54 protein-coding genes, 1 tRNA gene and 4 pseudogenes (1 of these 59 running past the window's edge) are annotated in these 55,802 nt (G+C 71.6%); 23 read left to right on the forward strand and 36 right to left on the reverse strand.

Annotated elements, in window-relative coordinates:
• From J7E86_RS00005 to J7E86_RS00075, 15 genes are all read right to left on the reverse strand, one after another.
• On the reverse strand, positions 1-1,583 hold a 1,583-nt coding region (locus J7E86_RS00005; protein WP_251018449.1), incomplete at its 3' end, for a polyketide synthase.
• 357 nt (positions 1,584-1,940) lie between these two features.
• A complete protein-coding gene (gene glyA / locus J7E86_RS00010) occupies positions 1,941-3,275 on the reverse strand; it encodes a serine hydroxymethyltransferase (protein WP_215078369.1) in 1,335 nt (444 codons plus the stop codon).
• A gap of 73 nt (positions 3,276-3,348) precedes the next feature.
• A complete protein-coding gene (locus tag J7E86_RS00015; RefSeq protein ID WP_215078371.1) occupies positions 3,349-4,008 on the reverse strand; it encodes a protein-tyrosine-phosphatase in 660 nt (219 codons plus the stop codon).
• Entirely contained in the window at positions 4,005-4,652 is a 648-nt protein-coding gene (locus J7E86_RS00020) for an L-threonylcarbamoyladenylate synthase (RefSeq protein ID WP_215078373.1), read from the reverse strand. Before J7E86_RS00020 ends, J7E86_RS00015 begins: the two co-directional genes overlap by 4 nt.
• Positions 4,653-4,695: 43 nt before the next feature.
• Positions 4,696-5,541, reverse strand: a complete 846-nt coding sequence (gene prmC, locus J7E86_RS00025) for a peptide chain release factor N(5)-glutamine methyltransferase (protein ID WP_215078374.1) — start codon at positions 5,539-5,541, stop codon at positions 4,696-4,698.
• Between the two features lie 79 nt (positions 5,542-5,620).
• Complete coding sequence (gene prfA / locus J7E86_RS00030) at positions 5,621-6,700, reverse strand: peptide chain release factor 1 (RefSeq protein ID WP_215078376.1); 1,080 nt, start codon at positions 6,698-6,700, stop codon at positions 5,621-5,623.
• 103 nt (positions 6,701-6,803) lie between these two features.
• A complete protein-coding gene (rpmE, locus tag J7E86_RS00035) occupies positions 6,804-7,028 on the reverse strand; it encodes a 50S ribosomal protein L31 (RefSeq protein ID WP_215078378.1) in 225 nt (74 codons plus the stop codon).
• Between the two features lie 156 nt (positions 7,029-7,184).
• The gene (locus J7E86_RS00040; RefSeq protein ID WP_215078380.1) at positions 7,185-8,294 is read right to left on the reverse strand and encodes an LCP family protein; all 1,110 of its coding nucleotides are present in this window, start codon (positions 8,292-8,294) and stop codon (positions 7,185-7,187) included.
• 350 nt (positions 8,295-8,644) lie between these two features.
• Positions 8,645-10,759 carry a transcription termination factor Rho gene (gene rho / locus J7E86_RS00045; protein ID WP_374223742.1) on the reverse strand — a complete coding sequence of 705 codons (2,115 nt, stop codon included), beginning with the start codon at positions 10,757-10,759 and terminating at the stop codon, positions 8,645-8,647.
• Positions 10,760-11,175: 416 nt separating this feature from the next.
• On the reverse strand, positions 11,176-12,090 hold the full coding sequence (gene thrB / locus J7E86_RS00050; protein ID WP_215078382.1) for a homoserine kinase: 915 nt from the start codon (positions 12,088-12,090) through the stop codon (positions 11,176-11,178).
• Between the two features lie 306 nt (positions 12,091-12,396).
• Entirely contained in the window at positions 12,397-13,485 is a 1,089-nt protein-coding gene (gene thrC / locus J7E86_RS00055; protein ID WP_215078384.1) for a threonine synthase, read from the reverse strand.
• A gap of 17 nt (positions 13,486-13,502) precedes the next feature.
• A complete protein-coding gene (locus J7E86_RS00060; RefSeq protein WP_215078386.1) occupies positions 13,503-14,795 on the reverse strand; it encodes a homoserine dehydrogenase in 1,293 nt (430 codons plus the stop codon).
• A gap of 112 nt (positions 14,796-14,907) precedes the next feature.
• A complete protein-coding gene (gene lysA / locus J7E86_RS00065) occupies positions 14,908-16,299 on the reverse strand; it encodes a diaminopimelate decarboxylase (protein ID WP_215078388.1) in 1,392 nt (463 codons plus the stop codon).
• A 15-nt stretch (positions 16,300-16,314) separates the two neighbouring features.
• Positions 16,315-17,133, reverse strand: coding sequence for an ArgS-related anticodon-binding protein NrtL (gene nrtL, locus J7E86_RS00070; protein ID WP_215078390.1), 819 nt, complete (start codon positions 17,131-17,133; stop codon positions 16,315-16,317).
• Between the two features lie 74 nt (positions 17,134-17,207).
• Positions 17,208-17,723: a PleD family two-component system response regulator gene (locus tag J7E86_RS00075; RefSeq protein WP_215078392.1), complete on the reverse strand. Its 516-nt coding sequence runs from the start codon at positions 17,721-17,723 to the stop codon at positions 17,208-17,210.
• A 154-nt stretch (positions 17,724-17,877) separates the two neighbouring features.
• Between J7E86_RS00075 and J7E86_RS00080 the strand changes: the two genes are divergently transcribed.
• Both J7E86_RS00080 and J7E86_RS00085 read left to right on the forward strand, forming a co-directional pair.
• Positions 17,878-17,949 (forward strand) — tRNA-Arg (locus tag J7E86_RS00080).
• 191 nt (positions 17,950-18,140) lie between these two features.
• Positions 18,141-18,773, forward strand: coding sequence for a hypothetical protein (locus J7E86_RS00085; RefSeq protein ID WP_215078449.1), 633 nt, complete (start codon positions 18,141-18,143; stop codon positions 18,771-18,773).
• A 91-nt stretch (positions 18,774-18,864) separates the two neighbouring features.
• Here the strand turns inward: J7E86_RS00085 and J7E86_RS00090 are convergent, their stop codons facing one another.
• Positions 18,865-19,305 (reverse strand): hypothetical protein, encoded by a 441-nt coding sequence (locus J7E86_RS00090; RefSeq protein WP_215078394.1) that lies wholly within the window; start codon positions 19,303-19,305, stop codon positions 18,865-18,867.
• A 61-nt stretch (positions 19,306-19,366) separates the two neighbouring features.
• Complete coding sequence (locus J7E86_RS00095) at positions 19,367-19,657, reverse strand: hypothetical protein (protein WP_215078396.1); 291 nt, start codon at positions 19,655-19,657, stop codon at positions 19,367-19,369.
• Positions 19,658-19,711: 54 nt separating this feature from the next.
• Here J7E86_RS00095 and J7E86_RS00100 point away from each other — a divergent pair, with 54 nt between their 5' ends.
• The 4 genes from J7E86_RS00100 (at position 19,712) to J7E86_RS00115 (ending at position 23,160) form a co-directional block, all read left to right on the forward strand.
• On the forward strand, positions 19,712-19,975 hold the full coding sequence (locus J7E86_RS00100) for a CopG family transcriptional regulator (protein WP_215078398.1): 264 nt from the start codon (positions 19,712-19,714) through the stop codon (positions 19,973-19,975).
• Complete coding sequence (locus J7E86_RS00105) at positions 19,972-20,385, forward strand: type II toxin-antitoxin system VapC family toxin (protein WP_215078400.1); 414 nt, start codon at positions 19,972-19,974, stop codon at positions 20,383-20,385. The genes J7E86_RS00100 and J7E86_RS00105 overlap by 4 nt, the downstream gene beginning before the upstream one ends.
• A gap of 222 nt (positions 20,386-20,607) precedes the next feature.
• On the forward strand, positions 20,608-21,549 hold the full coding sequence (locus J7E86_RS00110) for a hypothetical protein (RefSeq protein WP_251018451.1): 942 nt from the start codon (positions 20,608-20,610) through the stop codon (positions 21,547-21,549).
• Between the two features lie 66 nt (positions 21,550-21,615).
• On the forward strand, positions 21,616-23,160 hold the full coding sequence (locus J7E86_RS00115) for an amino acid permease (protein WP_215078402.1): 1,545 nt from the start codon (positions 21,616-21,618) through the stop codon (positions 23,158-23,160).
• 63 nt (positions 23,161-23,223) lie between these two features.
• Here J7E86_RS00115 and J7E86_RS00120 read toward each other — a convergent pair whose 3' ends face one another.
• Complete coding sequence (locus J7E86_RS00120; protein WP_251018452.1) at positions 23,224-24,054, reverse strand: polysaccharide deacetylase family protein; 831 nt, start codon at positions 24,052-24,054, stop codon at positions 23,224-23,226.
• 167 nt (positions 24,055-24,221) lie between these two features.
• Positions 24,222-25,397 carry a ferritin-like domain-containing protein gene (locus tag J7E86_RS00125; RefSeq protein ID WP_215078403.1) on the reverse strand — a complete coding sequence of 392 codons (1,176 nt, stop codon included), beginning with the start codon at positions 25,395-25,397 and terminating at the stop codon, positions 24,222-24,224.
• Positions 25,398-25,582: 185 nt separating this feature from the next.
• Between J7E86_RS00125 and J7E86_RS00130 the strand changes: the two genes are divergently transcribed.
• The 4 genes and pseudogenes from J7E86_RS00130 (at position 25,583) to J7E86_RS00145 (ending at position 29,149) form a co-directional block, all read left to right on the forward strand.
• The gene (locus J7E86_RS00130; RefSeq protein WP_215078404.1) at positions 25,583-26,575 is read left to right on the forward strand and encodes a diiron oxygenase; all 993 of its coding nucleotides are present in this window, start codon (positions 25,583-25,585) and stop codon (positions 26,573-26,575) included.
• Positions 26,576-26,628: 53 nt separating this feature from the next.
• Positions 26,629-27,378: pseudogene (locus tag J7E86_RS00135) on the forward strand (TetR/AcrR family transcriptional regulator); the annotation flags it as partial.
• A 172-nt stretch (positions 27,379-27,550) separates the two neighbouring features.
• Positions 27,551-27,823, forward strand: a complete 273-nt coding sequence (locus tag J7E86_RS00140; RefSeq protein WP_308312415.1) for a hypothetical protein — start codon at positions 27,551-27,553, stop codon at positions 27,821-27,823.
• Positions 27,824-28,000: 177 nt separating this feature from the next.
• The gene (locus J7E86_RS00145) at positions 28,001-29,149 is read left to right on the forward strand and encodes a C40 family peptidase (RefSeq protein ID WP_215078407.1); all 1,149 of its coding nucleotides are present in this window, start codon (positions 28,001-28,003) and stop codon (positions 29,147-29,149) included.
• 20 nt (positions 29,150-29,169) lie between these two features.
• Here J7E86_RS00145 and J7E86_RS00150 read toward each other — a convergent pair whose 3' ends face one another.
• The 5 genes from J7E86_RS00150 to J7E86_RS00170 form a co-directional block, all read right to left on the reverse strand.
• Positions 29,170-30,432, reverse strand: coding sequence for a styrene monooxygenase/indole monooxygenase family protein (locus tag J7E86_RS00150; protein ID WP_215078409.1), 1,263 nt, complete (start codon positions 30,430-30,432; stop codon positions 29,170-29,172).
• 19 nt (positions 30,433-30,451) lie between these two features.
• Positions 30,452-31,003, reverse strand: coding sequence for an ATP/GTP-binding protein (locus tag J7E86_RS00155; protein WP_215078457.1), 552 nt, complete (start codon positions 31,001-31,003; stop codon positions 30,452-30,454).
• 88 nt (positions 31,004-31,091) lie between these two features.
• Entirely contained in the window at positions 31,092-31,502 is a 411-nt protein-coding gene (locus J7E86_RS00160) for a DUF742 domain-containing protein (RefSeq protein ID WP_215078411.1), read from the reverse strand.
• The gene (locus J7E86_RS00165) at positions 31,499-32,014 is read right to left on the reverse strand and encodes a roadblock/LC7 domain-containing protein (protein ID WP_215078413.1); all 516 of its coding nucleotides are present in this window, start codon (positions 32,012-32,014) and stop codon (positions 31,499-31,501) included. The genes J7E86_RS00160 and J7E86_RS00165 overlap by 4 nt, the downstream gene beginning before the upstream one ends.
• Complete coding sequence (locus J7E86_RS00170) at positions 32,011-34,539, reverse strand: nitrate- and nitrite sensing domain-containing protein (RefSeq protein ID WP_215078414.1); 2,529 nt, start codon at positions 34,537-34,539, stop codon at positions 32,011-32,013. Before J7E86_RS00170 ends, J7E86_RS00165 begins: the two co-directional genes overlap by 4 nt.
• 293 nt (positions 34,540-34,832) lie before the next feature.
• Here J7E86_RS00170 and J7E86_RS00175 point away from each other — a divergent pair, with 293 nt between their 5' ends.
• Positions 34,833-35,594 carry a protein phosphatase 2C domain-containing protein gene (locus J7E86_RS00175; RefSeq protein ID WP_215078416.1) on the forward strand — a complete coding sequence of 254 codons (762 nt, stop codon included), beginning with the start codon at positions 34,833-34,835 and terminating at the stop codon, positions 35,592-35,594.
• Between the two features lie 185 nt (positions 35,595-35,779).
• Here J7E86_RS00175 and J7E86_RS00180 read toward each other — a convergent pair whose 3' ends face one another.
• Positions 35,780-36,211, reverse strand: coding sequence for a MarR family winged helix-turn-helix transcriptional regulator (locus J7E86_RS00180; RefSeq protein WP_215078458.1), 432 nt, complete (start codon positions 36,209-36,211; stop codon positions 35,780-35,782).
• Positions 36,212-36,518: 307 nt separating this feature from the next.
• On the opposite strand from J7E86_RS00180, the gene J7E86_RS00185 reads away from it, so the two are divergent.
• Positions 36,519-37,400 carry a lysozyme gene (locus tag J7E86_RS00185; protein ID WP_215078418.1) on the forward strand — a complete coding sequence of 294 codons (882 nt, stop codon included), beginning with the start codon at positions 36,519-36,521 and terminating at the stop codon, positions 37,398-37,400.
• 86 nt (positions 37,401-37,486) lie between these two features.
• On the opposite strand, the gene J7E86_RS00190 is transcribed toward J7E86_RS00185, so the two are convergent.
• The 4 genes and pseudogenes from J7E86_RS00190 to J7E86_RS00205 form a co-directional block, all read right to left on the reverse strand.
• A complete protein-coding gene (locus J7E86_RS00190) occupies positions 37,487-40,273 on the reverse strand; it encodes a M4 family metallopeptidase (protein ID WP_215078420.1) in 2,787 nt (928 codons plus the stop codon).
• 201 nt (positions 40,274-40,474) lie between these two features.
• A complete protein-coding gene (locus J7E86_RS00195; protein WP_215078422.1) occupies positions 40,475-41,062 on the reverse strand; it encodes a Uma2 family endonuclease in 588 nt (195 codons plus the stop codon).
• A gap of 93 nt (positions 41,063-41,155) precedes the next feature.
• Positions 41,156-41,474 (reverse strand): annotated as a pseudogene (locus J7E86_RS00200) ((2Fe-2S)-binding protein); the annotation flags it as partial.
• Between the two features lie 133 nt (positions 41,475-41,607).
• Complete coding sequence (locus J7E86_RS00205) at positions 41,608-42,207, reverse strand: DUF4291 domain-containing protein (protein ID WP_215078424.1); 600 nt, start codon at positions 42,205-42,207, stop codon at positions 41,608-41,610.
• A gap of 435 nt (positions 42,208-42,642) precedes the next feature.
• Here J7E86_RS00205 and J7E86_RS00210 point away from each other — a divergent pair, with 435 nt between their 5' ends.
• Positions 42,643-43,032, forward strand: coding sequence for a hypothetical protein (locus J7E86_RS00210; RefSeq protein WP_251018453.1), 390 nt, complete (start codon positions 42,643-42,645; stop codon positions 43,030-43,032).
• Positions 43,033-43,169: 137 nt separating this feature from the next.
• On the opposite strand, the pseudogene J7E86_RS00215 reads toward J7E86_RS00210, so the two are convergent.
• From J7E86_RS00215 to J7E86_RS00225, 3 genes and pseudogenes are all read right to left on the reverse strand, one after another.
• Positions 43,170-43,493, reverse strand: a pseudogene (locus J7E86_RS00215) (transposase); the annotation flags it as partial.
• Between the two features lie 83 nt (positions 43,494-43,576).
• Positions 43,577-43,813 (reverse strand): hypothetical protein, encoded by a 237-nt coding sequence (locus J7E86_RS00220; RefSeq protein ID WP_215078425.1) that lies wholly within the window; start codon positions 43,811-43,813, stop codon positions 43,577-43,579.
• A gap of 594 nt (positions 43,814-44,407) precedes the next feature.
• Positions 44,408-44,899 (reverse strand): ATP-binding protein, encoded by a 492-nt coding sequence (locus J7E86_RS00225; protein WP_215078427.1) that lies wholly within the window; start codon positions 44,897-44,899, stop codon positions 44,408-44,410.
• A 205-nt stretch (positions 44,900-45,104) separates the two neighbouring features.
• Here J7E86_RS00225 and J7E86_RS00230 point away from each other — a divergent pair, with 205 nt between their 5' ends.
• Genes J7E86_RS00230 through J7E86_RS00245 form a run of 4 tightly spaced genes read left to right on the forward strand, consistent with a single transcriptional unit; the run spans position 45,105 to position 46,591 of the window.
• Complete coding sequence (locus J7E86_RS00230) at positions 45,105-45,956, forward strand: Scr1 family TA system antitoxin-like transcriptional regulator (RefSeq protein WP_215078428.1); 852 nt, start codon at positions 45,105-45,107, stop codon at positions 45,954-45,956.
• 4 nt (positions 45,957-45,960) lie between these two features.
• Positions 45,961-46,164, forward strand: a complete 204-nt coding sequence (locus J7E86_RS00235; protein ID WP_308312416.1) for a DUF397 domain-containing protein — start codon at positions 45,961-45,963, stop codon at positions 46,162-46,164.
• An 18-nt stretch (positions 46,165-46,182) separates the two neighbouring features.
• A complete protein-coding gene (locus tag J7E86_RS00240; protein WP_215078430.1) occupies positions 46,183-46,407 on the forward strand; it encodes a DUF397 domain-containing protein in 225 nt (74 codons plus the stop codon).
• The gene (locus J7E86_RS00245) at positions 46,400-46,591 is read left to right on the forward strand and encodes a DUF397 domain-containing protein (protein WP_215078432.1); all 192 of its coding nucleotides are present in this window, start codon (positions 46,400-46,402) and stop codon (positions 46,589-46,591) included. Before J7E86_RS00240 ends, J7E86_RS00245 begins: the two co-directional genes overlap by 8 nt.
• A gap of 74 nt (positions 46,592-46,665) precedes the next feature.
• Here J7E86_RS00245 and J7E86_RS00250 read toward each other — a convergent pair whose 3' ends face one another.
• Complete coding sequence (locus J7E86_RS00250) at positions 46,666-46,950, reverse strand: hypothetical protein (RefSeq protein WP_215078433.1); 285 nt, start codon at positions 46,948-46,950, stop codon at positions 46,666-46,668.
• A 482-nt stretch (positions 46,951-47,432) separates the two neighbouring features.
• Between J7E86_RS00250 and J7E86_RS00255 the strand changes: the two genes are divergently transcribed.
• Complete coding sequence (locus J7E86_RS00255) at positions 47,433-47,849, forward strand: tautomerase family protein (RefSeq protein ID WP_215078464.1); 417 nt, start codon at positions 47,433-47,435, stop codon at positions 47,847-47,849.
• 48 nt (positions 47,850-47,897) lie between these two features.
• Here J7E86_RS00255 and lon read toward each other — a convergent pair whose 3' ends face one another.
• Positions 47,898-50,306, reverse strand: coding sequence for an endopeptidase La (gene lon, locus J7E86_RS00260; RefSeq protein ID WP_215078435.1), 2,409 nt, complete (start codon positions 50,304-50,306; stop codon positions 47,898-47,900).
• A 122-nt stretch (positions 50,307-50,428) separates the two neighbouring features.
• On the reverse strand, positions 50,429-51,415 hold the full coding sequence (locus J7E86_RS00265; protein WP_215078437.1) for a GlxA family transcriptional regulator: 987 nt from the start codon (positions 51,413-51,415) through the stop codon (positions 50,429-50,431).
• Positions 51,416-51,557: 142 nt separating this feature from the next.
• Here J7E86_RS00265 and J7E86_RS00270 point away from each other — a divergent pair, with 142 nt between their 5' ends.
• Together J7E86_RS00270 and J7E86_RS31945 are read left to right on the forward strand one after the other, a co-directional pair.
• Positions 51,558-52,424, forward strand: a complete 867-nt coding sequence (locus J7E86_RS00270; RefSeq protein ID WP_215078439.1) for an NAD(P)-dependent oxidoreductase — start codon at positions 51,558-51,560, stop codon at positions 52,422-52,424.
• Complete coding sequence (locus J7E86_RS31945) at positions 52,421-53,017, forward strand: maleylpyruvate isomerase N-terminal domain-containing protein (RefSeq protein ID WP_251018455.1); 597 nt, start codon at positions 52,421-52,423, stop codon at positions 53,015-53,017. The genes J7E86_RS00270 and J7E86_RS31945 overlap by 4 nt, the downstream gene beginning before the upstream one ends.
• Positions 53,018-53,101: 84 nt before the next feature.
• On the opposite strand, the pseudogene J7E86_RS31950 reads toward J7E86_RS31945, so the two are convergent.
• A pseudogene (locus tag J7E86_RS31950) lies at positions 53,102-53,818 on the reverse strand (rhomboid-like protein); the annotation flags it as partial.
• A 104-nt stretch (positions 53,819-53,922) separates the two neighbouring features.
• On the opposite strand from J7E86_RS31950, the gene J7E86_RS00280 reads away from it, so the two are divergent.
• The 3 genes from J7E86_RS00280 to J7E86_RS00290 form a co-directional block, all read left to right on the forward strand.
• On the forward strand, positions 53,923-54,663 hold the full coding sequence (locus J7E86_RS00280; protein ID WP_251018456.1) for a spermidine synthase: 741 nt from the start codon (positions 53,923-53,925) through the stop codon (positions 54,661-54,663).
• A gap of 90 nt (positions 54,664-54,753) precedes the next feature.
• Entirely contained in the window at positions 54,754-55,491 is a 738-nt protein-coding gene (locus J7E86_RS00285) for a response regulator transcription factor (RefSeq protein ID WP_215078443.1), read from the forward strand.
• Positions 55,488-55,802, forward strand: partial view of an ATP-binding protein gene (locus J7E86_RS00290; protein WP_251018457.1) — the 5' portion only. It continues 831 nt past the right edge of the window; 315 of the gene's 1,146 nt are visible here — the first part of the coding sequence; the start codon lies at positions 55,488-55,490; the stop codon falls past the right edge of the window. The genes J7E86_RS00285 and J7E86_RS00290 overlap by 4 nt, the downstream gene beginning before the upstream one ends.

Genomic DNA, 55,802 nt, shown 5'->3' on the forward strand with positions numbered 1-55,802 from the left:
CTCTGGAGCCCTGGCCCCGGCCGGATGAGCCGCTGCGGGCGGGCGTGTCCTCCTTCGGCATGGGCGGCACCAACTGCCACCTGGTCCTGGAGGGGCCGCCGCCCGCCGCCCCGGCGGTCGGCGCCCCGGTCGTGGAGCCCTCGGCGGTGCCGTGGGTGCTCTCGCGCCCCGCGGCCCGAGAGCACCCACGGCACCGCCGAGGGCTCCACGACCGGGGCGCCGACCGCCGGGGCGGCGGGCGGCGGCCCCTCCAGGACCAGGTGGCAGTTGGTGCCGCCCATGCCGAAGGAGGACACGCCCGCCCGCAGCGGCTCATCCGGCCGGGGCCAGGGCTCCAGAGCCGTCTGCACCCGGAGGTTCAGCTCGTCCAGGGGAATGTCCGGGTGGGCAGAAGTGAAATGCAGATTCGGCGGGAGTTTCTCCGAACGGATAGCCAGGATCGTTTTGATGAGGCCCGCTATTCCGGCGGCGCCTTCCAGGTGGCCGATATTCGTCTTCACCGAACCGACGCGGAGTTTCGACCCGGCGCGGGCCCGGCGCGCTGCACCCAGAACCGCACCCAGCGCCTTGGCCTCGACCGGGTCGCCCACCTTGGTCCCGGTGCCGTGCAATTCGACGTACTGGACCGAGCCGGGGTCGATGCCCGCCTGCTCGTACGCGGAATGCAATACGTCTTCCTGGGCCGCGCCGCGAGGCACGGTCAGACCCTCGCCACCGCCGTCGTTATTGACCGCGCTGCCCCGGATGACAGAAAGGACCGGGTCGCCGTCGGCGAGCGCGTCGGAAAGCCTTTTCAGGACGACGAGGCCGCCGCCCTCACCCCGTACGAAACCATTGGCCGTGGCATCGAAAGTGCGGCACCGGCCGTCGGGGGAAAGCCCACCGAAGGCGAAGGTCTCCAGGGAGCTCTGCTCCGCGAGCATCAGATTGACGCCGCCGGCGAGCGCCAGGGAGCACTCCCCCAGCCGCAGTGACTGGATCGCCTGGTGCACCGCGACGAGGGAGGAGGACTGCCCGGTGTCCACCACCAGGCTGGGTCCGCGCAAGCCCAGGGCGTACGAAAGGCGGTTGGCGATGATGCCGCGGGCCTGCCCGGTCAGCGTGTGCCGGCCGGGGCCGGCCTGGCCGCGCTCCCTGGCGAGCTCCGCGTAGTCGCTCCAGATCGCGCCGACGAACACGCCGGTGCGGCTGTCCCGCAGCCGGGGCGGCGCGATGCCGCTGTTCTCCAGCGCCTCCCAGCCCAGCTCCAGGGCCAGCCGCTGCTGCGGGTCCATGGCCGCGGCCTCGCGCGGGGAAATACCGAAGAAGCCCGGGTCGAACGAATCGACCCGGTCGAGATAACCGCCCCGGCGCGGGCCCTGCCCGCCCGGGGTGGAATCGGAAGTGCCGGAATCAGCAGTGGCGCCGTCGGAATCCGGGCGGCCGGCCGCATCACGGCGCCCCTGGGGAGTTTCCGTTACGGCATCGATTCCCTCGCGCAACAGCCGCCAGAATTCGGCTGGATTCGGCGCATGGGGGAACCGACATGAAAGACCAATAACTGCGATAGCCGCATCTTGCGTCACGAAAGAATCCGACGCCATTACACCCGCCCCCGTTTTTACCACCAAATGTGCATGCCCGCCGATCGCCCCCCGGGCATGACTTCCCGCCCCGTCCGTTATGCGCCCCAGACACCCAGACCAAGATCAGCAGACACCGGCAGCCTAGGCCGACACCGTCACTCGCTGTCAAGGAAGATTCGAACCGCTAATCGAACGATCGAAAGATGTCGGCCCCTCTCCCGCGCGTCACGCAAAGTAGTCAGCAGGTGGGCCCACCTCAAGGGTCGCCCTCGCCGCCCGAAGGGTGCACAATCGGCCACCACTACCCAGAGTCGCCGAGGCCGGAAGGTTATCCACCGCTCGCCGACTGGAGTGATCTCACTCACAACCGAAGGACTAAGCCGGATATACCGGGAATGAACTCACAAGTTCCCTGACCTCCGAGCGGACCCCGCGCAGGCCCTGTTCCGTCACACCCTCCCGCAGCGCGGTGGCCATCAGCCTGACGATCCGCACCATTTCGGCCTCCCCCATGCCCTGGGTGGTGACCGCCGCGGTGCCCAGGCGCAGGCCGTGCGCGGTGGGGCCGACGCCGTACGGCAGGCCGCAGGTGTCCAGGGTGATACCGGCGGCCGCGAGCCGGCCGCGGGCCGTGGCGGCGTCCAGGGCGAGCCGGGAGACGTCGACGGTCATCATGTGCGTGTCCGTGCCGCCCGTCGTCACGGTGAGGCCCTCGGCGGCCAGGGCGGCGGCGAGGGCGCGGGCGTTGGCCACGACCTGGTGGGCGTAGGCGGTGAACGCGGGCGTGGCGGCCTCTCCGAAGGCGACGGCCTTGGCGGCGACGGTGTGCATCTGGGCGCCGCCCTGGGTGAACGGGAAGACCGCCCGGTCGACGCGGCCGGCCAGCTCGGCGTTGCAGAGGATCAGACCGCCGCGCGGGCCGCGGAGCACCTTGTGGGTGGTGGCGCACACGACATCGGCGTACGGGACCGGGCTCGGTGCCGCTCCCCCGGCGATCAGCCCGATCGGGTGGGCGGCGTCCGCGATGAGGTAGGCGCCCAGCTCGTCGGCGATGTCGCGGAAGGCCGCGTAGTCGGGATGGCGGGAGTAGGAGATCGAGCCGCAGACGACGGCCTTGGGCCGGTGCTCGCGGGCGAGGGCGCGCACGTCGTCGTAGTCGATCAGGCCGGTGTCGCGGCGCACGCCGTAGCCGACGAAGTCGAACCAGCGGCCGGAGAAGTTCGCCGGGGAGCCGTGGGTGAGGTGGCCGCCGTGCGGGAGGCCCATGGCGAGCACGGTGTCGCCGGGGCGCAGCAGCGCCACGTAGGCGGCCAGCACGGCGGCGGAGCCGGAGTGCGGCTGGACGTTGGCGTGCTCGGCGCCGAAGAGGGCCTTGGCGCGGTCCGTGGCGATCCGCTCGGTGAGGTCGACGAGCTCGCAGCCGCCGTGGTGGCGGGCGCCGGGGTAGCCCTCGGCGTACTTGTTGGCCAGGGGCGAGCCGAGGGCGGCGAGAACGGCGGGCGAGGTGAAGTTCTCGGCGGCGATGAGCTGCAGGCCGTCCGCCTGGCGCTCGGCCTCGCCGAGGAGCAGGCCGCCGAGCTCGGGGTCCTGGCGCAGCAGGGCCTCGAAGCCGTCACCCCACGGGGGCCGGGAGCGGTGCCACTCCCCCGCGACGGCATGCGGTGCGGCGGCGTCCCGGCGGGGCGCGGGGGTGACGGGGGTCGCGGACATCGCCGGCTCCGAGCTGTGGACGGGTGCGATGGGCTCACCACCCAATGTAGGCCCCGGGCCGGGCGGACGCTGCTCAGGAGCGGGACGCCACTCCGGTGAGTGCGGTGAGGACCGGATCGAGCGCCTGGTTGATCTCGTCGCCGATGGAGCGGAAGAAGGTGATGGGGGCGCCGTAGGGGTCGTGGACCTCGTCGGCCTCCGCGTTCGGCGCCAGTAGCCAGCCGCGCAGCGCGGCGGCCGCCTGCACCAGGGCGCGGGCGCGGTCGACCACCCCGCCGGCCTGTGCGGGGTCCGGGAGGGTCGCGGGGTCTATGGCCCGTACGAGCCGGGTGAACTCCTTGAGCGTGAAGGTGCGCAGGCCCGCGGAGTGGCCCATGGAGATGACCTGGGCACGGTGGTCGCGGGTGGCGGTCAGGACCAGGTCGGCGCGGATGACGTGCTCGTCGAGGAGCTCCCGGCCGATGAACCCGTGCGGGTCGGCGCCGAGGTCGGCCAGGACGGTGGCGGCGTGTGCCTCCATCGGCGCGCCCTCGTGGCCCCAGGTGCCCGCGCTCTCCACCACCAGGCCGCCGGCGGAGGGGTCACCGAGGCGGTCGGTGAGGGCATGCCGGGTCAGCCGCTCGGTGATGGGCGAGCGGCAGACGTTGCCGGTGCTGACGTGGAGGATGCGGAAGGTGTCGGTAGAGCTGTCCGTGTCCGGTCCCGCTATGCCACGCCCCTGCGGGGCGATCAATTCGCCACCTCGAGGTCGGGCACTACCTCGCGGAGCTGCTCGGCGCTGATGGCGCCGGCGCGCAGCAGGACGGGCCTCTTGCCGGTGACGTCCACGATGGAGGAGGGGATGTCGGCGGGGGTGGGGCCGCCGTCGAGGTAGACGGAGACGGAGTCGCCGAGCATCTCCTGGGCGGCGTCGCAGTCCTGCGGCGCCGGGTGGCCGGTGAGGTTGGCGCTGGAGACGGCCATCGGGCCGAACTCGGTGAGCAGCTCGATGGCGACCGGGTGCAGCGGCATCCGGACGGCGACGGTGCCGTGGGTCTCGCCCAGGTCCCAGGTCAGGGACGGCTGGTGGTTGGCCACGAGGGTGAGGCCGCCGGGCCAGAAGGCGTCGACGAGCTCCCACGCCTGCTCGGAGAAGTCCGTGACGAGACCGTGCAGGGTGTTCGGGGAGCCGATCAGGACGGGCGTGGGCATGCCCCGGCCGCGGCCCTTGGCGGCCAGGAGGTCGCTCACGGCGTCGCGGCCGAAGGCGTCCGCGCCGATGCCGTACACGGTGTCGGTGGGGAGCACGACCAGCTCGCCGCGGCGCACCGCGGCGACAGCCTCGCGCAGACCGGTACTGCGGTCGGTCGCGTCGCTGCAGTCGTATCGCCGTGCCATTACCGGACCTCCTCGTACAGGGCGAATGTCTGATGTGCCGTGCTCACGGCATCGCCTTCCGCGCGGTGGCGAAGCGGGGGCGGTTGTTGAGGTCGGGGTGGTCGGCCGCGTCGGCCCAGCCCCGCTCCTCGGTGAAGATCCACGGCACCTGCCCGCCCTGGGTGTCGGCGTGCTCGATGACGACGACGCCGCCCGGGCGCAGCAGCCGGTGGGCGGTGCGCTCGATGCCGCGGATGGTGTCGAGGCCGTCCTCGCCGGAGAAGAGCGCCAGCTCGGGGTCGTGGTCGCGGGCCTCGGGCGCCACGTACTCCCACTCGGTCAGCGGGATGTACGGGGGGTTGCTGATGACCAGGTCGACCTGGCCGTCGAGCTCGGGGAGGGCGGTGAGGGCGTTGCCGTGGTGCAGGGTGACCCGGGAGCCCTCGACGTTCTTGCGGGCCCAGCCCAGGGCGCCCTCGTCGAGCTCCACGGCGTGCACGCGGGAGCGGGGCACCTCCTGGGCGAGGGCGAGGGCGATCGCCCCGGAGCCGGTGCACAGGTCGACGATCAGGGGTTCGACGACGTCCATGGCGCGTACGGCGTCTATGGCCCAGCCGACGACCGACTCGGTCTCGGGGCGGGGCACGAAGACGCCGGGGCCGACCTGGAGCTCCAGGTAGCGGAAGAAGGCGCGGCCGGTGATGTGCTGGAGGGGTTCGCGGGCCTCGCGGCGGGCGACGGTCTCCCAGTAGCGGGCGTCGAAGTCGGCGTCCGGCACGTTGTGCAGTTCACCCCGCTTGACGCCGTGCACGAACGCGGCGAGCTCCTCCGCGTCGAAGCGCGGAGAAGGTACGCCGGCGTCGGCCAGCCGCTGGGTGGCTTGCGCCACCTCTGCGAGCAGCAGGTTCACGTTGATCCTCTCGCGCTTTCGTCACCACGGGTCGTCACGGGTCGTCCTCGGCCGAGGACTGGGCTTGCGGAAGGCCCGGTCAGTTGGCGGCAGCCAGCTTGGCCGCCGAGTCCGCGTCGACGCACGCCTGGATCATCGCGTCCAGGTCCCCGTCGAGCACCTGGTCCAAGTTGTACGCCTTGAAGCCGACGCGGTGGTCCGAGATGCGGTTTTCCGGGAAGTTGTACGTCCGGATCTTCTCGGAGCGGTCCACGGTACGCACCTGGCTGCGGCGGGCGTCCGCGGCGTTGCGCTCGGCTTCCTCCTGGGCGGCGGCCAGCAGCCGGGAGCGCAGGATGCGCATGGCCTGCTCCTTGTTCTGGAGCTGGCTCTTCTCGTTCTGGCAGGAGGCGACGATGCCGGTCGGCAGGTGGGTGATGCGGACGGCGGAGTCGGTGGTGTTGACGGACTGGCCGCCGGGGCCCGACGAGCGGTAGACGTCGATGCGCAGGTCGTTGGCGAGGATCTCGACGTCGATCTCCTCGGCCTCGGGCGTGACGAGCACGCCGGCGGCGGAGGTGTGGATCCGGCCCTGGGACTCGGTGGCGGGCACGCGCTGGACGCGGTGCACCCCGCCCTCGTACTTCAGCCGCGCCCAGACGCCCTGGCCGGGCTCGGTGGCACCGTTGCCGCCCTTGGTCTTCACGGCGACCTGGACGTCCTTGTAGCCGCCCAGCTCGGACTCGGTGGCGTCGATGATCTCGGTCTTCCAGCCGACGCGCTCGGCGTAGCGCAGGTACATCCGCAGCAGGTCGCCGGCGAAGAGCGCCGACTCGTCGCCGCCGGCGCCGGCCTTGACCTCGAGGATGACGTCCTTGTCGTCGCTGGGGTCGCGGGGCACGAGGAGCAGGCGCAGCTTCTCGGTGAGTGCCTCGCGCTCCTTCTCCAGCTCCTTGACCTCGGCGGCGAAGTCGGGGTCGTCGGCCGCGAACTCGCGAGCGGTCTCGATGTCGTCGCCGGTCTGCTTCCAGGAGCGGTACGTGCCGACGATCGGGGTCAGCTCGGCGTAGCGCTTGTTGAGCTTGCGGGCGTTGGCCTGGTCCGCGTGGACGGCGGGGTCGGCGAGCCGCTTCTCGAGGTCGGCTTGCTCACCGATCAGTTCCTCGACTGCCTCGAACATCAAGTTTCCCTAGCTGGAAGTGACGGACCTGCTGGACGACAAAACGCCGGTCCGGTCGCCCCTCGCACGCGAAGGGCGACCGAGGACCGGCGCCTGCGGGTCGCTACTTCTTGGCGGACCCGGCGGCCTTGCCGAAGCGGGCCTCGAACCGCGCCACGCGGCCACCGGTGTCGAGGATCTTCTGCTTGCCCGTGTAGAACGGGTGGCACTCGGAGCACACGTCGGCACGGATGGTGCCGTCCGCGACGGTGCTACGCGTGGTGAACGAGGCGCCACAGGTGCAGCTGACCTGGGTCTCGACGTAATCCGGGTGGATGTCGCGCTTCAAGGGATCTCCTAGGTTCGGGAGGGCACCGGGTCGTAGAGGCGGGATTGCCTTACGTGAACCGGGGCCGACGTACCAGTTTGCCAGGACTGGCCGTATCCCCCAAAACGAGAGGTGGCAGCCGGTTATTCCCAGGACGTGGCGGGGCCGGACGGCCCGCTACTTCACGACGTCGTCGGCCCCTGTCCTGCTGTCCTTGATCGCGGACTCGGGGACGGGCTTGTCGTCGCGCAGCGCCGCCCAGAGCTGCGCGCCGGCCTCGGGCACGGGGATCACCCGGTTGGGGTCCGCGGGGTCCTCGCCGACCGGCAGCGTCACCATGCGCATGTCCTCGGAGCCGATGCCCTTGAGGCCGTTGGTGAAGGAGTACAGCTTGTCGACGGAGGCGAGCTCGCGGTCGGTGGTGAGCGACTTGGTGGCGCTGTCGGCGAGCCCGTAGAGCTTGGTGGGGCTGGTGAACAGGCCGACGTGCTTGACCTGGTCGAGCAGGGCCTTGATGAACGCCTGCTGGAGCTTGATCCGGCCGAGGTCGCTGCCGTCGCCGACGCTCTTGCGGGTGCGGACGAGGCCGAGGGACTGCTCGCCGTTGAGCTTGTGGGTGCCGGCGGCGAGGTCGAGGTGGCTCGACTTGTCGTGGATCGCCTTGGTGGTGGTGACCTCGACGCCGCCGAGCTTGTCGATCAGCTTCTGGAAGCCGGCGAAGTCGACCTCCAGGTAGTGATCCATGCGGATGGCGGTCATCGCCTCGACGGTCTTGACCGCGCAGGCCGCGCCGCCGACGGTGTACGCCTCGTTGAACTGGGCGTGCCTGACGGCGGGGCTGGTCCTGCCGTTCGGCGTCCGGCACTCGGGGCGGGGGACGATGGTGTCGCGCGGGATGCTCACGACGCTGGCCTGCTTGTGGCCCGCGTACACGTGGACGATCATCGCGGTGTCGGAGCGTGAGCTGCCCTCGTCCCTGCCGTACGCGCTGTTGGCGCCGGCGCGGGAGTCGGAGCCGAGGACGAGGATGTCCTGGGAGCCGTTGTCGACGTTGTCGGGGCGGTTCTTGCCCAGGGCCGCGTTGATGTCGACGCTGTGCAGGTTGCCGTTGAACTTGAAGTAGAGGAAGCCGGCTCCGGCACCGCCGACGAGCACCACGCCGGTGGCCGTCCAGGCGGCTATTCGCCAGCCCTTGCGACGCGGGCCGACCTTGCGGCGCCGGCCACCGGAGCCGCGGGCGCGGCGACGGTGCGATCCCGGCCGCGTGCCATTGGTGTCGTCAGCCATGCGCTCCTCTGTCCTCCGCTGGATTCTCGGCTTCCCCCCTGCCGCCCCGCGGTGCGGTGCCAGGCCGGTCGTCCGTCACCTGTCATGACGGGAAAGCTTGCGTCAGGGTTGCACAGCGCGTGATGAGGACATTCTTAGAAATCCTCCGGGCGGGACCCTGGAGGTGGATCTCCACTGCCTGCCGTGACCTGCGATTTCGGCCAATCGCGGGCGGTCGGTTCCGGCCATTTCGCGGCACCGCCGCTGTGGCGCACATCTCAAGAGGTCACGGGCCGGTAACGCACGGCGCGGGGCCTCCCCGCCACTGCTGTGGCGGGGAGGCCCCGGTGGTGCGCGATGAGCTCTGCGGATCAGTCGTTGCCGTTGCCCGAGGAGGGCGTGGTCTTGGCGATCTGCATCAGGAACTCGGCGTTGGACTTCGTCTGCTTCATCTTGTCGAGAAGCAGCTCGATGGCCTGCTGCGAGTCGAGCGCGTGCAGCACCCGGCGGAGCTTCCAGACGATCGCCAACTCGTCGGCGCCCAGGAGGATCTCCTCCTTGCGGGTACCGGACGGGTCGACGTCGACGGCCGGGAAGATGCGCTTGTCGGCGAGCTTCCGGTCGAGCTTGAGCTCCATGTTGCCGGTGCCCTTGAACTCCTCGAAGATCACCTCGTCCATGCGCGAGCCGGTCTCGACGAGCGCGGTGGCCAGGATGGTCAGCGAGCCGCCGTCCTCGATGTTGCGCGCGGCACCGAAGAACTTCTTCGGCGGGTAGAGCGCGGTCGAGTCGACACCACCGGACAGGATGCGGCCCGAGGCCGGGGCGGCCAGGTTGTAGGCGCGGCCCAGACGGGTGATCGAGTCCAGCAGGACCACCACGTCGTGACCCAGCTCCACGAGGCGCTTGGCGCGCTCGATGGCCAGCTCCGCGACGGTGGTGTGGTCCTCGGCCGGGCGGTCGAAGGTCGAGGAGATGACCTCGCCCTTGACCGACCGCTGCATGTCGGTGACCTCTTCCGGACGCTCGTCGACCAGGACGACCATCAGGTGGCACTCGGGGTTGTTGGTGGTGATCGCGTTGGCGATCGCCTGCATGATCATGGTCTTGCCGGTCTTCGGCGGGGCCACGATCAGACCGCGCTGGCCCTTGCCGATGGGGGCGACCAGGTCGATGATGCGGGTCGTCAGCACACCGGGGTCCGTCTCCAACCGCAGGCGGTCCTGCGGGTAGAGCGGGGTGAGCTTGCCGAACTCCGGGCGGCCGCGGCCCGTTTCGGGGGCCATGCCGTTCACCGAGTCGAGGCGTACGAGGGCGTTGAACTTCTCGCGCCGCTCGCCGTCCTTCGGCTGCCGGACCGCACCGGTGACGTGGTCACCCTTGCGCAGGCCGTTCTTACGGACCTGGGCGAGGGAGACGTAGACGTCGTTCGGGCCCGGCAGGTAGCCGGAGGTCCGGATGAACGCGTAGTTGTCGAGGATGTCGAGGATGCCCGCGACGGGGATCAGGACGTCGTCGTCGGAGACCTGCGGCTCGTTGCCGAAGCCGGCCTCCTCGCGGCCACGACGGCCACGGCGGTCGCGGTAGCGGCCACGACGGCCACGGCGGCCGCCCTCGAAGTCGTCCTCGTCCTGCGGGCCGCCCTGGGGGCCGCCCTGCGGCGCGCCACGGCCGTCGCGCTGCTGACGGTTGCCGCCCTGCTGGCCGGCGTCGTCACCGCGGCTGCCACGGCGGTCACGGTCACGGTCACGCTCGCCGCGCTCGCCGCGCTGGCCACGCTCACCGCGGTCGCCGCGCTCACCGCGCTCGCCACGGTCCTGACGGTCGCGGCGGTCGCCCTTCTGGCCACGCTCGCCGCGGTCCTGGCGGTCGGTGCCCTTGGCGGCCTTGCCCTCGGCGGTGTCCAGCGCCGTCTCGGCCCTGGCCTCGGACCGCTCCTCGGTCCTTACCTCGGCCTTGGCCTCGGCGGCCGGCTCGGGGCTGCCGGAGGGCGCGGTGGCCCGACGGCGGCGGCGCTCGCCGGCCGGCTGCTCGTCGCTGCTCGGCTGGCCCGGGATCTCGATCTGCTGCTGGGCAGTGGCCTTCTCGGCCGGCTTCTCGGCCTTCTCGGCCTTGTCCGCGGTGGCCGCCTCACCCGTACGGGCCTTGGAGGTGGCGCGGCGCTTCGGCTTGGTCTCGGCGGCCTCGGCCGTCTCGGCGCTCTTGGCGGGCGCGGCGGAGCCGGCCTGCCGTTCCTTGATGACCTCGATCAGCTGGCCTTTGCGCATCCGCGCGGTGCCCTTGATGCCGAGGCTGGAGGCGAGCTGCTGGAGCTCGGCCAGGACCATGGCGTCGAGGCCCGTGCCCGAGCGTCGCCGCTTGGGGGCGGTGGCAGCACCGGTGGCAGGCGCGGCGGGAGCGTCCGTGGCGGGCGCGGAGGCATTGCCGGCGGCACTGCTGGCAGTGCCGGAGGCGGTCACGCCCATCAGATCGGTGGTGTCGCTCACGAAGGGGTCCTTCCCTGGAGCGGGCGTCGGCCTGTCTGGCTCGGCGACCGGTTGTGCTGTCCGGCTGCGGTCTGGCTTTGCGGACCGGGCCGGGGCGGTGGTCCGCCGGTACGGCGGAAGAATCAGTTCATTGGTTCCGGCGTGAAGAATGAGGTGAAGACATGGAGTATCGGCTTCACTCATGTCGCCCACGCCGATTCCGGAGCGTGCTCGAATCTGCTCAGGCAGGCTGCTCAGGCAGTTTGGGAGGCTCCCGGAAGAAAAGCGGTCCCTGATCGGGACACAGAGCACCGAGCCGATGTGGCTTCGAGTGCAGACTTGAGGTTAACACTACCGGATCCCACAAACATTCCCCCTCTCAAAGACCGGCAACCGCTATTTTCGCGCGGCCGGGTGGTCCCCCCGGCCGCGCGCTGTCAGGCGAGCGGCAGCACGCTCGTCCCCCCGGCGTCGAGGGCCAGCCGGTTGGCCGCCCACCCCTCGCCCGCCAGCCGTGCGACCTTGTCGGCCGCACCGTTCTCGACCAGTGCCAGGACCGTGGGGCCCGCACCGGAGATGACCGCGGGGACGCCGTCCGCGCGCAGTCGGTTGACCAGGGCCACGCTCTCCGGCATCGCCGGGGCGCGATAGTCCTGGTGGAGCCGGTCCTCGGTGGCCGGCAGCAGCAGCTCGGGGCGCCTGGTCAGGGCCTCCACGAGCAGGGCCGCGCGCCCGGCGTTGGCCGCCGCGTCCACATGGGGGACGCTGCGCGGCAGCAGCCCCCGGGCGGTCTCGGTCAGGACCGGTTTCGCGGGTACGAAGACCACCGGAACGATGGAATCCGCAGGGTTCATCCGAATGGCCCGCGCCACTCCGGACTCCATCCACGCCAGGGTGAAGCCGCCGAGCAGACAGGCCGCGACGTTGTCGGGGTGGCCCTCGATCTCCGTGGCGAGCTCCAGCAGCGCCGCGTCGTCGAGCTTCTCGGCCCCGCCTATGGTCACGGCGCGGGCGGCGACTATGCCCGCGCAGATGGCGGCGGAGGAGGAGCCGAGGCCCCGGCCGTGCGGGATGCGGTTGGCGCAGACGACCTCCAGGCCGCGCGGCTGGCCGCCGAGCAGGTCGAAAGCGGTGCGCAGGCTCCGTACGAGCAGGTGGTTCTCGTCGCGCGGCAGGGTCTCGGCGCCCTCGCCCGCGATGTCGATGTGCAGACCGGACTCGGCCACCCGGACCACGACGTCGTCGTAGAGGCCCAGGGACAGGCCGAGGGCGTCGAAGCCGGGTCCGAGATTTGCGCTGGTGGCGGGGGTGCGCACGCGGACAGCGGCGGCGCGGAAGGCGGGACCGGCCATCGCTCGATGACTCTCCTTGGTGTGGCCTCGGTGGGGCGTGCAACGTCCGCAAGGGCCGTGACGGCGATGCCGCGTGGGGGGCGGCAGCGGTCTGCGACGGGGCGGAGTGAGTACAGCCTATCGAAGGAAGGTTCTGCGGCGACATAGGGCGCACGGGAGGCGCACGATGCGTGTCGCCTGCGGCGCGCCGGGTATGTGGCGGCGTGGGGTGGATGTGCCGGTTACGGCGTGTCCTCAATCGCCGGATTCAGCCTGTGTCCGGCGATTGAGGACCGGGGTCCCGGGCGGAGCCCCGCGTACGAACCGTCAGACGAGCCCCAGCCGCTGCGCGGCAACCGCGGCGTCCACCGGAACGGTGACCGGCTGCGGCGCGCCCGCCACCGCCCAGTCGGGGTCCTTCAGGCCGTTGCCCGTGACCGTACAGACGATCCGCTGACCCGGGTCGACCAGGCCCAGCTCCGCGGCCTTGAGCAGACCCGCGACGCTCGCCGCCGAGGCGGGCTCGACGAAGACGCCCTCCTGGGAGGCCAACAGGCGGTAGGCGGCCAGGATCTGTCGGTCGGTCACCTCGTCGATGAGGCCGCCGGAATCGTCCCGCGCCTCCTCGGCGAACCGCCAGGAGGCGGGGTTGCCGATGCGGATCGCGGTGGCGATGGTGTGCGGGTCCTTCACCGGCTCGCCGCGCACGATCGGCGCCGAACCGGAGGCCTGGAAGCCCCACATGCGCGGCTTGCGGGAGGAGATCCCGTCGGTGGCGTACTCGCGGTAGCCCCGCCAGTAGGCGGTGATGTTGCCCGCGTTGCCGACCGGCAGGACGTGGATGTCGGGCGCGTCGCCGAGCGCGTCGACGATCTCGAAGGCCGCGGTCTTCTGGCCCTCGATGCGCACCGGGTTGACCGAGTTGACCAGCGCGACCGGGTACTGGTCGGACAGGCCGCGGGCGAGCGTCAGGCAGTCGTCGAAGTTGCCGTCGACCTGGAGGATGCGGGCGCCGTGGACCAGCGCCTGACCCATCTTGCCGAGCGCGATCTTGCCCTGCGGCACCAGGACGGCGCAGACCATTCCGGCGCGTACGGCGTAGGCGGCGGCCGAGGCGGAGGTGTTGCCGGTGGAGGCGCAGATGACGGCCTTGGCGCCCTCCTCCTTCGCCCGGGTGATGGCCATGGTCATGCCGCGGTCCTTGAAGGACCCGGTGGGGTTGGCGCCCTCGACCTTCAGGTGCACCTCGCAGCCGGTGCGCTCGGAGAGCACCTGGGCGGGGACGAGCGGCGTGCCGCCCTCGCGCAGCGTGACGACCGGCGTGTCGGCCGTGACCGGCAGCCGGTCGCGGTACTCCTCGATGATGCCGCGCCACTGGTGGGTGCCCGGCGCCTGGCGGCTGTTGTTGGCAGACATTGCTCTCGTAACTCCCCTTATTCGCCTTCGACGCGCATGATGCTCGCGACCCCGCGGACCGTGTCCAGATTCCGCAGCGCCCCGACGGTCGCCGAGAGGGCGGCGTCGGGAGCACGGTGGGTGACCACGACGAGAGACGCCTCGCCGTCCTTGCCCGTCTGGCGGACCGTGTCGATGGAGACGTCGTGCTCGGCGAAGACGGTGGCGACCTGGGCCAGGACACCGGGCTTGTCGGCCACGTCCAGGCTGATGTGGTAGCGCGTGACCACGTCGCCCATCGGGCTGACCGGCAGGCGCGTGTAGGCGGACTCCCCGGGTCCGGTGGACTCGGCGAGCTTGTTGCGGCAGACGGCCACGAGGTCGCCGAGGACCGCGGAGGCGGTCGGCGAGCCGCCCGCGCCGGGCCCGTAGAACATCAGCCGGCCGGCCGCCTCGGCCTCGACGAAGACGGCGTTGTACGCCTCGCGCACGGAGGCGAGCGGGTGGCTGAGCGGGATCATCGCCGGGTGTACCCGCGCGGTGACCGACCGCCCGTCCGCGGCGCGCTCGCAGATCGCCAGCAGCTTGATGGTGCAGCCCATCCGCTTCGCGGAAGCGAAGTCGGCGGCGGTGACCTCCGTCATGCCCTCGCGATAGACGTCGTCGAGCCGTACGCGCGTGTGGAAGGCGATCCCGGCGAGGATCGCGGCCTTGGCGGCGGCGTCGAAGCCCTCGACGTCGGCGGTCGGGTCGGCCTCGGCGTACCCCAGGGCGGTGGCCTCGTCGAGCGCCTCGGAGTAGCCGGCGCCGCTGGAGTCCATCTTGTCGAGGATGAAGTTGGTGGTGCCGTTGACGATGCCGAGCACCCGGTTGACCTTGTCGCCGGCCAGGGACTCGCGCAGCGGCCGGACCAGCGGGATGGCGCCCGCGACGGCGGCCTCGTAGTAGAGGTCGGCGCCGTACTCCTCGGCCTTGGCGTGCAGGGCCGCGCCGTCGCCGGCGAGCAGGGCCTTGTTGGCGGAGACGACGCTCGCGCCGTGCTCGAAGGCGGTGGTGATGAGGGCGCGGGCCGGCTCGATGCCGCCGATGACCTCGACGACCACGTCGATGTCACCGCGTTTGACCAGCGCGGTGGCGTCGGTGGTGATCAGCTCCTCGGGCACGCCCGCGCGGACCCGGCCCGGCCGGCGGACGGCGATGCCCGCGAGCTCGACCGGCGCACCGATGCGGGCCGTGAGGTCGGCGGCGTGCGTCGTCATGATGCGCGCCACCTCTGAGCCGACCACTCCACAGCCCAGCAGCGCCACCTTCAGCGGACGCGTACGCATCATCCGACCCCTGCTTCTCATCGATACAGCCTTGAACATCTTGGGTAGTGCACCAGTCTCACTCACCGGACGGGGGTTTCCGTCCCCCGTCCAGTATCCGAGATCTTTATTTCGGTCAGCCGACATCGAGACGAAGAAGGTCTTCCTCGGTCTCGCGCCGGACGATCACTCGCGCCGCGCCGGCCCGCACCGCCACCACCGGCGGGCGCAGCGCGTGGTTGTAGTTGCTGGCCATGGACCGGCAGTACGCGCCGGTGGCCGGCACGGCGAGGAGGTCGCCGGGCGCGATGTCGGCGGGCAGGAAGGCGTCGCGTACGACGATGTCACCGGATTCACAGTGCTTGCCGACGACGCGCGAGAGCATCGGCTGGGCGGTGGAGGTCCGGGAGGCCAGCGCGACGCTGTACTCGGCGTCGTACAGCGCGGTGCGGATGTTGTCGGACATGCCGCCGTCCACGCTCACGTACGTCCGCAGGCCCGGCAGCTCCTTGACGGTGCCCACCTCGTACAGCGTGAAGGCCGTCGGGCCGACGATCGCGCGGCCCGGCTCGACGGAGATCCGCGGGACGGCGAGCCCGGCGGCGGCGCACTCGCGGGTGACGATCTCCCGCAGCGCCGTGGCGATCTCGCGCGGCTCGCGCGGGTCGTCGTCGGAGGTGTAGGCGATGCCGAGGCCGCCGCCGAGGTCGATCTCGGGCAGCTCGACGCCGTGCTCGTCGCGGATGTCGCGCAGCAGACCGATGACGCGGTGGGCGGCCACCTCGAAGCCGGAGGTGTCGAAGATCTGCGAACCGATGTGGGAGTGGATGCCGATGAGCTCCAGCCCGTCGAGCTTGAGCGCGCGGCGGACGGCCTCGGCGGCCTGCCCGCCGGCGAGCGCGAGGCCGAACTTCTGGTCCTCGTGGGCGGTGGCGATGAACTCGTGGGTGTGCGCCTCGACGCCGACGGTCACCCGGATCTGGACGCGCTGCCGCTTGCCGAGCCGCTCGGCGATGTGCGCGACGCGGACGATCTCCTGGAAGGAGTCGAGGACGATCCGCCCGACGCCGGCCTCGACGGCACGGGTGATCTCCTGGACGGACTTGTTGTTGCCGTGCAGAGCGATGCGCTCGGCGGGCATCCCGGCGGCGAGCGCGGTGGCCAGCTCGCCCTCGGAGCAGACGTCGAGGTTGAGCCCCTCCTCGTGCAGCCAGCGCACGACGGCGCGGGAGAGGAACGCCTTGCCGGCGTAGAAGACGTCGGCGTCCGTGCCGAACGCCTCGCGCCAGGCCCGGCAGCGGGAGCGGAAGTCGTCCTCGTCGAGGAAGTAGGCGGGCGTGCCGAACTCCTCGGCGAGCCCGGTGACGCTGCGGCCGCCGACCGTGATGACGCCGTCCGCGTCACGGCCGACGGTACGGGCCCAGACGCGTGGGTCGAGGGCGTTGAGGTCGGCGGGCGGGGCGGCGTAATGCCCCTCGGGAAGCACGTCGGCGTAGCGGGGCCCGGCGGGGTGGGCGGAACGGCTCATGGTCTCTGAATCCCCTCAGAGGTGTGCGGGTGCGGTGATGCCGAGCTGGTGGAGGCCGTCAGCCAGCACCTTGCCCGTGGCCTCGGCGAGGGCCAGGCGGGCGCGGTGAACGGCCAAGGGTTTCTCGTCACCGCGGGGCAGCGTGGGGCACGTGGCCGTCCAGCGGAGGAAGGCGTCGGCGAGACGTTCGAGGTGCCGGGCGAGCCGCTCGGGGGTGCGGGCGACGGTGACGCGGGCGTGATCGGCGAGGGCGGCGAGCAGGGCGGTGGCGTCGCCGTGGAGCTCGCCGGGCTCGGACGCGAATCCCAGGTCACGGGCGTTGCGCAGGAGTGCCTGGCTACGGGCGTGGGCGTACCGGACGCGGAAGAGGGGGTTGCTCTCGCGCTGGACGAGCAGCTCGGCGCGGTCGAGACCGGGCGGGGAGACCAGACTCCAGCGGGCGGCGTCGGCACCGAGCCGGTGGAGGAGGCCGGGGGACGGCTGGGGCAGCGGCAGCGCCTCGGCGGATCTCCGCTCCGTCAGCAGACTCCGGACGATCTGCCCGGCGGAGTCCCCGGCGAGGGTGATGTTGAGGAATCCCGGTCCGGCGATCTCCACGCGGGCGATGCCGGGTTCGGCGGCGAGCCGGCGGCGCAGCACCTCGGCGGCCTCGCGGGCGGGCCGGCCGGTCTCCTGGGCGACGCGCAGGGCGACATTGGTGGCGTAATCGCCGCATCCCGGCCGCGGTGGAACCCGTACGGTGACCCGCTCCGGCGCGACCGCGGGCAGCTCGTCTGCCTCGACGGCGCGGCGCACGGTGCGCAACACGGTGCGGGTGAGATCGGCGGGGGTCACAGGGCCAAGCCTAGGGGAGAAGGGGGGCGGCCCGGCGAACAGGTTTCACGTACTGGGACGGAACGGCCCCTGTCCTACTCTCCCCCGTAGATGAACTCGACCCCGCGCACGGCTTCCACGTCCCCCGGGGCGGTGGCCCCCGGGGACGGGTCGCCACCCTCTGCCCCGCGGCGCCGCATCAGTCTCCGGACGACCCGGACCATCTCGGTCGGCTCGAACGGCTTGGCCAGGAACGCGTCGACCCCGGCGGACCGTCCGCTGTCGACCTCCAGCTGGGTGCACGCACTGATGATCGCGATCGGTATGTCATGGGTCCGCGCGTCGGCCCGCAGTCGCGCGGCCGTGTGCAGCCCGTCGAGCCGGGGCATGACGACGTCCAGGGTCACCACATCGGGGCGTACGCGGTGCACGATCTCCAGGCACTCGGCACCATCGGCCGCGGTCACGACCTCGAAGCCTTCAAGTTCGAGGTTGACCCTGATCAGCTGCCGGATGACCTTGTTGTCGTCGACGACAAGGACCCGGCCGGACAAGCCAGGCACAACCCGAGAGTAAGCGCGCCCGCCGTGCTGCGTCCGGGTTTTCCCCACTTCCACCCCGTGCGGGCGAGCTTTCCCCGAGCACCCCCGGTTCCCCCGGCCCGCGCACCGCTTCCACGGCCCCGCGACCTCCCGCAATGACGTTGCGGGACACCCTTCGGGAGCTGGTAGTGTTCTACCCGTCACCGCGACAAGCGGCCGACCCGCCCCCGTAGCTCAGGGGATAGAGCAACGGCCTCCGGAGCCGTGTGCGCAGGTTCGAATCCTGCCGGGGGCACTTCGCAGGAAGTGCCCGAAGACCCCGCCATCAGCGATATCGCTGATGGCGGGGTCTTGGCGTATGTGCAGCCGTGTGCCGCTGAGCGGCCATGTGACAGACCCTGCGGCCTATTTGTGGTCTGGATCTTGCCGACGTAAATCGGGAGGCGACAGGGCAGGGGGACACGAAACACTTCTCAGGTGATCGTGATGCAGCCCGTCCTGGAGATCTACCCACCTGATGGCTTTGTCCTCTGGCCTGTCGCCGAGGTCGAGCAGTTCAGCTATCTGCCACTCAGCGGTGAGCTCGCACCTGAAGAGGTCGGGACAGCGGTGATGCGCATCGCCAGTTGCAACGACATCGACCCCGGGCATGATGACCGCCCGCCACGGCCCGCCGACCCGCTCGGGTCGTTCCTGCATGGACTGCTGACATTCGACAACCCCTTTGCGGCCGGGGGCATGCGGGTCACGGACAGCCACAAAGGCACCACCTTCCTACCCGGATGCTGCAATGGGCTGGAGGACTGGCGGGACTGGCGCGAGGTCGTCGACGGCAGCGGCCACGCCTCCTTCGGCCACGACCCCGACCCATTCGCCGAGCGTTTCGGTGACACCGTCCGGTTGACCGTCGATGCCGAGCAGAGCGACAGCCCGGTGATCGAGCTGTCCGTCACGGAGCTCCGCCACCTGATGGACGGCGCCGAGCGTGACCTGGCCCGCTTTCTTTCGGTGGCCTTTGACTGGGCGTCTCAGTACCTGCCCGACCACTTCACCCCCGTTGCTGCCGCCCTCGCGCGGGCCCTCGCCATGCCCGCGTCGGCGGTACCGGCCAAGCCGTAGGTTCGCCGGTACTCCTCCGCAGCGGGACAGGCAACGGGCGCCAGGGCGTTTCAAGGGGCCGCCTGTCGAGCCAGGCGGCCCCTTTGGGTCATCAGAGAGAGCCCTTCCGATCCCGCCATCGCCGGCGAAGGACGAAGAACCCGAAGAGAGCGACCAACGGCGCCAGGGAAAGCGCTGTCGGCGCCCCGGTCGGCAGATCACTGCCGACCGGCATGGCATAGGTTAGAGCCAGGATGAGCGCCGGGCAGGTGTAAAGGGCAGACCCTGTCCGCCTCCACGTCTTCTCGACCCTGGGCCACCACGGCCGCGCCTGCATCCTCGGCTCGCTGTAGACGATGGCTATCGAGATCGGCCACACGACGACAGCGGCAAGAAGGGGTGAGATGGCCAGCCCGCCCCAGCCCAGGAGTTCGCGGATGAATGAGGCTCCGGGGTACGAGATCAGCAGGAAGAACACCACGTTGAACGTGCCGTACCCGACCGCCTCGGTCACCGTCCCTGGCCCGTCCTCACCGCTGGGCTTGTCGAGCACCCCTGACTCCCTCCTGGACTTGCTCCTCGTATGGCCGATCAGCTAGCAGTCAACGTGCGTGTCAGCCACATGCGTTGGCTACGGAACCGAGACCGCTCACCGGCATCACGAACTCCGCGAACTCCGCGCCCGCCTCGGGCGGGGCGTAGCCGTCCTTCAGGTAGCGCCAGGCGCACTTGGCGAACTTCGTGAAGCCGCCCATCTTGCCGATGATGCGGCTCACCTCAGCCACGGGCATGGAGTTCTCGGCCGCGAACACGGCTATGGCAGCAGTGCAGGTGAACCAGGTGGGGGCGACCAGGCCTGAGACCGCCGCAGAGCTGACGCCCGCCGAGGTGTCCAGCCAGGCCACGATGACCCGCGCGGCCCAGTTCCGCGGGGGAGGATGAAGAGTAGGATAGGTAGCATGAGCGAGCCTACCGGCAAGTACTCGATCACCATGCCGCGCGACATCGCCGAAGCCGCCAAGGCCCGCAGTGGCCCCTCCGGTCTCTCTGCCTACGTGGCCGCCGCCGTCGCCCGCCAGATCGAACGCGACAACCTCAACGAACTCGTCCGGGTCGCCGAGGCCGAACACGGGCCCATCGCCGAGGACGAGATCCAGGCTCTGCGCGAACAGCTCCACCAGGCACGCCGGCAGCAGGCCCAGGACGGGACGAACGCAGCGTGACACGCTCCCCCGCCACGCCGGGCGGCACGCTCGTCCTCGACAGCGAAGGACTGGCCAAGGCCGTGCTGCGCGACCGCACAGTCACCGCCTGGCTCGCCCTCGCCCGTGCCGACGATCTGCGCGTGATCACGTCCGTAGCCACCCTGGTGGAGGTGACCCACCCTCGCATCAACCGCCCTGCCCTGGAGTGGACTCTCTCCCGCCTCGTCGTCGAGCCGGTCACCGAGCCGATCGCCCGGCGCGCCTCCGCCCTCCTCGCCAACGCCGGCCTGCACGGCCACAAGTACGCCATCGACGCCATGCTGAGCGCCACCGCCCTCTCCGCCCCCGGACCCGTCACCGTGCTTACCTCGGACCCGGAGGACCTCACCACTCTCTGCGGCACACGCGTCACTGCCATCAAGGTCTGACCAACTGCAATACCGGGATGAGCCGCAAGCCCGTCAGTGACCGAGGGGCGGCGCGGCTGTCCCGCCGGGGCGGGTTGGGGTCCTGCAACCGCCTTGGGGCTCACGGGGGTTGCGATGCGTTGTAGGACTCAGTCGCCTCATCCGTTCCCCCACCATCACCGGCCCCCGCGGGGTATCGTGCCGCCGACGACGGGCGCTGCCTAGGTGAGGAAGGCGGGTCGTATGAGGTTTCGGCGCGGTGGTGAGGAGCGGCTGGACCGGCATGCGGCCCGGGACGATCTGCCGCTGCGCGCCGCGCTGGAGGACGCCGCGATGGGGCGGTGGGACGGGCCCCGGGATCTTCTCGCCGCGACCGGGCGGGACTGGGACCGGCGGATCTTCCGGCTCCAGGTGCTGGCGCGGGCAGGGGTGCGGCTGCGGTTCGCCGATACGTGGGTGCGGGCCGAGCCGCGGTCGGGGGACGCGCTGGCGCTGCTCGCGCACGTGCGGGCGCTGCGGTCGATGATCAGCGGGGTGGACGAGGGCCGCGCGGAGATGGAGGGGGCCTGGGCCACCTGCCTGGCCGCCGCCGACGCCGAGCCGGCCGACCCCGCGCCGTGGGTGGTGCTGCTCGCCCTGATCAGGGTGCACGCCCCGGGCCGCAAGACCCTCCGGCAGGTCTGGGAGGAGGTCGTCGCGCGTGATCCGTACAACCGGGAGGCCCACCACGAGGTCCTGACCTACCTCTTCTCGCGCAACCACGGCTCCGGCGCCGAGATGTTCCACTGGGCGCAGGAGCGCGCCGACACCGCGCCCAAGGGGCAGCCGGTCGCCGTGCTGCCGCTGGTGGCGCTGGCGGAGTCCCACCGTCACCGGATGCGGACCGAGGCCGGCACGTACGGGCTCAGCATCCACCCGTGGATCGACTGCCCGCACCTCGACCAGGTGCTGGAGTTCTGGTGGCGGCACCGGCCGGAGCGGCCGCACGCCCAGTTCATGGACGACGCCAACTACCTCGCGCACGCCCTGGCGTTCGCCGGCCGGCACGCGGAGGCGTACGAGGTGTTCCAGGCCATCGGCCCGTACGCCTCGGACGTGCCCTGGTCCTACTGCGGCGACGCGCGGGAGCTGTTCCTCCGGCACCGCGAGTGGGCCCGGAAGGCGGTCCGTCCCCGCACCACGTAAGCGCACGGGCGCACCCGTACGAGTACCGCACATTCCTTGACCGTTCACCACGAGAAAGAGAATCGCGTGCCACTCGATGTCCCCGGCGTCTCCGACGAGGAGCGCCTCCAGCAGCTCGGTTACACCCAGGTCCTGGCCCGGCGCATGTCCGGCTTCGCCAACTTCGCGGTGTCGTTCACGATCATCTCCGTCCTCTCCGGGTGCATGACGATGTACGGCTTCGGCATGCGGACCGGCGGGCCCGCGATGCTCACCCTGGGGTGGATCGCCGTCGGCGCGATGACCCTGGTCGTGGGGCTGGCGATGGCCGAGGTGTGCTCCTCGTACCCGACCTCCGCCGGGCTCTACTTCTGGGCGCACCGGATGGCCCCCGAGCGGTCGCGGGCGGCGTGGGCCTGGTTCACGGGGTGGTTCAACGTCCTGGGGCAGATCGCGGTGACGGCCGGTGTCGACTTCGGTGCGGCGTCCTTCCTCAACGCCTATCTGGATCTCCAGTTCGGCTTCGCGGCCACGCCGGGGCACACGATCGCGCTCTTCGGGGCGGTCCTCCTGCTGCACGCCGTGCTGAACACCTTCGGCGTCCGGCTGGTGGCCTTCCTGAACTCCGTGAGCGTGTGGTGGCACCTGCTCGGCGTGGTGCTGATCGTCGGCGCGCTGGCGCTCGTACCGGATCACCACCAATCGACGTCCTTCGTCTTCACCCACTTCACCAACGACACCGGCTGGAGTTCGGGGCTGTACGTGGGGCTGCTGTCGCTGCTGGTCGCGCAGTACACCTTCACCGGCTACGACGCCTCCGCGCACATGACCGAGGAGACCAATGACGCCGCCGTGGCCGGGCCGCGCGGGATCGTGCGGTCGATCTGGGTGTCGTGGATCGCGGGGTTCGTGCTGCTGGCGGGGCTGACGTACGCGATCCAGGACTGGAGCGGGACGGCCGGCACCGCCACCGGTGTGCCCCCGGCGCAGATCTTCATGGACGCCCTCGGCGCCTCGGCCGGGAAACTGCTGCTGCTGGTCGTGATCGTCGCGCAGTTGTTCTGCGGCATGGCGGCGGTGACGGCGAACTCCCGGATGATCTACGCCTTCTCGCGCGACGGCGCGCTGCCGTTCTCCCGCGTCTGGCACCGGATCAACCCGCAGACCCGCACCCCCACCAACGCCGTCTGGCTGGCCGTCGGCGGCGCGTTCCTGCTGGGGCTGCCCTATCTGGTGAACTCCACGGCGTACGCCGCCGTCACCTCCATCGCCACGATCGGTCTGTACATCTCCTACGCCGCGCCGACGCTGCTGCGGCTCCGCAAGGGAGACGCGTTCGAGCGCGGGCCCTGGCACCTGGGTCGCTGGTCGAGGCCGGTCGGGGTCGTGGCGATCGGCTGGGTGGCGCTGATCACCGTGCTGTTCATGCTGCCGCAGGTCAGCCCGGTGACCGCGGACACGTTCAACTACGCGCCGATCGCCGTCGTGGCCGTGCTCGGCTTCGCCGGGATCTGGTGGCTGGCCTCGGCCCGCCGCTGGTTCCTCAACCCCCATCACCCCCGTAACGCCGCCGCTCCCCGGGAGCCCGTGGTCCCGGCGGCGGAAGCGGTGGACGACGTCTTCCGCTGGTAGGGCCGGGCGGGACGGGTTCGCCGGGGGGGGCGGGCATCCGCGCCCCCCGGCACCCCGGCCTCCTCAGATCTTCGGGAAGCTGAACACGTAGCCCTGCTCCTTCAGCCAGGGCAGGAGTTCCTCCAGGGCCGCCACCGTCTGGCCGCGGTTGCCGCCGCCGTCGTGGAAGAGGACCGTGGGGCCCTCGCTCAGGCCGCTCTTGACCGACTGCACGATGCGCTCGGTGCCGGGGTTCTGCCAGTCGCGGGTGTCGACGCTCCAGCCGAGCGGCCGCATGCCGTGCGAGGCGGCGACCTCGCGGCTGTACGGGGTGAAGGCGCCCCCGGGAGCGCGGTAGTAGCGGACCTCGACGCCCGGGCCCGCGGCGTCCTGGATCATCTTCAGCGCGTCGAGCACCTGATGCTCCTGATAGGACTCGGAGCGCCGGTCCATGGCGGTGTTGTGGTCGACGGAGTGGTCGCAGAGGCGGTGCCCGGCCGCGACGACCTTCTTGACGAGTGCGGGGTACTCCTTCGCCCGCGAGCCGATGACGCAGAAGGTGGCCTTGGCGTCGTATTTCTTCAGCACGTCCAGCACCTTCACCGTCCAGCCGGGCTCGGGCCCGTCGTCGATGGTGAGGTTGACGGTCTTGCCCGTGCCCTCGCTGTCGTGCGAGATCTCGGCGGAGACGCGGGGCGGCGACGCGCTGCTCCGGCCGGGCTGCGGCGACGCGGTTCCCGGTGTCCCCTTCTTGTCCTTGCTCTCCCCGCCGTTGTCGCCCGCCCCTTGGGTGTGGCCGGGCGTCCCCGAGTCCTCCGTGGCCATGGCCACGCAACCCGGTATGGTCGCCGCGAGTGCCAGAAGCGAAGCCGCCGCGATCGTGATGCGTAGATTCCGGGTGGTCGGTCGTGCCATGAACATTCCCTCCCTCGCTGAGAGTTGTCCGGACCCCCGCTCAGCTATGCGCCCGCACTCATGCGCATGTGCTTCTGGGTGCACCCGAAGACGTCCATGACGAGGAGAAGGTTCCAACGCGGCCCAAGACGTACCGCGATGTGCTACAGCTGCGGCCGCTGGTGCCGTTATCGACGCTCCGGACCGCCCTCGTCCGCCCCCGTGCGCCCTTTCGGCCCGTCCGTTCCGGCGGCCCCTTCCGCCCCCGCGCCCTCGGCGATCACGGCCGCGACCTCCGCCCTGCGCGCGTCCTCCTCCGCGGCGAAGCGCTGCGCGTCCAGCTGTTCGGCAGCCTCCTCGTCCTGTGCCATGAGGAGGTCGAGGCTGGCGTCGCCCATGTCGAGGACGCCCATGTCGACGTAGGCGCGCTGGAGGCGCTCGCCCCACAGGCCGATGTCCTTCACACAGGGCACGATGCGGGTGAAGAGCAGCTTCCGGAAGAGCTTGAGGTACTCGGACCCCTCGCTGAGCTCGGCGGCCTCGGCGGCCGGGATCCCGAAGTCGGTCAGCACCACCTCGCCGCGCAGCCGGTCGCGCATCAGGTAGCAGCCTTCGATGACGAATTCCTCGCGCTCGCGCAGCTCCGCGTCGGTCAGCTCGCGGTAGTGGTCGCGCAGGGCCATGCGGCCGAAGGCGACGTGGCGGGCCTCGTCCTGCATGACGTACGCGAGGATCTGCTTCGGCAGCGGCTTCTCGGTGGTGTCGCGCAGCATGCCGAAGGCGGCCAGGGCGAGACCTTCGATGAGAACCTGCATGCCGAGGTAGGGCATGTCCCACCGGGAGTCGCGCAGGGTGTCACCGAGCAGCGACTGGAGATTGTCGTCGATCGGGTAGGTCAGCTGGATCTTCTCGCGGAGGAACCGGTCGAAGATCTCGGTGTGCCGGGCCTCGTCCATGGTCTGGGTGGCGGCGTAGAACTTCGCGTCCAGGTCCGGTACGGACTCCACGATGCGGGCCGCGCAGACCATCGCGCCCTGCTCGCCGTGGAGGAACTGGCTGAACTGCCAGGAGGAGAAGAGGCGGCGCAGTTCGCCCTTGTCGCGCTCGGACATCCGGTCCCAGTACGGCGTGCCGTGGAGGACGAGGTTCTCGTCGGGGACGCCGAGGGCGTCGTACGGGTCGACGGGCAGGTCCCAGTCGATGCGGGTGACGGCGTCCCACTGCTTGTCCTTGCCCTTCTGATAGAGGGCCAGCAGCCGGTCGCGGCCCTGGTCGTACTGCCAGCTGAACCGGGCGGCGCCGGACGCCGGCACCTCCCAGGAGGTCTCACCGAGGTCGTACGCGGGGCGCTTTCGCGTCGTCATGACGCCTCCTGTCCCTCACTGTCCTGGTTGTTCCGTTCGCGCCTGACTATCGGCAGGCTCACACGCTGGTTACCGCCGGGTCAATGGTGTTGTACGGGTGTTGCTCCAGGGGATTGACGGGCTTGCTGACAAGCAGTCTCATAAAGACGTACCGCGGGTAACTCACAGATGAGGTGTCCTCAGCCATGACCCCTGCGCCCACCGGGACCACCGATGCCGCCGAGCCGGCCGCGACCGCCGATGCCACCGGGACTCCCCCGGCGCCGCGACCGCCCGTACGGGACGCGCTCGGCCTGCTCAAGGACCGCGAGAAGACCGCCGAGCGGCTGCTGGAGTCCTCCGCGAGGCACTCCTTCGACCCCGACACCGAACTGGACTGGGACGCGCCGCTCGAAGAGGGCAAGTGGTTCTGGCCGCCGGAGCTGCTCTCCCTCTACGGCACCCCGCTGTGGCGGAAGATGCCGGAGGAGCAGCGCATCGAACTGTCCCGGCACGAGGCCGCGTCGCTCGCCTCGCTCGGCATATGGTTCGAGGTCATCCTGATGCAGCTGCTGGTCCGGCACATCTACGACAAGCCCATGACCAGCGCGCACGTCCGCTACGCCCTCACCGAGATAGCGGACGAGTGCCGGCACTCGAAGATGTTCGCCCGCATGATCCACACGTCCGGCGCCCCCACGTATCCGGTCTCCGGCCTCCACCACAACCTCGCCCGGATCCTCAAGACCGTCTCCACCACACCCGGTTCCTTCGCCTGCACGCTCCTCGGCGAGGAGATCCTGGACCACATGCAGCGGCTGACCTTCCCGGACGAGCGCGTGCAGCCGCTCGTGCGCGGCGTGACCCGCATCCACGTGGTGGAGGAGGCGCGGCACGTCCGGTACGCGCGCGAGGAACTGCGCCGCCAGATGGCCGACTGCCCGCGCTGGGAACGGGGACTGACCCGGCTGAGCGCCGGCGAGGCCGCGCGCGTCTTCTCCGTCGCCTTCGTCAATCCCGCCGTCTACACGAACGTCGGCCTCGACCGCCGGGAGGCCGTGGCCCAGGTGAAGGCGAGCGGCCACCGGCGCGAGGTGATGCAGGCGGGTGCCAAGCGGCTCACGGACTTCCTGGACGACATCGGGCTGATGCGGGGCGCGGGAAGGCGGCTGTGGCGCAGCTCGGGGCTGCTCGCCTGAATCGTTCGCCGCACGTTGCCGCGGGCGCCGGGACGGCGGTTACGCTGCCGTGCATGAACGGCAGCCGCACCGTCCCGGCAGCACCGGCCCCTTCCCCCCGCGCCACCTACCGCAGGCTCGGCGTCGAGGAGCGCCGCACCCAGCTGATCGCCGCCGCGCTGACGCTCTTCGCCCACCGCGCGCCCGAGGACGTCTCGCTCGACGACGTCGCCGCCGCGGCCGCCGTGTCCCGGCCGCTGGTGTACCGCTACTTCCCCGGCGGCAAGCCCCAGCTGTACGAGGCCGCGCTGCGCAGCGCGGCCGACGATCTCCAACTGTGCTTCGCCGAGCCGCAGAACGGTCCCCTCACCGGCCGGCTGTCCGCCGCGCTCGACCGCTATCTGGCGTTCGTCGACGAGCACGACGCGGGGTTCAGCGCGCTGCTGCAGGGCGGCAGCGTCGCCGAGACGTCCCGTACGGGCGCGATCGTGGACGGGGTGCGGCGGGCGGCCGCCGCGCAGATCCTCAAGCACCTGGGCGTGCCGGAGCCGCGGCCGAGGCTGCGGATGATGGTCCGCACGTGGATCACGGCCGTGGAGGCGGCGTCGCTGATCTGGCTGGACGAGGACAAGCAGCCGCCGGTGGAAGAGTTGCGCGACTGGCTGGTCGACCACTTCGTGGCGCTGCTCACCGTGACGGCGGCAGGCGACGAACAGACGGCCGGGGCCGCGCGGGGCGCGCTCGCGCTGGAGGCGGCGGACGGGCCGGTGGGGAGGCTGGCGCGGCGGGTGGTGCCGGTGGTGGCGGACGCGGGACATCTTTTGCCCGCGCAGGCGGACGACGAGGGCACGGGCGGGGAGGATGCGGGCGGGGGCGGCGCGGCCGGTGACGGTGCGGCCGGAGACCGCACGACCGTGGACGCCCCGCCCGCGGACGCCATGACCCGTTCCCGCTCCTGACGTCGTCCTTCTCCCCCGTCTGACGGAGACTGGTCGCGTGAGAAGCGAAGATACGCCTTTCGAGGGCGGCCCCCTGGACGGGCGCGTACTGCCGGTGCTCCTGGGAGCCACCGGGCACCCGCCGAAGACCTACGAGGTCCCCGTGCCGGCCGAGGACGGCGGGGCGCCCGCCGTGCACGTCTACCGGCGGGTCCAGGCGGCCACGACGCGCCGGCTGGGGCTGCCGAAGGGCTGGAAGTACGTGTACGACCCGGAGGGCGCCCCGGGTGGCCGCGGGCTGAAGTGGCCATGGACGCGTCCCGGAGCGTGAAGCACCGCAGGCAGGCGCGTGTCACATAACAGGCGCTCCTCCGAACGGGTGAGGAAAGACCACCCAAGGAGTGAGCGGATTAGGCGGATCCGCCCACGCCCACTGCCGTGAGGGCGATCACCCGTGCCAGGATCCTCCGTGGGCAAACGATCACACCACCACCCCGGAGGTGAGTCCGTGCCAGGACGGTTCGCGCGCTCTGTCCGCGCGGCGGCGCTGGCCGCCGGCGCTGCGTCGCTCGTACTGCCGGCCCCACCGGCGTCGGCGGCCCCCGCCGACCCGCCCGACCAGCCCGTCAGCGTCCTCCTCGCCCGGCTCCAGACGCTCTACGTCAAGGCCGAGGAGGCCACCGAGACGTACAACGCGACCGAGGAGAAGCTCAAGAGACAGCGCACGCGGGTCACGGGGCTCGACCACGACCTCGCCGCCGCCCGCGCCGCCCTCGCCGACAGCCTCGACGACGCCGGGCGGCTCGCCCGGGAGCAGTACCAGGGCACCAGGAACGTCCTCTCGCCGTCCATGGGCTTCCTGCTCAGCCGGGACCCCGCCCACGCCTTCGACCACGGCCACCAGCTGGGCCGCGCGGCCGGACGACGCGCCGCGACGATCGTCCGCCTCACCGACAACGCCGAACGGCGGACGGATCTGGCCGTCAAGGCGCACGACGCCCTCACCGTGCGCGAGGCGCTCGCCGCGCAGCAGAAGAAGGAGCGCGACGCGGTCCGCAAGAGCCTGGCCCGGGTCGAGCGGATGCTGGCGTCACTGAGCGGTGAGCAGCTCGCCGAGCTGTGGAAACTGGAGCAGCGCTCCATATCCCGCGCCCAGCGCGAGCTGCTCGCCTCGGGCCGGCTGAGCGGGGCCGGCACACCGTCCGCCGCGGGCGGCCGGGCGCTGGCGTACGCGTACGAGCAGATAGGCAAGCCCTACGTGTGGGGCTCGGAGGGCCCGGACTCCTTCGACTGTTCCGGACTCACCTCGCAGGCGTGGGCGCACGCGGGCGACGTCATCCCGCGGACGAGCCAGGAGCAGTGGAAGTCGCTGCCGAAGGTTCCCCTGAGCCAGTTGCGCCCCGGTGACCTGGTGGTCTACTTCCAGGGCGCCACCCATGTGGCGCTGTACATCGGTGACGGCATGGTCATCCAGGCACCCCGGCCGGGCGCCCGGGTCAAGGTGTCGCCGATCGCGGCGAACCCGCTGCTGGGCGCCGTACGCCCGGACGCCGGCCGGGCGCCGCTGCGCAGCTATGTACCGCCGAGGCTGCCGGACGGCGCCGCGAACGGCTCGGACACCGGCTACGGCTCGGTGGGGGCACCCTCGAAGACCTGACGAGGACGCCCCGGCCCCATTCAGCCCGCCGCCTCCGCCGCCACCTCCGCCACGTAGGCTGCCGCCCGCTCCGGTGTGTAGAAGAAGCCCTCGAAGTCGGACGGGTCGTCGAAGCCGCGCGCGAGACGGTCGGCGATCGGCTGGAGTCCGGCCGCCGCGCCCATCAGCTCCATGACGTGCGCGGCCGGCGGCGCGAGCATCGCGTTGGTCCACCGGGTGGCGTGCCGCGCCCGCTCCCAGTGGCGGTCGAAGGCGGCGGTCATCCACTCCTCGTCGAAGGGCAGCTCGCCGCGCTCGGTGATCGAGGCGAGGTACGAAGCCGCGCACTTGGCGGCCGAGTTGGCGCCCTGGCCGGTGACCGGGTCGTCGGCGACGACGCTGTCGCCCACGCCGAGGACCAGCCCGCCCGACGGCAGCCGTCCGACGGGCCGGCGGACCGTGGGGGTGTAGCCGCCGGCCAAGGTGGCTCCCGCGTCGGTCAGTTCGACGTCGGTGGCCCGCGCGTACTCCCACGGCACGAACCGCTCCAGCAGCTCCAGGGTCGTCGCCAGGTGCTCGCTCGGGCTCCGCAGCCCGGCGAAGACGTCGAGCGGCCCGCCGGGCACGCCCTCCCAGAACAGGATGTCGGCGCGGCCGGACAGGGTGAGCGTCGGCACGACGAAGAACTCCCCGACGCCGGGCACCAGATTGCAGCGCACCGCCTCGGACCCCGGGTGCTCGGGGCGGGGGCCGAGCCCGTGCACGTACGCCACCGCCAGGGCGCGCTGCGGCGTGGTGTACCGGGAGCGGGTGGGGTCCCGGCCGAAGAGCTCCGCGAGTTCGCCTTTGCCCGCCGCGACGAGGACGAGGTCGTAGCGGCTCACGAGGAAGTCCAGGTCGGAGACCGTCGCGCCGTGGATGACGAGCCTGCCGCCGCGGTCGGCGAAGGCGTCCAGCCAGCCGGCCAGCTTCAGCCGCTGGTCGACGGAGCGGGCGCAGCCGTCCAGCCGGCCCACCCAGTCGATCGCGCGCCGGTGCCCGCCGCCCGGCCCGTCGGCGGGGCCGGACACCGAGACGCCGACGCCGTCGATGCGCGGAGCGGCACCGGACCACTGGTCGAGGCCCAGGTCACGTTCGTACCGCAGCGCCGTGGGAAAGAGGCACTGCGCGGACGTCACCCGGCCGGAACGTATCTCCTCGGAGGTCCGGTTCGACATCAGGGTCACGTCGTACCCCTGGGCCTGGAGCCCGAGGGCCAGCTGGAGTCCGGACTGGCCGGCTCCGACGATGAGGATGCGCCGCACGGGGCCGCTCCTGTAGGTCTCATCCGGGTGTTGCGTCGAGGGCCCGGCCGACGAGGATCAGCAGGGTGTCGACGACCGCGATCCGTCTGCGGGCGTCCATGGTGACGAGCGGCACCTGCCGGGGCAGGGAGAGTGCCTCGCGCACCACTTCTCCTTCGAAGCGGTCGGTGCCCTCGAAGTGGTTGACCGCGACGATGTACGGCAACCCCGCGGTCTCGAAGTAGTCGAGTGCCGGGAAGCACTCCTCCAGCCGCCGGGTGTCGGCGAGGACGACCGCGCCGATCGCGCCGCGCACCAGGTCGTCCCACATGAACCAGAATCGTTTCTGGCCGGGTGTGCCGAAGAGGTACAGCACGAGGTCGGCGTCGAGGGTGATCCGGCCGAAGTCCATGGCGACGGTGGTCGTCGTCTTCTCCGGTATGGCGGAGAGGTCCTCCCGGGGCTCGGCGGCGGTCGTCATGACCACCTCGGTCCGCAGGGGCGTGATCTCCGAGACGGAGCCGACGAAGGTCGTCTTGCCGACGCCGAAGCCCCCGGCCACCACGATCTTCGTGGCGTGGGGCGCGCGCATCCGGTCCGTCTGCCAACCGTGCGCCTCGTCGTCGTGACCCGGGTCCGGCGCGTCGCGGACGGCCAGCGCCGTCGCCTCGATGCCGGCGTCAGAGCCTGTGGAGTCCACCCCGCACCCTTTCCAGCAGTGCCCGGTCGGGCCGGCCGGTGCCGTGTCCGGTGTCGAAGACGCGGATGCGGCCCTGGTCGGCCAGTTCGAGCAGCAGCACCCGGACGACGCCCAGCGGCATCTTCAGCAGCGCGGCGACCTCGGCGACCGAGCGCAGCCGGCGGCACAGGTCCACGACGGCACGTGCCTCGGGTCCGGCCTTGGCGGTGAGGCCGGCCGGGGCGGGCCGCTCGCGGTCGTCGCCGCGCGGGGCGCCCGCGGCGTCGACGACGGTGTCGACGGCGGCCACGAACGTCTCGACGAGCAGCACGCCGCGCCGGCCCGGGCGGCTGCCGTCGGCCGAGTACGGGCGGACGCGCGCCGGCTTGGGGCGGAGCGCGGCGCTGTTCATTCGACCGCCTCCACCGACTGGCGCAGCTCCCTGCGCAGGGCGGGGGTGAGGACGTGTCCGGCCCGGCCGACGAAGAGCGCCATGTGGTAGGCGACGACGCTCATGTCGCACTCGGGCGCGGCGTGGACGCCCAGCAGGGAGCCGTCGCTGATGGTCATCACGAAGAGGCTGCCGTCCTCCATCGCGACCATGGTCTGTTTGACGAGGCCGCCGTCCATCAGGGACGCGGCGCCGGTCGTCAGGCTGCCCAGCCCGGCGACGATGGTGGCGAGGTCGCCGGTGGAGCCCCGGGGGCTCGCCGGCCGGTCGTCGCCGGTGTACGGCGTCCGCTCCGGGTCGGAGGAGAGCAGCAGCAGGCCGTCGGAGGAGACCACGGCCACCGAGCGGATGCCGGGCACCTCCTCGACCAGTCCGGACAGCAGCCAGTGCAGGTTGCGGGCCTCGTGGCTCAGCCCGAACACGACGGGGCCGACAGGGGTGACGGGGGTGGCCCCCCGGGAAATCGCAGTCAACCGCGTGCCTCCTCGACAGTGCCGCCCGTGGCCGGCAACCCTGCTTGGTTCCGATCAGTGATGCGCCCGGCCGCCTCCGCCTCGGCGACCCGCCGTCCCTCGGTCGCGCCCCGCTGGAACCCCGACAGCTTGCGCCGCAGGGCCTCCGCGTCGACGCTCTTGCGCACCGGCGGCGGTGCGGGCTGGTGCGGCACGGCCTTCGGCGTGCGCTTGGGCAGGCCGTTGCCGACGACCGGGGCGCCGGCCTCCGGCGGACGGGCGTGCCGGCCCATGACGGCGGCCGGCGCGGCCGGCAGCCCGGTGACCCGTATCGGACCGCCCGCCGGCCCGGCGGGCGGGTCGGCGGGGTGTACGGGCACGGGTGAGGGGATGGCCCGTACGTCCGCGGTGCGCTGCGGGCGGCCGGGCAGGGCGTGGGAGTTGGCCTCGGCGATCGAGCCGGGAAGGTGGATCCGCGGCGCGGCGGCGGCGCCCGGCACCAGGGGGGTGTCGGCGAGGCCGGTGACGGTCGGCGAGCCGTCCGCCAGGACCGGCAGCGGCAGGACGACGAGCGCGGCGGTCCCGCCGGTCATCTGCTCCCGCAGCTGGACGCGCACCCCGTGGCGGCCGGCGAGCCGCGCGACCACGTACAGGCCGAGGCCCCGGCCCGGATCGCCCTGCTGCTCGGGGTGGCCGGCCAGGTCGGCGCGGCCGGTCGGCGCGCCCGGGGCCCGGGGGCCCTCCGGGTCGGGGTCGGCCAGCAGGGCGTTGAGCTCTCCGAGCCGGTCGGCGGTGATGCCGATGCCCTCGTCCTGGACGGAGAGCACGATCTCGCCGGTCTCCAGGGTCCAGCCGGAGAGCTGTACGTGGGAGTCGGCCGGGGAGAAGGCCGTGGCGTTCTCCAGGAGTTCGGCCACCAGGTGGCTGACGTCGTCCGAGGCGTACCCGGCGAGGAGGGCGTGCGGCGGCAGGGACTGGATGCGCACCCGCTGATACCGCTCGATCTCGCCCGCCGATGCGCGCAGGACGTCCAGCAGCGGTACGGGCGCGGTGCGGGCGCTGCCGCTCTCGGCGCCGGCGATGGCGAGGAGGTTCTCGCTGTTGCGGCGCATGCGGGTGGCGAGGTGGTCGAGCGTGAAGAGGGTCTCCAGGCGCTCGGGATCGGTCTCGTGGGCCTCCAGGCCCTCGATGACGGCGAGTTGGCGCTCGACGAGGCCGAGGGTGCGCAGCGAGAGGCCGACGAGGAGGCCGTGCGCCCGGTCGGCCGGGCCGTCGGTGCGGACGGCCGCGGGCTCGGGCTCGGCGAGCTCCTCGGCCAGCCGCTCGGAGAGCTGCTGGTGGCGGTCGCGCAGGGCTTCGCGCTCCTCGGCGATGATCTGCCGGGACGTCACGAGCCGGGTGCGTTCGCCTTCGAGGACGGCGATGCGTTCCCGCTGCCGGTGCGCGGTCTCGCGCAGGACGTTGACGGCGCGCACGATCTCGGCGATCTCGTCGTCGCGGCCGGTCAGGGCGACCGGCTGTTCGGCCGCCGGGTCGGCGCAGACGCGGCGGGCCCCGAGCCGCAGGGTGTCGAGCGGCCGGGTGACGGAGCGGGTGGTCCGCAGGCCGGCTCCGAGGGCGATCAGCAGGCAGAGGGCGGAGGCGCCGCCGCGCAGCTCCACGTCGGCGCGGGCGTCGTCGCGCAGCCCCTCCAGGCGCCGCTTCTCCTGGGCGGCGAGGCCGGATTCGACCTGGCGCATCCGCTCGACGCGGTCGGTGAGGGCGGTGCGTACGGGCCCGGGGGGCTGGTCGGCTAGGTCGGCGGCGGAGGGCTGGGAGCGGGCGAGGCGGGCCAGGTGCCCGTCGGCGGCGGTGACCCCGGGGCCGGTGACCGTGCCGGTGAAGCGCTCGCGGGCGCCGGTGCCCGCGAGCCGGCGGAAGTCGTCGAGGGCGTCCCGCTCCCGCTGGGCGGAGCGCTGGGCCGCGGCGGCGAGGGCGGACTGCTGGGTGCCGTGCGCGGCGAGGGCGCCGAGGAGCAGGGCCCGGGTGGCGGACGCCTCCTCGACGGCGCGGCCCAGCGGGAGCAGGGCGGCCGGGCCGGAGCCGGCGGGACCTTCGACGGTGTCGGCCACCGCGTGCAGTTCCCGCACGGTGGTGGTGTAGGCGGCGAAGGCGGCCAGGGCGTCGCCGCCGTCGGCGGCCAGGGCCTGGGTCCGTGCCTCGGGAATCGCGTCGAGCAGGCGGCGCAGGGAGGCGGGGGCGGCGGGGCGGTACTCCTCGATCCGCCGTTGCACCTCGGCACGTTGCGCGTCGGAGAGGCCGGCCTCCGGGGCTCCGGAGCGGCCGGCGGCCACGTACCGGGTCATGGCGTCGCGCTCGTCCGCGAGGACGTGGGCGAGGGCGAGGGCGGGTCCGGCGTCCTCGGCGAGGGCCACGAGCCGCCGGTCCCCGGTCAGTTCGCGGGAGGCGTCCACGACGCCGAAGGCACCGGCCCCGAGCACCGCGAGGGCGGCGACCGCGACCGAGGCGGTCAGCCGGTTACGTACGCGGGCGGTGCGCTCTCGCACCGCCGTGGACCGCTGCTCTCGCTCGCCGCCCCCAAGCCGCTTCTTCCGCACCGGTGCTCTCAATCTTCTCTCGTCCCACCCCTGGTACTGATTTGACCCTTTCAGCACCTCTGCGGGGCAGGTGCCCTTCGACCACCCGGCCACTCGAAGGAGTGAACATCAATTTGAAATTGACCAACGACATATGCATCGGTCGCATTCGGGCCCTCAGTACGTCACTTCAAGAACGCCGGGACAGCCGTCAGGATGCGCGCCCGCACACGTAGATTTCCGACATCCGGCACACTGACCTCATGCGCATCGAACTCGCCACCCAACCGGGGGAACCGCACCACCCGAACGAGGACTTCGTGTCCGTGGCGCTGCCCGCCTCGGGCGGCGGGGGCGTGCTGGTCCTGCTGGACGGGGTGACCCCGCCGCCCTCCGGCGGGACGGGCTGCGCGCACGGCGTGCCGTGGTTCACCGCCCGGCTGGGGGGCTCGCTGCTGGAACTGGCGGGCTCGCGACGGGAACTGACGCTCGCCCAGTGCCTGGCCCAGGCCGTCGAGCGGACCGCGGACGCCCACCGCGCCACGTGCGACCTCACCCACCGCCGCACCCCTCAGGCCACGGTGGTCGTGGCGCGCTGGGACGACGAGCGCGTGGAACACCTGGTGCTCTCCGACTCCGCCCTGCTCGTGGAGGCCGCGGACGGCACGGTGACGGCCGTGCTCGACGACCGCATCGACAGGCTGGCCGCGCTCGGCCCGGTCACGGACGCGCAGCGCAACGCGGAGGACGGCTTCTTCACGGCCGCGGCGGATCCGGCCGTCGTCGCCCGCGCGGTGACGGGCACGCTCGCGCGGGCGGAGGTACGGGCGCTGGCGGCGCTCACGGACGGCGCGGGGCGCTGGGTGGAGAGGTTCCGGGAGGGGGACTGGGCGGACTGCTTCGCCGTCCTGGCGAAGGAGGGGCCGCGGGCGCTGATCGACCGGGTGCGCGAGGCGGAGCGGGCGGCGGGGCCCCGCCGGGGGAAGAGGCACGATGACGCGGCGGCGGTGTACGCGGAGCTCTGACGTCGGCCCCGGGACGGGGGCGGGCGCTGGGCGGCTGAAAACGGCTGAGCCCGGCCGAATCAAGCCCGTCCGGCGATTGAGGACGCGCCCGCAGGGCGCCCGCCGCCGTAGGCGGCGAAGACGGCCCGCAGCCGAAGATCCTGGTGCGCACGACACGGCCCGCAGCCGCCCGCTCACACGACCCGCTAGCTCTCCGCGCTCACATTCAGCTGGTGCAGCAGCCGCGCGAGCTCCGCGATCTCCCCGCGGTCCCAGTCCGCCAGCTTCCGTACGTACTGCGCGCGGCGCGCGTCACGGACGCGGGTGAAGCGGGCGCGGCCCTCCTCGGTGATGCGGACCAGGGACGCGCGGCCGTCGGCCGGGTCCGGCTCGCGGGTGACGAGGCCGAGGTCGCACAGGGCGCGCAGCTGGCGGCTCATCGTGGCCTTGCCGACGCCGAAGTAGCCGGCGAGGTCGGTGGCGCGCTGCTGTCCGGCGTCCTCCAGGCGGACGAGCAGGCCGTACGCCGCCGCCTCCAGCTCGGGGTGGACCGCGCGGGCCATCTCGCCGGAGGAGGCGCGGGCGCGGCGCAGGAAGACGGCCAACTCCCGTTCCAGGGAGAGGTAGGCCCGGTCCATACCACTGCCGCCCTCGGCGTTCGGCCCGCCCCCCTCGGGGAGTGAAGGTGTCGTCTCGTGCACGTCAGTGCCCTCTCCGGCTTTCCGGCTGCTGAAAATTTCCTGGGCCGCGGAGCATCGCCGCAGCTCTCCCAGTATTTCGCAGGAGTAGACCAACGGCAGCACCGCGTCCCCCTGTGCCGGACGCGTCCCCGCTCATAATTTTGGGTATGACATGGCCATACCAATGGCGTCCTGTCCGGCCCGACGCTCCCCCTCCCGGCCGTTCCCCCCGCACTCCCCCCACAAGCATTCCCGGAGATCCCGCATGCCCGCGCTCAGACGACCCACGGTCCACGGTGAGCCCCCCACGGCTCGCCGCCGAGCCCTGCCCCGCACGCTCGCCCTGCTGTCCCTCCTCGCCTCCCTGGTCCTGCTCCTCACCCTTCCCGGCACCGCCGACGCCGCCGCCGCGGGCGGCAAGCGGCCCGGCCACCCCGAGCGCGACTGGATGGGCTCCACCCTCCGCGCCCACGAACGGCCCGGCCGGCCCGACGGCCCCGGCCCCATACCGCCGCTGACCGCCTCCGTGGAGGGCGTCGACGTCAGCAGCCACAACGGCAACGTCCCCTGGTCGACGCTGTGGAACAACGGCGTGCGGTTCGCCTACGCCAAGGCGACCGAGGGCACGAGCTACACCAACCCCTCCTTCGCCCAGCAGTACAACGGCTCGTACAACGTCGGAATGATCCGCGGCGCGTACCACTTCGCGCTCCCCGACAACTCCGGCGGCGCCGAGCAGGCCGCCTACTTCGCCTCGCACGGCGGCGGCTGGTCCGCGGACGGCAAGACCCTGCCGGGCGTGCTCGACATGGAGTACAACCCGTACGGCTCCACCTGCTACGGCATGAGCGCGAGCGCGCTGGTCGGCTGGATCGCGGACTTCTTCACGACCTACCGGGCGCGCACCGGGCGCGACGCGGTGATCTACACCTCGACCACCTGGTGGAAGAAGTGCACCGGCAATTACGGCGGCTTCGGCGCCGTGCACCCGCTGTGGATCCCGCGCTACGGATCCTCCGCCGGCGAGCTCCCGGCCGGCTGGGGCTTCCACACCTTCTGGCAGTACACCGACACCGGCCCGACGGTCGGTGACCACAACCGCTTCAACGGCGCGTACAGCCGCCTCCAGGCCCTCGCCACGGGCTGAGCCGAGCGGCGCACAGGACCGGGCCCCCGGCACATCGGCGCCGGGGGCCCTCCCTGTCCCACATGCGGCCGAAGCCTCTGGAGGGATCAGCCGCAGGCGCCCGCCGGGCGAGTACGGGTCACCAGGTCGGTGTAGCCGGTGGTGCCGTCGATCCACACCACCTGCTTGCCGCCCGCCGCCGCGGCCGAGGACTGCTCGCCGCGGTTGCAGGAGACCCGGGCCCTGCCGGAGCCGTCCGCCGCGAACTGCCACAGCTTGGGCATCGACTCGTTGCGGTACCGCGTGTCGGGCAGCGCGGCCGTGACGGTCACCGCGTTCTCGGAGGCGGTGAGGTCGGAGGCGAAGAGCGCGCCCTCGCCCGTCTCCTTGCTCAGGTCGGTCGCGCCCGTGCCGTCCAGGTTCGCGCGCCGCACCGCCATCTGGCCCGCGTCACCGCCGATCTCGTCCACCAGCCAGAAGACGTTCGTACCGTTGATGCCGGTCTGGCCGATGGCCTCCGGGCTGGACTTCTGCCCCATCAGTGTCGCCTTGCCGGTCTTCAGGTCCAGCACCTCGACGCCCATCACGTACTGCTCGCCCTGCGGGTAGAGCTTGGCGTACGCGATCCGGCCGCCGGAGAGCGACGCGAGGGCCGTGCCCAGCTCGTAGCGTCCGCCGTCCACCCAGGTCGGTTCCTTGTCGCCGGTGCGCAGGTAGCCCACGTGGCGGCTGCCGAGCTTGTCCATCGATTCGAGGACGACGACGTCGCCCTCGACCCGCAGACCGCTCACCCCGATGGTGCTGGTGTACAGCTTCTTCGTGGGTCCGCCCGCGAGCGGCCGGGACAGGACGTCCACGCTCGCCGGGCCGAACGCCGCCCAGACCACGGTCTTGCCGTCGGTGGCCGGGTAGACATGGAAGCGGCCGTCGTTGGGGCTGATCAGCTTCCGCTCGCCCTTGCCGTCCGTGCGGCCGGCCCACACCGAGTACGGCTCGGAGCCGTCGTCGTTGGACTTCGACGCGGCGTACCAGCCGCCGCCCGCGCCCACGCCGGTGTTGGCCGTGTTGAGCTTGGCGGAGAGCAGGTCGGTGTCGACGCCGAGGGCCTGCTCCCAGTTGGTGACGATGCCGTGGGCGTTGAAGGAGCGCTTGACGACGCCCAGGTCCTTCGCCGACACCTTGAGCGCCTTGGCGGCGGCGACGACCGCGTCACGGCCCTCGGTGAAGCCGTCGAGCGGCGTCATGTACTCCGTCAGCGCCTTGTACGCGATCTTGTCGGCGAGCGTGCGGCCGAGGTCCTCGCGGATGTCCCACAGGGCACCGGAGAAGATCGTGGAGTTGAGGTGGACGCCGCCGTTGTCGGCACCGAAGCCGACGCCGAGGAAGTTCTTGGAGGTCGTCGCACCGTCGTTGAGGTTGCGGAACGCACACTCGGCCGGGGACTTCGTACGGCACAGGTCCTCGCCGAGGAGACCCGCCCTGGGGTCGTCCATGGCCATGCCGGAGGCGTCCGTGTCGATGGCGTTGCCGAAGTAGTCGGCGATCGCCTCGTTCAGGGCGCCGGACTGGCCGGCGTAGACGAGGTTGGCGGAGTGCTCGACGACGCCGTGCGTCATCTCGTGGCCGACGACGTCCAGGTCGGCGGAGAGCGTCTTGTACTCCTTGTCGCCGCCGCCGTACACCATCTTGGTGCCGTCCCAGAAGGCGTTGACGTACGTGTCGCCGAACTCGGTGACGCCCACCAGGGAGTTCAGGGCCATGCCGCGGCCGTCCAGGCTGTCCCGGCCGTGGACCTTCTTGTAATAGTCGTAGACCTTGCCCGCCGCCCAGTGCGCGTCGACCGCGCCGGCCTCGGTGGCGTCCTTGCCGAAGTTCGGCCCCGCCGAGCCGAACGTCCTGATCCCGTCCGGCCAGCGGCCGGACGCCTCGCTGACGTCCTTGCCGCGCGCGTCCCAGGTGGAGACCAGGTTCTTGCTGGTGCCCCACATCCGGGCGTAGTCGGTCATGACGTACTCGTTGCGGGCGGTGTCCTTGTACAGGCCCAGCTCGACGGTGGTGCCGTCGTACTTGACGCCCGACCCGGCGATCCCCGGGCTCACGTCGCCGGCCTGGCCCTTGGCGGCCTTCGCCGCGGCCTGGGAGGAACCCTTCGCGGCCTTCCTGGCGTCCTCCGGCCCCGCCCCCTTGCCGAAGGTCTTGATGCCGCTGTACTGGAGGACCGGGAAGCCCGCCTTGGCGTCGATGTAGACCTCGCGCAGCACGGGCTTGCCGGTGGCCGGGTCGGTGCCGCGGACGGTGACGTGGTGGGTGAGGACGCCGGCGCCCTTGGGCAGCACGACCAGCCCGCGCGAGGTGCCGGCCAGCGACTCGGCCGCCTTCGACTTGGCGCCCTGCTTCGCCGGGACGTCGCTCTTGTCGAGCCGGCTGCCGCCGAGGTCCCGGAGGGTGGCGGTGACGGCCCGCTCGACGGCCCGCTCGGCGCCGATCTCGTCCTTCGTGTCGGCCTTCAGGCCGGTGAAGTACTTGCCCGAGGTGCCGGTGACGACCCGCTTGCCGTCCTTGTTCTCCATCCGCACGACGTACTGTCCGCCGAGGACGTCCACGCCGCGGTGCTTCTGCTGGAGCCGTACGGTCTCTCCCGCACCGGCGTTCACCGTCTGCACGGCCCGCAGGTCGCGTCCCGGGTCGGCGATGCGGTAGCGGCTCTGTTTCCCGGCGAGGTGGCCACGGGCCGCGTCGGCCGCGCTGCCGGCCGCCGGTGCGGCCTCGCGGATGCCGTCCACGAGGGCGGGGGTGGAGGTACCCCGCCCGGGGATCACATCGGCCGGGCTCTTGCCGGGCCCGTCCGCCGCGTGCGCGGGAACCGCGGACACGACAAGGGCGGCGGCGCCCATCAGCGCAGCCGCCCCTGCTATTCCGTTTTTGGTGGCCGGTCTGGCGGCCGGTCTTCCTGAACGTGCTCTGGACTTACGCAAGGTTCCCCCTCCGTACCTGCCGGAACATCTGTGGTCGGAGGTCATGCAATCGGCGGGGCGGGAGGGGATCAATGGGGCGTCGGGGCCCAGGGACGGCTTTCGGCCGAATGGAGCTCGCGTTCAGTCGCGGAGGAGGTCCTCGGTGGCGAGGGTCAGGCCGACGACGGTGTCGGTGAGGTCGATGGGGTCACCGAACTTGATCGCCGGACCGCAGCGATAGGTGCCGTCCTTGGGCTCCGTGAAGAGCAGGCACTGGCCGGCGTACGGATCCACGATGAGGTAGACGGGCACCTCTGCGAGAGCGTAAGCGTCCTTCTTGGGGCCGTAGTCGTTCCGCGCGGTGTCTTTGGAGATCACCTCGGCGATGAACTCGATGTCCCCGTATTGCCAATGGCCCTTCGCGTCCTTGACCGCCCCCTCCTTCAGGGCGACCACATCGCAGGCGAAGCCGTTCAGACGGCCGGGGAAGTCGATGCGGACATCGGATTTGACGCGCCGCCTCGGGTACTTGGTTCGCAGCTGTTCGTAGATGTCAGCGATGACGTCCCAGTGGTTGTCCCGCTGCGGCGACATGTAGATGGCCCCCTCGACGATCTCTACCTTGTAGCCCTCGGGGACGGGCATCCGCTCCAGCCAGTCGAACATCGCGTCCAGGCTGAGCTCGTCGCTGTCGGCCATCACTATCCTGTCGGTCAGTTCGATGGTCATCCTGCGCTCCTCCCCGCTGCCCGCGAATGCGTGCAGCCGGGTAGTACAACGATACGTACGGCAAACGGGCACGCGCCCGTACCACGCCGCGCGTCACCCCATCCTCTCCGCCGCGCTCCGTATCGCCCTCCCGTATACGGAAGTACGTACCGCACCGGCACGCATTGGCGATCGCGTCGATGTCCGCGTCCGTCGGATTCTTCGTGCGCTTCAGGGGGGCGACGGCGGCCATGATCTGGCGGGGCCGGCAGTAGCCGCACTGGGTGACGTCCTGCTCCAGCTACGCCTCCTGCACGGGGTGCGGGCGGTCGCCGCAGGCGAGGCCCTCGATGGTGGTGACCTCGCGGTCGGCCGCCTCCGCGACCGGCACGACGCAGGGCCTGACGGCCTCGCCGCCCAGGTGGCTGGTGCAGTCGACGTCGAAGTTGACCGGAAAGCGCCGGGGGCGGGTGCCCGTGGCACGCGCGTAGGCGTTGGCGATCGCCCCGACCGCGGCCGGAACCCCGAGTTCCATGGGCGGGAGCGTCGGGCGGGCAGCGGGCTCGCTATCGGCGCAGGTGGTCCAGGAGGCCGTCGCGCACGGGGTAGGGGCGTTCCCTGGGCAGCAGCCGGCGGGCGGCATCCAGGTCCCCGTCCCGTACGTGGGCGTGGATCCGGTGCGCGAGAGCGGTGATGTCGGTGATGGAGACCGTCCACTCGTCCGCGTAGCGGCGTGCGGCTTCGCCCGTGAGACCGAGTTGCAGTGAGCGGTGGGGAAGCGGCCGTAGGTTCAGGTCCCTCTCGGGGTCCCATTGGACCCGCGCGGGGGCTCGCTTCAACTCCCGCTTCCAGGCTTGCTGGTCGGGGTGCAGCCCGTGCTCGTAGTGGGACAGGCAGGCGTGTTCCAGCGCCCAGTCGAAGCCGTCGCGGGCGATCTCGACGGCGAGGACGGTCTGCTGGCCCTCCTTGGCACCCCAGCCGCAGCGATACATCATCCACAGGAAGGACGGCTTGATCCACGTCATCCGATCCCGCTTCCAGGACGCCGGAAAGCGGCCTTGCCGGGCGGCGGGCAGGCCGATCTCCGGCGCGTACGCCTGGTAGACGGTGACCGTGGAGGCCGTATGGAGCGCGCGGATCCGGTGCTTGGGTTCTTCTTCTTCCACGGTGACCAGGGTGGGCGAGCCGTTCGGTGCGCGCCATCGAATTACCTGGGCATGCGGGGGGCCGATGCGGCGGCTGCCAGCGGGGCCGCCTTTCCCCCGGCCGCCGCATGAGAGCCCCCCGCGCTAGTGCTGTGACCGTGAACGTTCACCGGGGTTGGCCGCGATGTCGTCGATCAGCTGGACGGTTGGACAACCTAGCCTCTCCGGCGATTGAGTCCTCCTCAGGTCTTCGCCAGCGGGCGCGCCTTCCTCCGCAGGGGGGGACGGTGCGCCGTAGCGGTTGACGCGCGGCTGCCATGTCCAGGACCAGCATGTACGTCATGACCACAGCCCCCGCTCCTCTCCCCACCTCCGCGCCCGCGGCCCGTCTGGGCTCGTCGCGCCGCCCACGCCATCGCTCTGTGCGCAGTTCCGTCCGGCCTGTGGCGCATCGCCATGGCATCCGGTGTGTACGTGGGCTACAGCGATCAGGTGCTGCGCGACGTCTTCGACATCCCGGGCTGGGGCATCGCATACGTCGTCGGCCTCACCGTCTTTGCCGAGCTGGCCGCTTTGCTTCCGCTGTTGCTCGTAAGCGACCGGTGGCGGCCACTGCGCCCCCGGGCCCTGGCCACACTGGCCTGGATCGCCTCGGTGGTCCTGGTCCTGGTGGCACTATGGCAACTCGTGGTCGCTTTCACCGTCGAGAGCCAGACGTACGTGTCGAGTGGTACGGCACAGACCGTATGGGGCGTCGTCTTCGCCCCGCTGTTCGCCATCCCAGCCCTGATGGCCGCGGTGGCATGGTCGTACACAAAGCGGCACCGGGTACGGGGGCATGCATAGCCCTACCACGTGGACATCTTCCGCCGCTTCTCGACCGGACAAGCGCGACCGATGGCTGGGTTGCTCGAGTGCTGTGACCTCATGGACCGCATAGGTTCGCAGGGCTGGTCAGGCTGCGGCTGCAAGGGGGCGTTCGCCCCAGCGGATGCCTTTCTCGCTGCGGCTGCGGGGGCATTCCTTGCCTCGTCGTCAGGGGTGAGCAGGCGGGGACCGCCTCCCGCCCATCGAGGGTCCAGGCAGGCCGGACCGATCTCCTTGAACCGGTTGATCACCTCCCTCACCGTGTCCTCATCGGCCTGCACCAGCTGGGCGATCACCGGAACACGGTTACCGCCGGCGGACGCCAGCAGCATCATCGCCCGCCGGTAGCGCACCGGACTGGTACTGCCCCGGCGGATGATCTGCTGCAGCTTCTGCCCTTCCTGATCGGTCAGTCTGCGCACCCGTACAGGCTCGGCCACCACACCTCCAGCGGTCGGAACGGACGTCACCGCCCATCCAACCGCCCCAACGGCCAACCCGGCGAACCTTCCCGGTCACAGCACTAGCCCAGCGGTCCCTTGCCCTTCAGTACGTACCCACCGGCCATGACCTTGGCGTCCGGGGCCGGCGCCATGCACTTCGTCAGCGGCGGCGCGTCCTCCTTCATCCCCGACAGTCCGATGCGGCTCGGACCGCCGTCCTTGCCCGCGACGTAGAAGCTCACGCCCATGCGGGCGTGCCGCTCGGCCAGCTTCTGCCAGGGACCACCGGGGGTGGCGCGGACGAGCGTTCCGGTCACGGTGGCGTTGGGGGCCGCCGGCCGTCAGGCAATCGACCTTGAAGTCACCCCAGTTGACCATCGTCTTGCCGTCCGGCATCTCGGCGCGGTGGTACACGCGGAACGTGCCCCACGCCTTCGTGGGGAAGACCGGACTCCGCTCGGTGTACGTGCCGTGGGCGTCCATGGTCACCTGGATGTCGTTGCCGGCGGCGGGGAAGTCCATGCGCCCCCAGCCCTTGATGGCGGCGGTCGTCGTGGCGACCGTCCCGCTCCTGGCTGGCGACTCCGCCGTCGTCGCGCCGGCCACCGCCGGTGTCGTGGCGGCCGTCGCGGCGATCAGCGCGAGGAGGGTGGCTGCCCGAAGGGCTGTCTTGTTCACGGTGATTCTCCGATCGAGGTGCAACGGAAGGTTCCACCGAGATCCTCGCCAACGGCCGCGCCCCGCGCGTCGCTCGCCGGGGCGAGATGCCTCCGCTCCCGGGGTGAGCCGCGTACCGCCCCTCACTCCACGCGGAGTACCGCGGCTTCCCCCGTACGGCGGAGGCTGCGCCTCTGCCGCACCGCGACCACGACGGCGGACGACGTCAGCGCGGTGACGATCGTTCATGGCGATCAGCTTGCCAGGGCCATGCCGGGAGGTCCCTGCGCGGCGTTCCTCAGCTCGAACCACACGCGCTTCCCGACCGGCTCCGGATCCGGATGCGGCGTCTCGTCCCACAGCCACATGACTCCCCACCTGTGCGCGAGCCGTCCGATGAGCATCAGCCCTCGCCCGCCTTCGTCGTCCAGCCGCGCCGCCCTCGGCGCGGGCTGCCCCGCCAGGTCGTCGTCCCGCACGGCGATGACCACCCGGTCCCAGTACGCGATCACTTCCACGGCCAGCACGGGGACGTTCGCGTGCTGTACGACGTTCGCGACCGCGTCGGAGACGCAGATCCTGGCGTCATCGATCACGCCACGATGCCCTGAGGCGGCCAGCGCGGCGGCGACGAACTCCCTCACCACCCGGGCGGAACTCCGCACGGCGGGCGCGGACAGTTGGTAGGTGTCGGCGGCTTCGCCAACCTGGCTTCGACGGGGACCTCCGTGCGTTTCCGTACGCATGACTTCGCTCCCAGCGTGATCCCGAGCCTCGGCGCCCACTTGCCCGAAAAGCCGCAACTGCCTTGCTGGTAAGCCGACTTGATGACAACCATCAAGACGGTAGAGCATGGGTCTCACTAGTGAGACCCAATCGGCTAACTGATGGAACGAGGTGGACCGCCCTCAGGTCACGGTCCACACTGAGACGCGACAAGAGAGGACCTCCATGCCACCGAGAAAGGCCCCGACCGCCCGTCAACGACGGCTGGGCGCGGAGCTCCGTAAGATGCGCGAGCAGGCCGGCCTCCCGGTCACGCAGGCAGCGGAGCTGCTGGGTACCGACCGGACCAGCATCAGCAACACCGAGTCGGGACGCTTCGGCGTGAGCGGTGAACGTGTACGGTCCTGGGCCGCCAATTACGGGTGCCCGGACGCCGCGTACGTGGAGGCTCTGGCCTCAATGGCCGACGAGCGGGACAAGGGATGGTGGGACGACTACCACGGCTCCCTGTCCAGCGGGGCGCTCGACCTTGCCGAGCTGGAGCACCACGGCGTCGCTTTCCGAGCCGTTCAGATCATGCACATGCCCGGCCTGCTTCAGTCCGAGGACTACGCCCGAGCCGTCTTCGAGGAAGCCGTGCCGGCACTCAGCCCGGCCACACTGCGGCGCAGACTGTCCTACCGATTGAGGCGCCGCGACGTATTGGACAGAGACCAGCCACCGCACTGCGTGTTCCTGATTCACGAAGCTGCGTTGCGCATGCAGTTCGGCGGACCGAAGGTGGCGCGAGCACAGCTGGACTATCTCCTGGAACAATCCGAGCGAGATAACATCACCGTCCGAGTCATCCCCTTCGCGGTCGGCGGCTTTCCTCACGCCGGAGGTTCGACTCTCTATGTGTACGGGCCGGTCCCCCAGCTCGACACCGTGCAGACGGACACGCCGATGGGATCCGCATTCCTTGACGCGGAGTCAAGGCTTACCAACTATCGCGCCGCTCTGGACCGTACCGAGGAAAGATCCCTCCGCCCGGAGCAGTCGCGGGACTTCATCGTCGATGTGGCACGACAAGCGTGAAGGCGTGGAAACCGTGAACTGTCAGTGGCGCAAATCCTCGTTCTCAACGGATGCCGAGGGCAGCAACTGCCTTGAGCTGGCGGCATCCGGCAGCGGCATCCTCATACGCGAGAGCGACGACCCCAGCGTGATCATAAAGGCCGGGCCGACCACGCTGCGATCCCTCATCACCGCGGCCAAACGCGGTGGATTCGACCAGAGAGCCTGACTGTCTCGGAGGGCCGAAGTGGCTGAGACCATCTGGCACAAGTCCTCGTACTCGGGAGCCGACGACAACCAGGACTGTCTCGAACTGGCCTCCGTCGACGCCGCCATCATGATGCGGGAGAGTGACCTCCCCGGCATCGCCCTCAGAACCAGCACCCGAGCCTTGCGGGCGCTTATCGCGAGCGCCAAAGCCGACGGCCTGGACCGCCGAACCCACCACCCCTCGGAGGTTCGAGATGGCTGAGGCCACCTGGCAAAAATCCTCGTTCTCGACGGACGGTAACGAGTGCATAGAACTCGCCCGCTCGGCTGGAAGTTTGCTCATACGCGAGAGCGACCTCCCCGACGCCGCTCTCACGACCAGCGCCCACGTCCTGCGACTGCCCCTCTCCACCGGCAAGGCCGGCGGCCTCGACCGTCGAGGGTAGGGCTTGTCCGCAGCGCTAGGAACGTTTCGTTCTGCGGGGGCAGGTGACCTCTCACCACTCGGTGGGGCGCCGTCTCACAATCCGCGCAATGCCTCGTAGAGGTCGTCGTAGGTCGCCCAGCAGTCGATGCTGCCGTCATCGTTCAGACTGCCCATGTACCACTCCGTGTCATTGACGGGCCGCACGAGACACAGGCCATGGAACCCCAGCACGATCGCGGGACGTATTACCTCTTCCGCCGCTGGAGAGACACACCAGGTCACGGTCCGGCCAGTGTGGAGCGGGATGGCCTCTTGGTCTCCAGACACGTCTCGGATCTGCTGAAGGTTCCACCCTGCGGGTAGTTGTGCGCCGGTCATGCAGCGATGGTCTCAGGTCGGGCAGAGACCTTCTGGGCCACGAGGCGCCAGGCCGGCACCGCATCGGTCTGGCGACCCGTCGGACAGGCGCTGGTCCTGCGTCTGTGTGTCGAGAAGAACGTAGCGCTTCAGCTCGGCTGAGCCGCGACGACATCGTAGGAACTCGCCGGCACACCGACTGGAGCCGCAGGCTAGGACCTGGGACACGCCACGTGAACGCCAACGCGAGTTGGGGCAGCTCTCAAGCCGTTTGTTCGAAACACCTGTCGAGCCGTTGATGGCCCCTCAAGGAGAGTGTCCGGCGTGGGCGCCGAGAGATTCTGTACCTACTAGTATGTACGATCACGACCGGGGGGACGGCTCATCAGTGATGCCGGCGCGGCCGCATGGCGTGAACCCCCGTGGCGGATGCCGTCGGTGCGGCGGCGCCAGCAGCTGACCTGCCGCCGGTCCGACGCAGCTCAAAGAAGGGACACGCCGACATGCCGCTTGTTCGCATCGACGCGTTGAGAGCCACCCGTGGAAGGCTCGAAGCGCTCGGTCGCGCAGTGCACGACGCCCTGGTCGAGACGATCGGCTTTCCACCTGACGACCGGTTTCAGATCCTGGCCGGCCATGACGGCATCAGCGGCACGCTGCACTACGACGACTACTTCGGCGTGCACCGCGACGACGACATCGTGTACGTATCGATCACCATGCGCTCCGGACGCCCGCCCGAGCGGAAGCGGGCGCTGTACCGGCGGATCGCGGAACTCGCTCAGGAATACGCGGGAACCGAACCGCGCAACGTGTTCATCGTGCTGACGGAGAACGAGTCGATCGACTGGTCGCTGGGCGAGGGGGTGGCTCAGTACGCCCCATCTCCCGGCGTTTCCCAGCCCGGCGAAACGACCTGACCTCGCCCCCACCCGTACCGGCGTGGGGGCGAAACCCGGAACCCGCGGCTACGCCGCCACCCGCACCCCGGTCGACGCCGAAGCCGACGCCGGCTCCAGTGCCAGCTCCAGGACCTGCCGGACGTCCGACACCGGGTGGACCTCCAGCTTCGAGAGGATCTCCGCCGGTACGTCGTCCAGGTCCGGCTCGTTCCGCTTGGGGATCACGACGGTCGTGATGCCGGCGCGGTGGGCCGCCAGGAGCTTCTGCTTGACGCCGCCGATGGGCAGGACGCGGCCGGTCAGGGACACCTCGCCCGTCATGGCGACGTCCGGGCGGACCCGGCGGCCGGAGAGGAGGGAGGCCAGGGCGGTCGTCATCGTGACGCCCGCGCTCGGGCCGTCCTTGGGGACCGCGCCCGCGGGGACGTGCAGGTGGATGCCGCGTTCCTTGAAGTCGCCCACGGAAAGCTCCAGTTCGGCGCCGTGGGAGCGGAGGAAGGACAGCGCGATCTGTGCCGACTCCTTCATCACGTCGCCCAGCTGGCCGGTCAGGGTCAGGCCCGCGCCGCCCGTCTCCGGGTCGGCCAGGGACGCCTCGACGAAGAGCACGTCACCGCCCGCTCCCGTGACCGCGAGGCCCGTGGCCACGCCCGGCACCGACGTGCGGCGTTCGGCCGGGTCCTGGGCGGACTCGGGGGTGTGGTGGGGGCGCCCGATGAGGGTGCGCAGGTCGTCGGCGCCGAGCGTCACGGGCAGTTCGCGCTCGCCGAGTTCGTGCTGGGCCGCCACCTTGCGCAGCAGCCGGGCCAGGGCGCGCTCCAGGGTCCGTACGCCCGCCTCGCGGGTGTACTCGCCCGCCAGCTTGCGCAGGGACTCCTCCTCGACGGTCACCTCGTCGCCCTCCAGGCCGGCGCGCTCCAGCTGCCGGGGCAGCAGGTGGTCGCGGGCGATGACGACCTTCTCGTCCTCGGTGTAGCCGTCGAGGCGGACGAGTTCCATGCGGTCCAGGAGGGGCTCCGGGATCGACTCCAGGACGTTCGCCGTCGCCAGGAAGACCACGTCCGACAGGTCCAGTTCCACCTCCAGGTAGTGGTCCCGGAAGGTGTGGTTCTGTGCCGGGTCCAGGACCTCCAGGAGGGCGGCCGCCGGGTCGCCGCGGAAGTCGGAGCCGACCTTGTCGATCTCGTCGAGGAGGACGACCGGGTTCATCGAGCCGGCCTCCTTGATCGCCCGTACGATCCGGCCGGGCAGGGCGCCCACGTACGTACGGCGGTGGCCGCGGATCTCCGCCTCGTCGCGGACGCCGCCGAGGGCGACCCGGACGAACTCGCGGCCCATCGCGCGGGCCACACTCTGTCCCAGGCTGGTCTTTCCGACACCTGGCGGCCCTACGAGGGCGAGCACCGCGCCCCCGCGCCGGCCGCCGACGACGCCCAGCCCCCGGTCGGCGCGCCGCTTGCGCACCGCCAGGTACTCGGTGATCCGTTCCTTGACGTCCTCCAGGCCCGCGTGGTCCGCGTCGAGGACGGTCTTGGCGCCCGGGATGTCGTACGCGTCCTCGGTGCGCTCGTTCCAGGGGAGCTCCAGGACGGTGTCCAGCCAGGTGCGGATCCAGCCGCCCTCCGGGCTCTGGTCGGAGGCGCGCTCCAGCTTCTCGACCTCCTTCAGGGCCGCTTCGCGGACCTTCTCCGGCAGGCCGGCGGACTCGACGCGGACGCGGTAGTCGTCGGACTCGCCGTCCGGGTCGCCGTTGAGCCCGGCGAGCTCCTTGCGGACGGCCTCCAGCTGGCGGCGCAGGAGGAATTCGCGCTGCTGCTTGTCGACGCCCTCCTGGACGTCCTTGGCGATGGACTCGGCGACGTCCTGTTCGGCGAGGTGGTCGCCGAGCCACTTCACGGCGAGCCTGAGGCGGGCCACCGGGTCGGCGGTCTCCAGGAGCTCGACGCGCTGGGCGACGGTGAGGAAGGGAGAGTAGCCGGAGTTGTCGGCGAGCTGCCCGACGTCGTCGATCTGCTGGACGCGGTCCACGACCTGCCAGGCGCCGCGCTTGCGGAGCCAGCTGGTGGCCAGCGCCTTGTACTCCTTCATCAGCTCGGCGACGGCGCCGGGCAGCGGATCGGGGGCGACGTCCTCGGTGCGGGTGCCCTCGACCCACAGCGCGGCACCGGGCCCGGTCGTCCCGGCGCCGATGCGGACGCGGGCGAGGCCGCGGATCAGCGCGCCGGGGTCGCCGTCGGAGAGCCGGCCGACCTGCTCGACGCGGCCGAGGGTGCCGGTGCCCGCGTACGCACCCTCCACCCGGGGCACCAGCAGCACCCGCGGCTTGTCGTCCCCGGTGGCGGCGGCCTGGGCGGCCTCGACCGCGGCCCGTACCTCGGCGTCGGAGAGGTCGAGAGGGACCACCATGCCGGGCAGTACGACCTCGTCGTCGAGGGGCAGCACGGGCAGGGTGAGCGGTGTGGACGTGGAAGCCATGATCTCCCCTTCGGCAGGCAAGTTGAGCTATGCCGACTCAATGCTTGGCCGCTCCGGGATGTTCCCCCTCCGTTGTTCGCTCTGAGCGATCACCGGAGGCCGAGCGGCGCGGCAGGGGGTGATCAGGCCGCCGCCGGGAACGCCCGCCGGTAGTCCGAGGGCGTCACACCGAAGTGGACCGCGAAGTGGCGGCGCAGATTGGCCGCCGATCCCAGGCCGCAGCGCTCGCTGATCCGCTCGACGGGCAGCCGGGTCGACTCCAGCAGCTCCTGGGCGCGGGCCAGCCGCTGGTCGAGCAGCCACTTCAGCGGCGTGGTGCCGGTGGCGCCGTGCAGGCGCCGGAAGAACGTCCGCGGGCTCATCCCGGCGCGCGCCGCCAGTTCCCCGACGGTCAGCGGCCGGTCGAGGTGTTCGGTGGCCCACTGGAGTACGGGGGCGAGCCCGTCGTCGCCGACCGGGGGCACCGACACGTCCACGAACTGGGCCTGACCGCCGGGGCGGTGCGCGGGGACGACCAGGCGGCGGGCGAGCTGGTTGGCGGCGCGCGCCCCGAGGTCGTTGCGGACCAGGTGCAGGCACAGGTCGAGCCCCGCGGTGACGCCGGCGCTGGTGAGGACGTCGCCATCGTCCACGTAGAGGACCGAGTCGTCGACGTCGACGGCCGGGTGACGGCGGGCGAGTTCCTCGGTGTGCATCCAGTGGCAGGTGGCCCGGCGGCCGTCGAGGATGCCCGCCTCGGCGAGGGCGAAGGCCCCGGCGCACAGGGAGACCATGCGGGCGCCCGCGTCGGCGGCCGCGCGCAGCGCGCCGAGGAGCTCGGGCGGCAGCTCCCGGCCGCCCTCGACGCACGCCTCGGGCACCGAGGGGACGATCACGGTGTCCGCACCGACCAGGCCCTCCGGCCCGTACGGGGTGCGCAGCCCGAAGCCGGCGGCGGCAGGCGGGGGCGCCCCCGTGCCGCCCACCGCGCACAGCCGCAGGTCGTACCAGGGGTCGGCCAGGTCGTGGTGCGGGATGCCGAAGACCGTGCAGACGACCCCCAGCTCGTACAGGTCCCAGAAGGGGACATCGTCGTCGATCACGGCCACGGCCACGGAACCAGCGCTCATGATCGAAAGCCTAGGCGGGCCGGCGGAAAGGCTGGCAGGAATGGTTCGGCAGTCGGCAGTCCTGCCGCTGTCGGGGGCCCGCGGCCGGTGCGAGCGTGGTCCTCACCTGATCCACTTCCGCCGCACACGGGGAGAACCACCCATGACTGTCACCGTTCTCGGCCTCGGCCGGATGGGCTCCGCCCTGGCCGGCGCGTTCCTGGCGGCCGGCCTGCCGACCACCGTCTGGAACCGCTCGGCCGCCAGGGCCGACGCCCTCGTCGAACGGGGAGCCGTCCGCGCCGCGTCGCCCCGCGAGGCCGTCGAGGCGAGCGAGCTGATCGTGGTCTGCGTGACGACGTACGACGACGTCCACGCCGTTCTCGAACCGGTGGCCGGCCTGCTGGCGGGGCGGACGCTGGTCAACCTGACGTCCGGGTCGCCCGAGGCGGCCCGCGAGACGGCCGCCTGGGCGGCCGGGCACGGCGCCGGCTACCTCGACGGCGCGATCATGACGACCCCGCCCGGCATCGGGAACCCGGCGTACATGCTGCTCTACAGCGGCTCCCCGGCTGCCTTCGCCGCCCACCGGGCCGTCCTGGCCGAGCTCGGCGACCCGGTGGACCTCGGCGCCGACCCGGGGCTGGCATCGCTGTACGACACGGCGCTGCTCGGCCTGATGTGGTCGGCCCTGAGCGGGTGGCTGCACGGGACGGCCCTGACGGGCGCGGACAAGGTCGACGCCACGGCGTTCACACCGGTCGCGGTCCGCTGGCTGACGGCCGTCGGCGGGTTCATGAGCACGTACGCGCCGCAGATCGACGAGGGCCACTACCCCGGCGATGACGCCACCCTCGACATCCACCTCGCGACGATGGACCACCTGCTGCACGCGAGCGAGGAGCGCGGCCTGGACGTCGGGCTGCCGGCGCTGCTGAAGAGGGTCACCGAGCGGGCGGTGGCCGACGGCCACGGCGGCGACAGCTACGCACGCCTGATCGAGGCCGTACGGGACGGGGGCCGGGCATGAACGCGGGACTCACCGGGCAGGACTGGCCGGCGCTGGTGACGGAGGCCGCGGAGCTGGGCACCGCAGTGCTCGCGGCGGGCGGGGACGGCGACTGGACGCGGCCCGCCGGGGACCTCGACTGGTCCTGCCACGCGACCCTCGACCACCTGGCCCTGGGCCTGATCGGTTACGCCGGCCTGCTCACCGCGCGGCCCGCCGACCGCTACATCGCGCTGTTCGCCTCGCTGGACCCCGAGGCGCCGCTACCGGCCCGCCTGGAGGGCATCCGCATCGCCGCGGCGCTGCTCGCCGCCACCGTCCGCGGCGCGGACGCCGGCGACCGGGCCTGGCACCCGTGGGGCCACTCCGACGGGCCCGGCTTCGCCGCCATGGGCGTGCTGGAGACCGTCGTGCACACCCACGACGTCACGCTCGGCCTCGGGCTCGCCTGGAGCCCGCCCGACGAGCTCTGCGCGCCCGTCGTCGCGCGCCTCTTCCCCGGCGCCCCGGGCGGACACGCCCCCGCCGCCACCCTGTTGTGGTGCGCCGGCCGGGCCGCGCTGCCCGGGCACGAACGGCGCGGTGAGTGGAGCTGGGACGGCACCGTCCGCTGAACCCCGCCGGGCCGCGCCCCGCCCGTCACGGACGAGCGGGCAGCAGGCGACGCCGGTGAGCAGGGCGATCGGATGGCCCCAGCTGGCGAGCGGGTCGGCGAACTCGACCAGGTCCTGTGCGCACATCAGGACGGCCAGGCCGAGGACGGCCCGGCCCGACCTGCGCGGCAGCAGCCCGGCGAGCGCGCCGATGCAGGACATGACGCCGAAGCTGATGCCGTAGTCGAGGCGGTGCAGCGACGCCTCCGGCAGCCGGCCGGCCGCCACGGCACCGGCCACGGGCAGCTCGGTGGCGAGGGTGGCGAGGACGTGGCCGAGGAGGAAGACACCGGCCGTACGGGCGCCGCCGACCCGGCGTTCCAGGGCGCTGACGACGACGGCGAAGAGCAGGCCGTAGAGGGAGTACAGGCCGCCGGCCACCCACAGGGCGCTGGCGACGAGGACGAGGAGGGGCTGCTCGGCCAGGTGCGCGGCGTCGGTGCTGGAGTCGCGCAGGAGCTGGTCGACGGTGTCCGGGTCGCCGAGGTCGGTGTAGACGGCGGTGGCCAGCAGGACCAGTCCGTAGACGAACGCGAAGGGCGTACGGGTGGGGGTGGGGAGCAGCCGCCACGGCCGGGCGAGGCGGGCGAACGGGCCGCGTCCGGCGGGAGGGGACGGCGGTTGCCCGCCGGGTCTGCGGGCACCGGTGGACCGCGCGTCGGCGGGGTCAACCACAGTCACTCGGCCAAGCCCCTTCCTCGCGGGCCCCCAACGGCTCCGGGCGGTGGGAACCTCGCCCGTCCTCGCAACATTAAGGTCCACGGAGGCCCGGCAATTCAACCTCTGGGCGTGACTCCCGTCACGGCCCTCAACCCCGCTCCCATCCGATGCGTCCGCCGAGTAAACCGATCCCCGGAGGCTCTGTCATGACCACCCGAGATGTCCGGTTCGAGTCGCCCGCCCAGCCCCTTCGCCCCCCGCTGCCCGGCTCGTCCGCCGAGGACTCCCCCGTCACCCTGGAACGCCGTGAGGGCCCCTACGGGGAGGTCGCGCTCCGCCGTCGGGGTGAGATCTTCGAGATCATCGCCAACGGCTGCTTCCTGATGGACACCTCCGACGGCCGGTCCGAGCGCCTGCTGATCGACGCGGCGCTCGCCGCCCTGCCGGTCGGCCGCGAGCAGCCGTCCGTGCTGATCGGCGGCCTCGGCGTCGGCTTCTCGCTCGCCCGGGCGGCGGCCGAGCCACGCTGGGGCCGGATCACCGTCGTCGAGCGGGAGGCGGCGGTGATCGACTGGCACCGCGACGGCCCGCTGGACGCGTTCTCGGGGGCCGCGCTCGCCGACCCGCGCACCGAGATCCTCCACGCCGACCTGGTCACCCACGTCCGGACGGCCACGGACCGCCACGACGCGCTGTGCCTGGACATCGACAACGGCCCCGGCTGGACCGTCACGGACGACAACGACGGCCTCTACTCCCCCACCGGCCTCGCGGCGTGCCGCGCGCGGCTGACGCCCGGCGGCGTGCTGGCCGTGTGGTCCGCGCAGCCGTCCCAGGAGTTCGAGGAAGCCCTCCGGAATGCCGGGTTCGAAGGGGTACGGACGGAAGAGATCACCGTTGCCCGGGGCGTCCCGGACGTGGTGCACCTCGCGCTCCGTGCCGCGTAGCCGTCCCCTGCCACCTGCCCGTACTCTGCTTGCCACACCTGCAGGACTGTAGAGAAGCACGCTACGGGAAGACGCTAGGGGCGGGGCGCTATGGAGCAGACACACATCGGCCCGAGCGGTGCCGCAGCCTCCGCCGGGGCTCAGCGACGGGTCCTCGTCGTCGAGGACGACCGGACCATCGTCGACGCCATCGCGGCCCGGCTGCGGGCCGAGGGGTTCCAGGTGCGGACCGCCGGCGACGGCCCCGCGGCCGTGGACGCCGCCGACGCGTGGCAGCCGGACCTGCTGGTCCTGGACGTGATGCTGCCGGGCTTCGACGGCCTGGAGGTCTGCCGCCGGGTGCAGGCGCAGCGGCCGGTGCCCGTCCTGATGCTGACCGCGCGCGACGACGAGACCGACATGTTGGTCGGGCTGGGCGTGGGCGCGGACGACTACATGACCAAGCCGTTCTCCATGCGCGAGCTGGCGGCCCGGGTGCACGTCCTGCTCAGACGCGTGGAGCGGGCGGCGCTCGCCGCGCACACCCCGCGCACCGGCATCCTGCGGCTGGGCGAGCTGGAGATCGACCACGCGCAGCGGCGGGTGCGGGTGCGCGGCGAGGACGTGCACCTGACGCCGACCGAGTTCGACCTGCTGGTCTGTCTGGCGAACACCCCGCGCGCCGTCCTCTCCCGCGAGCAGCTGCTCGCTGAGGTGTGGGACTGGGCGGACGCCTCGGGCACCCGCACCGTGGACAGCCACATCAAGGCCCTGCGCCGGAAGATCGGCGCGGAGCGGATCCGTACGGTCCACGGTGTCGGCTACGCGCTGGAGACCCCGGCGGCATGACCGGCGGCGGTACGGGCGGCGGCGCCGGACAGGGCGAGCGCGCGCAGGAGCGGCCCGCGGCCCCGGCGGGGCTGGGCGGGCGGGTCTGGGAGGCGCTGCGGCCACTGGACCCCTACCGGTCGGTGAAGGCGGCGCTGGGCGCGCTGGTCATCGGCTCGGTGGTGATAACGACCTTCCTGGTCTTCGTCGCGATCCACTCGGCGACCGAGCTGCGGGTGATCACGGTCTTCTCGATCATCGCCTCGCTGCTGATAACCCAGTTCGTGGCCCACGGCCTGACCGCGCCCCTGGACGAGATGACCGAGGTCACC

The sequence above is a fragment of the Streptomyces sp. ISL-11 genome, from assembly GCF_018614525.1.
In the GTDB taxonomy this organism is placed as follows: Bacteria; Actinomycetota; Actinomycetes; order Streptomycetales; family Streptomycetaceae; genus Streptomyces.

What these genes read in the sequence shown, in the direction of transcription:
- glyA (WP_215078369.1), bottom strand. Translation starts at nt 3,275, where the DNA reads ATGTCCGCGACCCCCGTCACCCCCGCGCCCCGCCGGGACGCCGCCGCA.
- J7E86_RS00020 (WP_215078373.1), bottom strand. Translation starts at nt 4,652, where the DNA reads ATGGCACGGCGATACGACTGCAGCGACGCGACCGACCGCAGTACCGGT.
- prfA (WP_215078376.1), bottom strand. Translation starts at nt 6,700, where the DNA reads ATGTTCGAGGCAGTCGAGGAACTGATCGGTGAGCAAGCCGACCTCGAG.
- J7E86_RS00040 (WP_215078380.1), bottom strand. Translation starts at nt 8,294, where the DNA reads ATGGCTGACGACACCAATGGCACGCGGCCGGGATCGCACCGTCGCCGC.
- thrB (WP_215078382.1), bottom strand. Translation starts at nt 12,090, where the DNA reads ATGGCCGGTCCCGCCTTCCGCGCCGCCGCTGTCCGCGTGCGCACCCCC.
- thrC (WP_215078384.1), bottom strand. Translation starts at nt 13,485, where the DNA reads ATGTCTGCCAACAACAGCCGCCAGGCGCCGGGCACCCACCAGTGGCGC.
- J7E86_RS00060 (WP_215078386.1), bottom strand. Translation starts at nt 14,795, where the DNA reads ATGATGCGTACGCGTCCGCTGAAGGTGGCGCTGCTGGGCTGTGGAGTG.
- lysA (WP_215078388.1), bottom strand. Translation starts at nt 16,299, where the DNA reads ATGAGCCGTTCCGCCCACCCCGCCGGGCCCCGCTACGCCGACGTGCTT.
- J7E86_RS00085 (WP_215078449.1), top strand. Translation starts at nt 18,141, where the DNA reads ATGCAGCCCGTCCTGGAGATCTACCCACCTGATGGCTTTGTCCTCTGG.
- J7E86_RS00100 (WP_215078398.1), top strand. Translation starts at nt 19,712, where the DNA reads ATGAGCGAGCCTACCGGCAAGTACTCGATCACCATGCCGCGCGACATC.
- J7E86_RS00110 (WP_251018451.1), top strand. Translation starts at nt 20,608, where the DNA reads ATGAGGTTTCGGCGCGGTGGTGAGGAGCGGCTGGACCGGCATGCGGCC.
- J7E86_RS00120 (WP_251018452.1), bottom strand. Translation starts at nt 24,054, where the DNA reads ATGGCACGACCGACCACCCGGAATCTACGCATCACGATCGCGGCGGCT.
- J7E86_RS00125 (WP_215078403.1), bottom strand. Translation starts at nt 25,397, where the DNA reads ATGACGACGCGAAAGCGCCCCGCGTACGACCTCGGTGAGACCTCCTGG.
- J7E86_RS00130 (WP_215078404.1), top strand. Translation starts at nt 25,583, where the DNA reads ATGACCCCTGCGCCCACCGGGACCACCGATGCCGCCGAGCCGGCCGCG.
- J7E86_RS00155 (WP_215078457.1), bottom strand. Translation starts at nt 31,003, where the DNA reads ATGCGCGCGCCCCACGCCACGAAGATCGTGGTGGCCGGGGGCTTCGGC.
- J7E86_RS00160 (WP_215078411.1), bottom strand. Translation starts at nt 31,502, where the DNA reads ATGAACAGCGCCGCGCTCCGCCCCAAGCCGGCGCGCGTCCGCCCGTAC.
- J7E86_RS00175 (WP_215078416.1), top strand. Translation starts at nt 34,833, where the DNA reads ATGCGCATCGAACTCGCCACCCAACCGGGGGAACCGCACCACCCGAAC.
- J7E86_RS00180 (WP_215078458.1), bottom strand. Translation starts at nt 36,211, where the DNA reads ATGGACCGGGCCTACCTCTCCCTGGAACGGGAGTTGGCCGTCTTCCTG.
- J7E86_RS00185 (WP_215078418.1), top strand. Translation starts at nt 36,519, where the DNA reads ATGCCCGCGCTCAGACGACCCACGGTCCACGGTGAGCCCCCCACGGCT.
- J7E86_RS00190 (WP_215078420.1), bottom strand. Translation starts at nt 40,273, where the DNA reads ATGGGCGCCGCCGCCCTTGTCGTGTCCGCGGTTCCCGCGCACGCGGCG.
- J7E86_RS00195 (WP_215078422.1), bottom strand. Translation starts at nt 41,062, where the DNA reads ATGACCATCGAACTGACCGACAGGATAGTGATGGCCGACAGCGACGAG.
- J7E86_RS00210 (WP_251018453.1), top strand. Translation starts at nt 42,643, where the DNA reads ATGGCATCCGGTGTGTACGTGGGCTACAGCGATCAGGTGCTGCGCGAC.
- J7E86_RS00225 (WP_215078427.1), bottom strand. Translation starts at nt 44,899, where the DNA reads ATGCGTACGGAAACGCACGGAGGTCCCCGTCGAAGCCAGGTTGGCGAA.
- J7E86_RS00230 (WP_215078428.1), top strand. Translation starts at nt 45,105, where the DNA reads ATGCCACCGAGAAAGGCCCCGACCGCCCGTCAACGACGGCTGGGCGCG.
- J7E86_RS00245 (WP_215078432.1), top strand. Translation starts at nt 46,400, where the DNA reads ATGGCTGAGGCCACCTGGCAAAAATCCTCGTTCTCGACGGACGGTAAC.
- J7E86_RS00250 (WP_215078433.1), bottom strand. Translation starts at nt 46,950, where the DNA reads ATGACCGGCGCACAACTACCCGCAGGGTGGAACCTTCAGCAGATCCGA.
- J7E86_RS00255 (WP_215078464.1), top strand. Translation starts at nt 47,433, where the DNA reads ATGCCGCTTGTTCGCATCGACGCGTTGAGAGCCACCCGTGGAAGGCTC.
- lon (WP_215078435.1), bottom strand. Translation starts at nt 50,306, where the DNA reads ATGGCTTCCACGTCCACACCGCTCACCCTGCCCGTGCTGCCCCTCGAC.
- J7E86_RS00265 (WP_215078437.1), bottom strand. Translation starts at nt 51,415, where the DNA reads ATGAGCGCTGGTTCCGTGGCCGTGGCCGTGATCGACGACGATGTCCCC.
- J7E86_RS00270 (WP_215078439.1), top strand. Translation starts at nt 51,558, where the DNA reads ATGACTGTCACCGTTCTCGGCCTCGGCCGGATGGGCTCCGCCCTGGCC.
- J7E86_RS31945 (WP_251018455.1), top strand. Translation starts at nt 52,421, where the DNA reads ATGAACGCGGGACTCACCGGGCAGGACTGGCCGGCGCTGGTGACGGAG.
- J7E86_RS00280 (WP_251018456.1), top strand. Translation starts at nt 53,923, where the DNA reads ATGACCACCCGAGATGTCCGGTTCGAGTCGCCCGCCCAGCCCCTTCGC.
- J7E86_RS00285 (WP_215078443.1), top strand. Translation starts at nt 54,754, where the DNA reads ATGGAGCAGACACACATCGGCCCGAGCGGTGCCGCAGCCTCCGCCGGG.